The sequence below is a fragment of the Burkholderia sp. BCC1996 genome (assembly GCF_905339955.1).
In the GTDB taxonomy this organism is placed as follows: domain Bacteria; phylum Pseudomonadota; class Gammaproteobacteria; order Burkholderiales; family Burkholderiaceae; genus Burkholderia.
The window spans coordinates 1-55922 of record NZ_CAJPHM010000010.1; the positions used below are offsets into that span (position 1 = coordinate 1).

Sequence of the window (55922 nt, forward strand, 5' to 3'; positions counted from 1 at the left end):
GGTCATCAAGCGCCCACACTTATCGGCTGTTAATTTTTAAAGAGCAATCTGCGAGAAACTTCGTGTTTCTCAGCAGCGCTGCGTTTTCAGCAGCAGAGAAGCGAGATTATGAACCGTCTTTTTCAGTTCGTCAACAACTTTTTAACTGCTTCGTTGCGACGACTGGGGTTCAACTTCCTGCACCGCCGAGGCCGCTACGACCCGCCCGACAGCACCGCTTCCCTTCTTCCCCCGCGCCGTGTTTCCGTTAGCGCGAAAGAGGCGTGATTCTAAGCACCTGCCGGCAATCGCGCAAGGGGTTCGATGGATTTTTCTTTCACCCCCGCCGATTCGGCCTTCCGGCCATGCCGGAGCACGAGACCGCTTATGGCGCAAAGAACGGACTAGAATGTGAGGTTCTTCGCCTCTTTCTATACGTATTTAATATGCGCCAGCGAATCGCCAAACGCCTCCCCCCCGACGCCGACAAACTGGTCGGCCTGTCGCTTGCGCTCTTCGCCTCGGGCAGTCGCATCGAGGATCGCTTCTGGGAAGCGAAGCTCGATGCGCTGCTTGCCAAGATTGTTCGCAACGGCAACCAGACCACGCTCGACGCAGCACTCGACCATCTGCAGCAGAACCACCCCGACGCCTATGGCGCGCTCGCCGACATGGCCGAGACGCATAGCGAATCGATGGTGATCGAACACGACGGCCAGCCGTACGATGCGCTGCTGGTCGCCGTTCCCGTTCTCGCCTGGACGCGCTACATGATTCCGTCGGGCCCGCTGAAAGGCGACGTCGCCGACGCACTGCGCACGCACCTGCAGGCGCACGTGCTCGCCACCGGCACGCTCGTCGGGCTGGCCCCGTTCCTGTACAGCATCGACCAGTTGCCGCGCCACCACGTCGAGACCTATCGGCTCGCCCAGCAGCTCGCGCACGCGGCGCTCGGCCAGCACGCCGCCAAGCTCAGCTTCGGCGACCTGCCCGAAACCTCACCGATCCTGGCCGACCCGCGCTTCCTGCTCGCCGTCGTCGCCGCGCCGGCCGGCGCACCGCTGTTTCGCTGGCAGGAGGAAGAACACGGCAACCGGATCGAACGCGGCCAGTGTCTCGAGCAATGGACTGCCCAGGGCGGCCCGAACCTGTCGGCTGCCCTGCCCGGCTGCGAGTTCGAATGCCTGCTTCCGGACGCGTACTACTCGGCCTGCCGCGACGCGGACGAGCGCATCCGTCCGCACACGGTCCGAACGGCCATCCGTTATCTTTTCGACACACTTGGTGCGGCACCGCAAGAGCTGCGCGCAGTGGTCGCGGGCTTCGGCGAGCGCCGGATCGACGAGTATCGCGTCGGCTTCACGCGACGTGCCAGCAACGACGTGATCTATGGCGTCGTGTGGCCGCTGTACGGTCGCGAGAACGGCGACGTGTCGATCGACAGCGCGACGCTCGAAGGCGAAGCACCGATCGAAGGGCCGCTCGAGGAGATCGTGAGTCTGTTGAAGGAATGCGGCGTAACCGACGTCCGCCGGCACGCAGGCCGCTTCGAGCCCGAGTACTGCGACGACTGTGGCGTGCCGCTCTATGCGGATCCGCTCGGCGAGATCGTCCACGCGGAAATGCCGGAAGACGCATCGCCCGCTCAGCCGCACTTTCACTGATCGTGCACGGCAGGCCCGCTGAGCCTGCCCAATGAAGCCGTTCCCGGTTCCTGCCGGAGCGGCTTTTTTTTCGTCCGCATTTCCCTCACGAGAAATTTCAGACTTTTCCTAATCCTTTCAGCCAAGCAGACATCGTGTAAGGTTTTTGTCATTATCGGAGCCACCCCATGCCGACGGCAGCTCAATGACTCACCTTACGGAGGTTGAATATGCGGTTCCTGGTGCTTAACTCAGACGCCGAACGGCGTGACGGACTGAAAGCCCTGCTGCGGCAGATCGACCGTCACGCCCGCATCAACGATGCACCCGATGGTTTCCAGGCGCGCCGGCTGCTGCGTACCCAACGTTTCGACCTCGTTGCCATCGACTGGCTGGACGTCGGGCGGCACAGCGAACTCCAGGCGCTCTGCAGCGCCTGCTCGCCGACGCCCGCCGCGGTGCTGATCGACGAATCCACGCCGGAGGCCATCCAGCGCTTCTACAACTACGGTGTCGCGGGCGTGATCCCGCACTCCACACGGCCGCACCTGATCGTGCGGGCGCTCGAAATGGTTCTGCTGGGCGGCCATTACATCCCGCCGATCGCGCTCAGCCTGCTGCCTTCCGCCGCCGCGGCGCGTCACGATGCCCATTTCCAGACGCTCGCCGGATCGCTGCCGCGCCGCACGCCAAGCAGCCTCCTGTCGCCTAGACAGGCGCAGATCATGCGCTTCGTCCATATGGGCAGCACCAACAAGATGATCGCCCGCACGCTCGGCATCAGCGAAGGCACCGTGAAGATCCACCTCGCCAGCATCTTCCAGCAGCTGGGCGCGGCAAACCGCGCTGCCGCAGTCGCGATCTACAACGGCTGGCTGTCGCCCCATCTCGAGGTGCTGCTGGCGAACCGCGATCGTGCAAGCAAGCCCGTCATCGGCGAACGCGGCCCGGTCCCCCTGCGCAAGCAACGGAACGACCGTCCATACCCGCTGCCTGCCGCGGACACCAGCACTCGCGACCTGCCGCTCGCGGCCGAACCGCGGGCGCGGTTTCGGCGCGACCGCTGATCGGACAGTCTCGATATTGCGACGGTCGACATGTGCGGATTCCCACCTTTGATGCTCAACGAGTAATATGGACCCATGGGTTTTCTTTTCACACCGCTTCCGCTCTGGGTTGGCATCGGTGGCTGGATCGCCGCCGTGGCGCTGCTCGTGCTCGCGCTCTGGAATCGTCCCTTCGTCCGGCTGCAGGACGCAACGCTCCAGCACGTGTGGCTCGCGCTCGTCACTGCGATCACGGTGCTGTGGGCCTCGAATGCGTGGCTCGAAGATGGCATCGTCATGCACCTGCTCGGCGCGACGCTGCTCGTCACGCTGTTCGACTGGACGCTTGCGCTGATCGCGATGGGTGCCGTCACGGCCGTCGCCGCGATCGTCTTCGATGCGCCGTGGCAAGGCATCGGTCTCACCTATCTGATCTACGGCGCGCTACCGGTCGCCGTGTCCGCGTTGCTGCAACGCGCCGCGATCGCGTGGCTCCCGCACAACCTCGCATCGTTCATCATCGGCCAGGGGTTCCTGTCACCGGCCATCGCGATCGTCTCGGTCGCCGCGGCCGCGGCCGGTGTCCAGCTCGCGCTCGCGGACGGCGTGCCCGTCGTGATTCCCGCCGGCTATCTGCTGAACACCGCGCTGCTCGCGCTCGGCGAAGCGTGGTTCACCGGCATGGCCACCGCGCTCATCGCTGTCTATCGTCCGGCGTGGGTCACGACGTTCGACGTTCGGCGCTATCGCCTCGGCGGCCCGCGCGCCTGAACGCGGCGGCCCCGATGCGAGCGGTGCGCGCGGCGATCCGTTTGCGCAGCGCGGGAGAGTGCAACGCCTACTGCCGCACAACTTTTTTACGCTAAGATTGAACTCCTGATCTTCATCGGGCATCTATACGTGCCCGATGCCTCATTTGCTCCTCACCAATAACCAGATGGACAGCTCACCTGCCTCGCTCCGGATTTTCCGGGCGCTCGGCAAGCTGGCGGCCTGTGTCGCGGGCCTGTCGCTTGCGCTTCCGGCACCGGTATTCGCCGACCTCCTCGACCAGCGCTCCGAACTGATCAACAAATTCGTCAACGAGATGCACGCCGATCCGATCGTCGCCGATTGTGCGGCGCACGGCAGCTTCATCGCCAGCACGTCGTCGGCCTTCGATCGCGTCGACTTCGCGCCGAACGCGTTCGAAAACGGCAAGGCGACGATCACGCCGTGGAACGATTCGTTCGATCAGGGCAAGCAGCGCGTGAAGGTCGACAACATCGTTACCGTGGATGGCCTCGGCGTCCACAGCGACGGCAGCGACCCGACACCGCTGAAATTCCGCTGCGGCTACGTCGGTCAGCAAATGCTTGCGTTCAGCTGGAACGATCCCGTGCCGCCGCTGAAGCCGCGCGTCGAGCGTCCGTCGTCGTCGACGAAGAAGTTCAACGGCAAGTCGCACCGCGGCAAGGTGAAGGCCAAGGCATCCGGCCGCACCGGCAAGAAAGCCGTCGCAACGAAAAAATCCAGCGGCCAGAAGAATGCCGTGAAGAAGAAAACCGCGAAGAAGTCCTGATACGACGGAGCGGCAACGACAGAAGCCAAAAAGCCGGCACATCATGCGATGCGCCGGCTTTTTCATATCGACGACGATGCGCTTACGCGAACGTCTCGACGTGCACCAGGATTGCCGCCAGCATTGCAGCGCCAAGCGCCGCGCTCCGCTCGCCATTCCAGCCGACCCGCTCGTCGGGCAAGTTCGCGTTGTCCTTGAACGGCATCTCGAGCGTCAGCGACAGGCAGCCGAACTGATGGCCGATGTACTTCGACGCGAGCTTGAGCGCGTCTTCCTTGTACTTGCTCGCCGCATAGCCGTGCTCGGTCTGGAAATCCGGGCTCGCGACCTTGAACGCATCGATGAACGCGGTCTGCTCCCTGCCCTGCTGCTCGGTAAAGCTCGGCAGCATCTCCGAACCCGCAACGAACACGTACGGCAGATCTTCGTCGCCGTGAATGTCGAAGAACATGTCGCAGCCGATCGCATGGATCGCATCGCGCACGGCCAGCACTTCGGGGCTGCGCTCGGCATCGGGCTCCATCCACTCGCGATTCAGGTTCGCGCCCGCCGCGTTGGTGCGCAAGTTGCCGTGCACGCTGCCGTCCGGATTCATGTTCGGGACGATGTAGAACGTCGCGCGGTCGTACAGCTTGCGCGCCACCGGATCGCCCGCCCAGTCGCCCCATCCGGCCAGCCGCTTGACGAGCCCTTCGACGAACCACTCGGCCATCGTCTCGCCCGGGTGCTGGCGCGCGATGATCCACACCTTCTTCTTCGGTGCCCCGTCGACTTCCGGCGTACCGAGCGTCAGCAGCGACATCGGACGGCCTTCGACCGTGCGGCCGAGTTCGACGACGCTCGCCTGCGGCAATTGCTGAACCGCGCCGAGGAACGCCGCATGGCGCTCTTCCGAGTACGGCTCGAAATACGCGTAGTAGATGCTGTCGAACTCGGGCGTATGGTCGATGGTCATCGTCTTGCCGTCGAATGTCGTCGGCACGCGGAACCAGTCGACCCGGTCGTAGCTCGCGACTGCACTGTAGTTGCGCCATCCCGACGGATACGCGCATTCGGCTGCATTCTCGAACGACATCACGCACCGCTCGCCGCGCGCGCCCGTCAGGCGAAAGTAGAACCATTGCGCGAATTCCGAGCGGTTGTCGCCACGTATGCGCAGCCGGATCGCGTCCGGGCTGTCGCACGACACGACGTCGACTGCGCCTGCGTCGAAATTGCTGGTGATCGAAAGGGTCATCTGTCTCTCCAATTGCGACCGGAGCGGGCGGTCTGCCACGTGTCCGGCCTCATGCATGCACCGGCCGTCTCGTGAACGGCCGGCTCGGTCACTCGCCGATTCGCCGGCGATATACGTAAGTCGAATCGTTCGACGCAGCGGCATCGAACGCGTAGTCTTCCACCGCGAAATCCTTCAGCGCCGCCGGCTCGGCGATGCGGTTCTCGACGATATAGCGCGCCATCAGGCCACGGGCGCGTTTCGCATGGAAGCTGATGATCTTGTAGCGGCCGCCCTTCCAGTCCTCGAACACCGGCGTGACGATCGGCGCGGCCAGCAGTTTCGGCTTGACCGACTTGAAGTACTCGGTCGACGCGCAGTTGACCAGCACACGTGCCGCGCCGCTGCGCGTCTCGAGCTGCTCGTTCAGTGCCCGCGTGATGCGGTCGCCCCAGAACGCATACAGATCCTTGCCGCGCGCGTTCGCGAAACGCGTGCCCATCTCGAGCCGGTACGGCTGCAGCAGGTCGAGCGGGCGCAGCAGCCCGTACAGGCCCGACAGCACGCGCACGTGCTGCTGCGCATAGTCGAGATCGGCGGCCGACAGCGATCTGGCATCGAACCCTTCGTACACGTCGCCGTTGAACGCGAGCACCGCCTGCTTCGCATTGGCCGTCGTGAAGGTCGGCGACCAGTCCGCGTAGCGCTGGAAGTTCAGCCGCGCGAGCGGATCGGAGATGTCCATCAGCGTCGAGATGTCCTGCGGCGACAGCTTGCGCAGGCCGTCGATCAGTTCCGACGCATCGTCGACGAATGCAGGCTTCGTGTAAGACGGGACGTGGGCGGGCGTATCGTAGTCGAGGGATTTGGCTGGGGAGAGAACGATTATCATAGAGGCTCGCTGGCACGCCGTGCCTTGCGGTCAGACGAAAACCACCGATTGTAACGAATGACCCGCTCCCTCGCCCCGCATGCCGCACATCGCGTCGTGCTCGACTCGAACGTCTGGATCGACATACTCGTATTCGACGACCCCGCCACCCGCCCGATCCGGGCTGCGCTCGAACGCGGCACGCTGGCCGCCGTGATCGACGGCCGCTGCCTGAACGAACTCGAGCTCGTGCTCGACTATCCGCAGTTCCAGGCGCGCGCGATCGACAAGGCCGAAGCGCTCGCGACCGTCGCCCGCCTGACGCGCCTCGTCGAGCCGCCGCCCGTCGCCGCCGACGCGCCGCCGCTGCCGAAGTGCAAGGACCGCGACGATCAGAAGTTTCTCGAGCTCGCGCGCGCCGCGCAGGCCGACTGGCTCGTGTCGAAGGACCGTGCGCTGCTCAAGCTCGCGAAGCGCACCGCACGCGACTTCGGCTTCCGGATCGCGCAGCCCGCGCCATTTACCGAAGCCTGCGCGCTCGATGCCGCGTCGGCCACCCCCACCACGCCGGCCTGACGAGCCCGGCGCCACCCGCTTGCGACCGTATCGATGAACGCTCCTACCGACATGCCTACGACTCCCGTTTTCCCCTCGCGCCTGCCGAACGTCGGCACGACGATCTTCACGGTGATGAGCGCGCTCGCCGCCGAGAAAGGCGCCGTGAACCTCGGCCAGGGCTTCCCGGATTTCGACTGCGACCCGCGCATCGTCGACGCGGTCGCGGTCGCGATGCGCAACGGTCATAACCAGTATCCGCCGATGGCCGGCGTCGCGCCGTTGCGCGATGCGATCGCCGACAAGATCGCGCAGGTCTACGGCCGGCGCTACGATCCGGCCACCGAGATCACGGTCACGGCCGGCGCGACGCAGGCCCTGCTGACGGCGATCCTGTGCGCGGTGCATCCCGGCGACGAAGTGATCGTCGTCGAACCGACCTACGACAGCTATCTGCCTTCGATCGAACTGGCCGGCGGCAAACCCGTGTTCGTCACGCTGGAAGCGCCCGACTATGCGATCCCGTTCGATCGCCTGGCCGCCGCGATCACGCCGAAGACGCGGATGATCATGATCAACACGCCGCACAACCCGACCGGCACCGTGTGGCGCGAGGCCGACATGCGCAGGCTCGAGGAGATCGTGCGCGGCACCAACGTGCTGATCCTGTCGGACGAAGTGTACGAACACATGGTCTACGACGGCGCGCGGCACGAGAGCGTCGCACGCTACCCGGACCTGGCCGCGCGCAGCTTCATCGTGTCGAGCTTCGGGAAGACCTACCACGTGACGGGCTGGAAGGTCGGCTACGTCGCGGCGCCTGCCGCGCTGACCGCGGAGTTCCGCAAGGTCCATCAGTTCAACGTGTTCACGGTGAACACGCCGATGCAGATCGGGCTCGCCGACTACCTGCGCGATCCGGCGCCGTACCTGACGCTGGCCGGCTTCTACCAGAACAAGCGCGACTTCTTCCGCGCCGGCCTCGAGCGCACGCGCTTCAAACTGCTGCCGTGCACCGGCACGTACTTCCAGTGCGTCGACTATTCGGCGATCAGCGATCTGCCCGAAGCGGAATTCTCGAAGTGGCTCACATCGGAAATCGGCGTGGCGGCGATTCCGGTGTCGGCGTTCTACCACGAGCCGCACGAGTCGGGCGTCGTGCGCTTCTGCTTTGCGAAGCAGGAAAGCACGCTCGCATCCGCACTCGAACGGCTCGCGCGCCTGTAAGGCTTGCCTCGGCGGCCGGGCGCGGTACGACACCGCGCCTGCACCGCGCTTAAGAACGCGCGGCGCTCGCCGCCTCGACGTAGGCCTTGCGATCGGCCGCCACGCGCTGCGCGGCCGGCCGCTCGCCAACCAGCTTCACGTGCGCCTTCCAGTCGATGCCGGCGTCGAGCAGGAAATCGCGGCCGAAGACGGCCTTCGTCGCCATCCCGATCACCGGCAGATGGATCGCTGCCGCAATGTCCGCAAGACTGAACGTGTCACCGAGCACGTACGGCGAGAACTGCGTCATCCGCTTGAACGCATCGATCGCGCGCGGCAGGCGCTTCTCGACGTGCGCCTTCATCCCGTCGCTGACCTTGCCGCCGAAAAACGCTTCCGTATAGACCTCGCGCGCGGTCCATTCGAGATACAGCTCGAGCGTCTCGACGAGTTCGCGCACCTTCGCGGCCGCGAACGGCCCGGCCGGGAAAATGGCCTTGTCGGGAAAACGCGCCGCCAGATACTCGATGATCACCTGCGACTCGAACAGCGCGCCCTCTTCCGTCTTCAGGAACGGAATCTTGCCGAGCGGCGAATCGGCAAGCAGTGCCGGATCGTTGATCGGCAGACCGCATGCCGATTCCTCGAACGGGATGCCATGCTCGAGCAGGACGAACTTCACCTTGTTGTAATAGTTGGACAACGGAATACCGCACAGCTGTAGCATCGGAGTCTCCTTCGTTGCTGAGGCGCGGCCGCAGTGATGCCGGCCGCATCGGGATGCGTCGCGCTGAAAAGCACGTTCGTGCTAGTCTAAAGCAGTTTCGCGTCCGTCAAGACAACGATACATCCGCTGCGGCATCACCCTCACGGGTAGGCGCGCAAGCCCGCGCAACATGCGGCGCCGCAACCCCGCCATTCGATGGAGACACACTCGCATGAGTGCTGAACTGCTGGCCTCGCGTCCGCCCGAAAGCGAATCGACGCTCGTCCTCACGCTGTCCAATCCCGGCGCTCGCAACGCGCTGCATCCCGACATGTATGCGGCCGGCGTCGAAGCGCTCGCCACCGCCGAGCGCGATCCCGCGATTCGCGCGGTCGTGCTCACGGGGGCCGATCGCTTCTTTTGCGCGGGCGGCAACCTGAACCGGCTGCTCGACAACCGCTCGAAGGATCCGTCCTACCAGGCCGACAGCATCGATCAGCTCGGCGCGTGGATCACGGCGCTGCGCGCAACGACGAAGCCCGTGATCGCGGCCGTCGAAGGCGCGGCGGCCGGCGCGGGCTTCTCGCTCGCACTCGCGTGCGACCTGATCGTTGCCGCGCACGATGCGAAGTTCGTGATGTCGTACGCACGCGTCGGCCTCACACCCGACGGCGGCGGCTCGTGGTTCCTCGCACGTGCGCTGCCGCGTGCGCTCGCCGCCGAAATCCTGTTCGAGGGCAAGCCTGTCGCGGCCGAACGCCTGCATGCGCTCGGCGTCGTCAACCGGCTCGCCGCGCCCGGTGCCGCGCTGTCCGACGCGCTCACGTGGGCTGACTCGCTTGCCGGCATCTCGCCGAACGCGCTGACACGCATCAAGTCATTGCTCGACGATGCGACCGCGCAGCCGCTCGATGCGCACCTCGGCACCGAGCGCGATCACTTCGTCGCGTCACTGCATCACGCGGACGCGTTCGAAGGCATTACCGCATTCCTCGAGAAACGCCAGCCGCGCTACAAGCGCTGATCCGGCGCGCGGCCACCGCTCGAACGCCGGTTCCGCCGCCTCGGCGACACGCGCGCGCAGGCGCGTGGCCGCACGTTGCCGTCGCCTGCAGCCCGCATCGATCCATGCTCTAATGACCGCCTGTCGCGGCGCCCTGTCGGCGCCGTTTTCGCGCATGCAATAAAGGAGTTGACGATGATCGACGTCTACAGCTGGGCGACCCCGAACGGCCACAAGGTACACATCATGCTCGAGGAAACAGGCCTCGCGTATCGTGCGCATCCGGTCGATATCGGTGCGGGCGACCAGTTCGAGCCCGAATTCCTGAAGATCAGCCCGAACAACAAGATCCCCGCGATCGTCGACGCGGACGGCCCCGGCGGCAAGCCGATCTCGCTGTTCGAATCCGGCGCGATCCTCATTTACCTGGCGGAAAAGACCGGCAAGTTCCTGCCGACCGAGCCGGCCGCGCGCTACGCGACGCTCGAATGGCTGATGTTCCAGATGGGCGGCGTCGGCCCGATGCTCGGCCAGGCGCATCACTTCCGGCTGTATGCGCCGGAGCAGATCGAGTACGCGGTCAATCGCTACACGAACGAAGCGAAGCGCCTGTACAACGTGATGGAAAAGCGCCTCGGCGAATCCGCCTATCTCGCGGGCGACACGTACACGATCGCGGACATTGCGACGTTCCCGTGGACGCGTTCGTGGCAAAACCAGGGCATCGTGCTCGACGAACTGCCGAACGTGAAGCGCTGGCATGAAGCCATTGCCGCGCGTGCCGCCGTGCAGCGCGGCGTCGAAGTACTCGCGTCGCTGCGCAAGCCGCTGCAGGACGACAAGGCACGCGAGATGCTGTTCGGCGCGACGCAATACGCGAAGCACTGAAGCACCGCGCGCCGTGCGACGCAGCGGCATCCGTCGCTGCCGCCGCGCGCATCAGAAGTAGTGCAGCGTAATGAATTCCGCCGAACAAACGGGCAACGGCGCATCCGGACGCTCGACCTGCATCGACACCGACCACGTCACCTGCACGCCGCCCCGCGCGGCCTGCGCGGCTTCCTTCACCGCGAACAGCGCGCGCACGCGTGCGCAGACCGGCACCGGCTTCAGGAACCGCACGCGGTTCAGTCCGTAGTTCACGCCCATCTTCTGCTCGAAGCGCATCGCATCGGTCATCAGCGCGGGAATCAGCGACAGCGTCAGGAAGCCGTGCGCGATCGGGCCGCCGAACGGCGACTCGCGCCGCGCACGCTCGGGATTGACGTGAATCCACTGGTGATCGCCGGTCGCGTCGGCGAACCCGTCGACCCGGCGCTGGTCGATCTCGACCCAGCCGCTCGCGAGCGGTTCCGCGCCGACCCGCTCGAGCAGCGCTTGCGTCGACGCGATCAGCGGCAATGTCACGTCCGTCATGCACCGGCTCCTTGCGGATGGCGCAGCCCGAAGATCACCTTGGTATGCACGGTGATCACCGTGTCGCCGGCACCGTTGAGGCCGATCCACTCCGTCGACACGATGCCGCGATCGGGCTTGCTCGCCGACACGCGCTTGTCGTGGACCTTCTGGTACATCGTGATCGTGTCGCCGGCACGCACGGGCTTGAGCCAGCGGATCGAATCGATGCCGGGCGAGCCCATGCTGGTCGAATCCGGCCCGAGCTTCTTGATGAGCAGGCTCATGAACACCGAACACGTATGCCAGCCGCTCGCGACCAGTCCACCGAACGGCGAGGCCTTGCCGGCTTCCTCGTCGAGGTGGAACGGCTGCGGATCGTAGCGTTGCGCGAACGCCTTGATGTCGTCCGGTTCGAACGTATAGCGGCCGATTTCGGTCGTACTGCCGACTTCCAGATCTTCGTAACTGATACCCACTGTCTATCTCCTGTAGCGCGCTCGCGCGTCGCCGTCATGCCGCGTCGGTCTGCGCGAAATCCGGCAGGGCCGCGATGCGCGCAAGGTGATGATCGGTGTCGCCGAGGGTCGTCTCGATGATCGACAGCCGCTTGAACAGGTGTGCGGCGGCGACCTCGTTGGTCACGCCCATGCCGCCGTGCAGTTGCACGGCCTGCTGGCCGACGAAGCGCGCGGCCGCGCCGACCCGCGCCTTCGCGGCCGACACCGCCTTGCGCCGCGCGTCGGCGTCGCCGCCCGCGTAACGCACGGCGGCCAGGTAAGTCAGCGAGCGCGCCTGCTCCGCGTGAATCAGCATGTCGACCATCCGGTGCTGCAGCGCCTGGAAGCGCGCGATCGGCACGCCGAACTGTTCGCGCGTCTTCGTGTATTCGACCGTCGCGCGGTTCAGTTCGTCGAGCGCGCCGACCGCTTCCGCGCAGAGCAGGAAGATCGCGTAATCGGCAATCTGCTCGAGTGCGGCCGCATCGCGTGCGCCGCCCGTCAACTGCCGCGCGGGCGTTTCCTTGAACTCGATCGTCGCGGCGCGCTGGCCGTCGATCGTCCGGTAGTCGACGAGCTTCACGCCCGCGGCATCGCGATCGACGACGAACAGGCCGATGCCGCCGCCGTCGACGCGCGCGGGCACGATCCACACATGGGCCTGTGCGCCGTGCTGAACGATCGACTTGATGCCGGTCAGCCGGTACGTGCCGCCCTGCTCGCGCGCATGCGTTTCGAGTTCGTACAGGTCGTAGCGCGCCCGCGGTTCGTGGAATGCAACGGCAACGCGCTTCTGCCCCTGTGCGATCGCTTCCAGCAGCGCGGCATCGTCGCCCGTGCCGGCCCCGGCGATGCGCAGCGCCTCGATACCGACCGCCGTCGCCCAGTACGGCTCGACCACGAGTGCGCGGCCGAGCTCCTGCATCGCGACCAGCATGTCGACCGGGCCGCCGCCGAATCCGCCCTGTGCGTCCGGCACGGGCAGCGCGGTCAGGCCCAGCTCCGCGAATGCGCTCCATTGTGCATCCGACACGCCCGCCTCGCTGCGCACGATGGCCTGGCGCGCGTCGAAACCGTATTGCTCGCCGAGATAACGGCGCAGCGCGTCGGCGAACTGTTGCTGCTCATCGGTAAAGCTGAAATCCATGGTTGTCTCCGTTCCCTGATCACAGCCCCAGGATCATCTGCGCGATGATGTTCTTCTGAATCTCGTTCGAACCACCGTAGATCGACGTCTTCCGGTAATTGAAGTAGTACGCGGCGAGCGGCGCCGCATCGTCGTCGCCCGCGCTGCTGTGTTCGCGCTCGCCCTCGAGGAACGGGACATCGAACGGCGCGGCGAGCGGCCCGATCGCCTCGAACATCAGCTCGGTGAGCGCCTGCTGCACCTCGGTGCCCTTGATCTTCAGCATCGATGCCTCGGGGCCCGGCCCCTTGCCGCTCGTCTCGCGGCTCACGACGCGCAGCACCGTCACCTCGAGCGCCATCAGCTCGACCTCGAGCGCCGCGACCTTCGCGGCAAACACGGGATCGGCGAGCAACGGCTTGCCGTTCTTGCGCTGGTTCGACGCCACGCGCTTCAGGAATGCGAGCTCGCGCTTCGACGCGCCGACGCGTGCAATGCCGGTGCGCTCGTGGCCCAACAGGTATTTCGCGTAGGTCCAGCCGCGGTTTTCATCGCCGACGAGATTCTCGACGGGCACCTTCACGTCCTCGAAGAACACTTCGTTGACTTCGTGATCCTCGTCGAGCGTGATGATCGGGCGCACCGTGATGCCGGGCGTCTTCATGTCGATCAGCAGGAACGAGATGCCCTCCTGCTTCTTCGCCGCCGGATCGGTGCGCACGAGACAGAACATCATGTCCGCGTACTGGCCGAGTGTCGTCCAGGTCTTCTGGCCGTTGACGACGTAGTGATCGCCGTGGCGTTCGGCGCGCGTGCGCAGCGATGCGAGATCCGACCCGGAGCCCGGCTCCGAATAGCCCTGGCACCACCAGTCGGTGCCGTCGAGAATGCGCGGCAGATAATGGCGCTTCTGCGCTTCGCTGCCGTATTTCATCAGCACCGGCGCGACCATCGACACGCCGAACGGCAGTACGGTCGGCGCGCCGATGCGTGCGCACTCCTCATCCCAGATGTGCCGCTGCGTCGCGTTCCAGTCCGGGCCGCCGTATTCGGCCGGCCATGCGGGCGCGGACCAGCCGCGCTGGCCGAGAATCCGGTGCCAGCTCGCGAAATCCTCGCGGTCGAGTCGTTTGTGATCGAGTACCTTGGCGCGCAGTGCGTGAGGCAGATTGGCCTCGAGCCAGGCGCGGACGTCGACGCGGAACGCGTCGTCGGCGGGGGAATAATCCAGATCCATGCGCAGTGTCTCCTGGCCGCGGCCGTCCGGGCCGCCAAGGACACACTGCATACGTCATTGCAGCGGTTCTTTCAGCGCGGCAGGAATCGGCAGCGGCATCACGTCGATGCCTTCTTCGGCCAAGGATTGCGCATCCTCCGGCGTCGTGACGCCACGAATGCTGCGTGCCGGCGCCTCGTTGTAATGGATGCGCCGCGCTTCCTCGGCGAAGCGCTCGCCCACGTTCTCGGTCTTCTCCAGCACCTCGCGCAGCGCGCGCATCACCTGCGCCTGCAGCGCACGCGGATCGGCCGGCTGGGCCTGCGTCGCGCCCGACAGGTTCAGGCGAGGCGCCGACGGCATCCGGTTGATCTCGGTCGTCCCGCACACCGGACATTCGACCAGCTTGCGGGACAACTGCGCTTCGAACTCATCGGCGGAAGCGAACCAGCCTTCGAACCGATGGCCGTGCGGGCACTGTAAATCGAGGACCTTCATGCTGAATCAGGGCGTGTGACGAGTGTAGCGCAAAACGCGCTTTTGTGAACGATCGTGCTAAACCAGGATCGCGCGGCCGGCCAGCAACCGCGTCACCCGATTGTAACGCGGCGCCCCACCCGCCGCTGACGCGTCGTCAGGGCTGCTCGACCGGACCCAGCGGCCAGGTGCCGGACAGCACCTTGTCGAGCCACATCGTGCCGATGATCGTCTTCACGTCGGTGATCTGGCCCGTGCGCACCCACTCCTGCAGGTCGGGCAGCGTCGCCGTGAAGGTTTCGAGGAATTCGCCTTCGTCGAGCTTGCGCTCGCCGGCCGTCAGGCCGCGCGCGAGATACAGGTCGATGAATTCGGTCGAATAGGAAATGATCGGGTGAATCCGGGCCAGGAACACGTATTCGCGTGCCGTGTAGCCGGTTTCCTCGCGCAGTTCGCGCACCGCGCAGGCGAGCGCGCCTTCGTTCGGATCCAGCTTGCCGGCCGGGAATTCGGCCATGACCTTGCCGATCGGATAGCGGTACTGGCTTTCCATCAGCACGCGGCCGTCGTCGAACAGCGGGATCACCATCACCGCGCCCGGGTGCTGGACGTATTCGCGCGTGGCCTGCTTGCCGTCCGGCAGACGGACGGTATCGCGCTTCAGCTTGAGGAACGAGCCTTCGAAAATCGCCTCGCTCTCGAGGCAGGTTTCGGTCAGTGCGGCGTCGTGATTGGGTAGTTCGGCCATCGGCGGCTCCAAGAATGAGCGCGACGGCCGAAGCCGTCAGCGTCGTTTGACGAGATACTGGAACGTGAAGCCGGGGAACGCGAACACGACAAAGAGACTGAACGTGATCGCGTAAAACTGCCAGCCCTGTTCGAAGCGGTTGCCGGCGCGCGACTCGAGCCAGAAGCCGAGCGCGCCGACGACGAAATACAGCACGATCAGCTCGCCGATCCGAACCCACGCGTTCTTCCTCGTCGCACCGATCGGCACGACGGCGAAGAGGCGTTGGTTCAGGAACGGCAGGTTGGCGCAGACGAGCGCCAACAGCACGATGAACCAGCCGGCTGCCGACATTACAGCGGCAGCGTGTGACGAATCGCCTGCAGGCAGGCCGTCAGCAGCGGGCTCGGGATCAGGCCGAGCACGACGACCGCGAGGCCGTTCAGCACGAGGATCGTGCGCTTGCAGAAATCGCCGGTGACCGGAGCCGTATCCTGCGGTGCATCGAAGTACATCAGCTTGACGATGCGCAGGTAGTAGAACGCGCCGAACAGCGACGTGATCACGGCCAGCACGGCCAGCCACGTGAGACCCGCATTGACGGTCGCCTCGAGCACCGCGAGCTTCGCGTAGAAGCCGACGGTCGGCGGGATACCTGCCAGCGAGAACATCATGACCATCATCACGAACGCGAACACCGGGCTGCGCTTGTTGAGGCCCTTGAAGTCGTCGATCGTTTCCGCTTCGAAATCGCGGCGTGCGAGCAGCATCACCACGCCGAACGAGCCGAGCGTCGTGATCAGGTAGACGATCGCGTAGAACATCGCCGAGCTGTACGCGTTCGCCGGTGCGGCCGCGTCGCCCTTCACGATGCCGGCGAGCAGGCCGAGCAGCACGAAGCCCATGTTCGAGATCGCCGAATACGCGAGCATCCGCTTGATGTTGCGCTGGACGATACCGGTGATGTTACCGACGATCAGCGACAGCGCGGCGAGGATCACGAGCGCGGTCTGCCAGTTCTGTGCGAGCGGCAGCAGGCCCATCACCAGGAAACGCAGGCCCCACGCGAACGCGGCAACCTTCGGGCCGCCGCCGACGAACAGCGTCATCGCGGTCGGTGCGCCCTGGTAGACGTCCGGCACCCACATGTGGAACGGCACGGCGCCGAGCTTGAACGCGATACCGGCGACGATGAAGATCACGCCGAACATCAGCACGGCCGCGTCGGTGTTGCCGCCGACCGCCTTGTACACCTCGCCCAGCTCGAGCGAGCCGGTCGCGCCGTAGAGCATCGAGATGCCGTACAGCACGAAGCCCGACGCGAGCGCGCCCAGCACGTAGTACTTCATCGCGGCTTCGCTCGACTGCGCGGCATCGCGGCGCAGCGCGATGACGGCATACAGCGACAGCGACATCAGTTCGAGGCCGAGGTACAGCGTCAGGAAGTTGTTGCCCGACACCATCACCAGCTGACCGAGCAGCGAGAACATGCCCAGCAGGAACACGTCGCCGCGGAACATGTCGCGGTCTTCGAGGTACTTGCGCGAATAGACGAGCGAGACCGCGAAGCCGATCGACACGACGGCCTTCATCATGCTCGCGAACGAATCGACGACGACCATCCGCGAGAAGAAGTAGTACGGCTGCGGGTCGAGCGCCTGCACCGCGAACCACACGCCGGCGACGACCGACGAAACCACCGCGATCAGATAGGTCAGGCGGCGGCCAGCGGCACCGGTAAAGGTGTCGTTCAGCCATGCGACGACGATGGCGACCATCACCAGCGCGTCAGGCAACAGGACATTCATAGGAGCGTTCATGATCTTGATTTCCTCCGCTCGCGATTACTGGGCCAGCGGCAGCTTCGACTGCGCGACTTGGGAGAGGAGGTTTTCCACGGAAACGTGCATCACGTCGGTGAAAGGCTTCGGATACAGGCCCATCAGCATCGTGAACGCGGCGAGCACTGCCAGCATCACGAATTCGCGACGGCCGATGTCCTTCAGCTTGGCAACGTGATCGTTCGCGACCGCGCCGAAGTACACGCGCTTGTACATCCACAGCGTGTAGGCCGCGCCGAGGATCAGCGTGAATGCCGCGCCGAATGCGATCCAGAAGTTGTACTGGACGGCCGCGAGAATCACCATGAACTCGCCGACGAAACCCGAGGTGCCCGGCAGGCCGCAGTTGGCCATCGAGAACAGCATCGCGAATGCCGCGAACTTCGGCATCACGTTCACGACGCCGCCGTAATCGGCGATCTGGCGCGAGTGCACGCGGTCGTACAGCACGCCGATGCACAGGAACATCGCGCCCGACACGAAGCCGTGCGAGATCATCTGGACGATCGCGCCTTCGACGCCGAGCTGGTTGAAGATGAAGAAGCCGAGCGTGACGAAGCCCATGTGCGCGATCGACGAATACGCGACCAGCTTCTTCATGTCGGCCTGCACCATCGCGACGAGACCGATGTAGATCACCGCGATCAGCGACAGCGTGATCACGACCGGTGCCAGGAAGTGGCTTGCGTCAGGCGTGATCGGCAGCGAGAAGCGCAGGAAACCGTATGCGCCCAGCTTCAGCATGATCGCCGCCAGCACGACCGAACCGCCCGTCGGCGCTTCCACGTGCGCGTCCGGCAGCCAGGTGTGCACCGGCCACATCGGCACCTTCACCGCGAACGCGAGGAAGAAGGCGATGAACAGCAGGATCTGCGGCGTCATCGCGATCTTGGCGCCCTGCCACGTCGCGAGGTCGAACGAATGCGTCTGCGTGTACAGGTAGATCAGCGCGACCAGCATCAGCAGCGAGCCGGCCAGCGTGTACAGGAAGAACTTGAATGCCGCATACACGCGGTTCGGGCCGCCCCACACGCCGATGATGATGTACATCGGGATCAGGGTCGCCTCGAAGAACACGTAGAACAGCAGGCCGTCAGCCGCCGAGAACACGCCGATCATGATCCCGGACAGGATCAGGAAGGCCGCGAGGTACTGCGCGACGTTCTCGGTGATCACTTCCCACGCGGCGATCACGACGATCACCGTGATCAGCGCGGTCAGCACGACGAACCACATCGAGATGCCGTCGACGCCGAGGTGGTACGAGATCTTGAAGCGTTCGATCCAGGTCGACTGCTCGACGAACTGCAGCGCAGCCGTGCTCGAGTCGAAGCCCGTGATCAGCGGGACCGTGACCGCGAGACCGAGCAGCGAGCCGATCAGCGCGACCCAGCGGGCCGTCCCCGGATTTTTGTCGTTACCTACCGCGAGTACCAGGAGGCCGAAAACGATCGGCAACCAGATCGCGGTACTGAGAATCGGAAAAGCGTGCATTGTTCTTGTCCCCTCGCCTTATTTGCCGCCGAGCGTTACAAACAGGGTCAGGAGCCCCAGCATGCCGATGATCATGGCGAACGCGTAGTGATAGATGTAACCGGATTGGAGGAAGCGGATCACGCCGGCGAACCAGCCGATGAACTTGGCGCTGCCGTTGACGAGGCCGTCGATCACGACGACGTCGCCTTCCTTCCACAGGCCGCGGCCGATCGCCACCGAACCACGGGCGAACACCACTTCGTTGATCTTGTCCATGTAGTACTTGTTGTCGAGCAGCGTGTAGATCGGGCCGAACGCGCGGCGGATCACGGCAGGCAGCTCAGGACGCTTCAGGTACAGGAACCACGCGACCACAACGCCGGCAATCGCGAGCCACAACGGCAGCGTCGTCAGCGAGTGCAGGCCCATCGCGGCCCAGCCGTGGAATTCCTTGCCCAGCTCTTCGAGGCCCGGGTGGTTTTCGCCGATGAAGATCACCTTGTCGAAGGCCACGCCATGTTCGAAGAAGCTGCCGTACAGCATCGGGCCGATCGCGATCGCACCGATGATGACCGACGGAATCGCGAGCAGCACGAGCGGCAGCCACACGACCCACGGGGTCTCGTGCGGTTCGTGCGCGTGGTCGTCGTGACCGTGGCCGTGGCCGTGATCGTCGTGGCCGTGCGCGGCCGCCATGCCCATCGGCGATTCAGGATGCTTCGGGTTGCGGAAGCGCTCTTCGCCGTGGAACACGAGGAAGTACATGCGGAACGAGTACAGCGCCGTCACGAACACGCTTGCGACCACGGCGAAGTACGCGAAGCCCGAACCTGCGAGATGCGATTCCTTCACGGCCTCGATGATCGAATCCTTCGAGTAGAAGCCCGAGAAGAACGGCGTGCCGATCAGTGCGAGCGAGCCGATCAGCGACGTGATCCACGTGATCGGCATGTACTTGCGCAGGCCGCCCATGTTGCGGATGTCCTGGTCGTGGTGCATGCCGATGATCACCGAGCCCGCGCCGAGGAACAGCAGCGCCTTGAAGAACGCGTGCGTCATCAGGTGGAACAGCGCGACCGGGTACGCGGATACGCCGAGCGCGACGGTCATGTAGCCGAGCTGCGACAGCGTCGAATACGCGACCACGCGCTTGATGTCGTTCTGGATGATGCCGAGGAAACCCATGAACAGCGCCGTGATCGCGCCGATCACCGTGATGAACGACAGCGCGGTATCCGACAGTTCGAACAGCGGCGACATGCGCGACACCATGAAGATGCCGGCGGTCACCATCGTCGCCGCGTGAATCAGCGCGGAGATCGGGGTCGGGCCTTCCATCGAGTCGGGCAGCCACACGTGCAGCGGGAACTGTGCCGATTTACCCATCGCGCCGATGAACAGGCAGATACAGGCGACGGTCAGCAGGCCCCAGTCGGTGCCCGGGAAGTGCAGGCTGGCGAGCTCGGCACGCTTCGCGAACACTTCGCCGTAGTTCATCGAACCCGCGAACGCGAGCAGCAGGCCGATGCCGAGCAGGAAGCCGAAGTCGCCCACGCGGTTCACGAGGAACGCCTTCATGTTCGCGTAGATCGCGCTCTCACGCGTGAAGTAGAAGCCGATCAGCAGGTACGACACCAGACCCACCGCTTCCCAGCCGAAGAACAGCTGCAGGAAGTTGTTGCTCATCACGAGCATCAGCATCGAGAACGTGAACAGCGAGATGTACGAGAAGAAGCGCTGGTAGCCGTCCTCTTCCTGCATGTAGCCGATCGTGTAGACGTGCACCATCAGCGACACGAAGGTCACGACGACCATCATCATCGCCGTCATCGAATCGACGAGGAAGCCGACTTCGAGCTTCAGCGAGCCGACCCGCATCCATTCGTAGACGGTCGCGTTGAAGCTCGCGCCGCCCATCACGACGTCGGCGAAGACTTTCGCCGACAGGAGGAACGCGATCATTACGCCGAGGATCGTGATCCGGTGTGCGCCCTTGCGCCCGACTGCGTTCCCGAACAGCCCCGCAATCAGCGAGCCGGCCAGCGGAGCGAGCGGAATCGCCAGCAGCAGGTTTTCATTGAGTGTCGTTGACATAACAGCGTTGCCTGAAATTAACCTTTGAGCTGATCGAGATCCTCGACATTGATCGTGTCGAGCTTACGGAACAGGGTCACCAGAATCGCGAGACCGATCGCGGCTTCCGCTGCGGCGACGGTCAGCACGAAGAACACGAAGATCTGGCCGTGCACGTCGCCGAGGTAGTGCGAGAACGCGACGAAGTTGGTGTTCACCGCCAGCAGCATCAGCTCGATCGCCATCAGGATGATGATGATGTTGCGGCGGTTCAGGAAGATCCCGACGATCGCGATCGCAAAGAGGATCGCGCCGAGCACGAGGTAATGAGCAAGAGTCAGCATGGTTTTCCTTTCCTCCGCTTAGCCGTTGGTGCTCGTACCGGCTTCGCTCTGCGCCGTTTCCGGCTGCGGCTTGTCCGCTTCCATCTTCACGAGGCGCACGCGGTCGTCGCGGCGCACCTTGACCTGATCCGACACGCGCTGGCGCTTGCTGTCCTTGCCCTTGCGCTCGGTCAGCCCGATCGCGGCAATGATCGCGACCAGCAGCACCAGGCCGGCGATTTCAAACGCGAAGATGTAGTCGGTGTAGATCACCTTGCCGATCAGACGCGTGTTCGACCAGTCGGCCATCGCACCCGTCGCCATCGCGTGCACGGTGTGCGTGTCGCCGTAGCCGCGCCACAGGATCAGCGCGGTCTCGACCACGATGATCGCGCCGACGACGGTCGCCATCGGCACGAAGCGCTTGAAGTCGCGGCGCAGGTAATCGATGTTGATGTCCAGCATCATCACGACGAACAGGAACAGCACCATCACGGCGCCCACGTACACCAGCACCAGCAGGATCGCGAGGAACTCCGCTTCCAGCAGCATCCAGATCGCGGCGGCGTTGAAGAACGCCAGCACAAGGAAAAGCGCAGACGCCACCGGGTTGCGCGAAGTGATCACCTTCAGCCCTGATACCACCAGGAGCAGCGCGAAGATGTAGAACAGTACGGTCGTGAATTCCATGATTACCGGTTCATCGTTAGGCCATAGTCAGGCGCGGCTTGCGGGACGCTCTCGCGTGCCGCACCCGTCGCGGCGGCTCGGCCCGTTCATGCCGGGCCGGCACTGCAAACACAATCAACGATACGGCGCGTCGGCAGCCTTCGCCGCAGCGATGTCCTTCTCGTAGCGGTCGCCCACCGCGAGCAGCATATCCTTCGTGAAATACAGGTCGCCGCGCTTTTCGCCGTGGTACTCGAGAATCTGCGTCTCGACGATCGAATCGACCGGGCAGCTTTCTTCGCAGAAACCGCAGAAGATGCACTTCGTCAGGTCGATGTCGTAGCGCGTCGTGCGGCGCGTGTTGTCCGCGCGCGTTTCCGATTCGATCGTGATCGCCATCGCGGGGCACACGGCCTCGCAGAGCTTGCACGCGATGCAGCGCTCTTCGCCGTTTTCGTAGCGGCGCAGCGCATGCAGCCCGCGGAAACGCGGCGAAATCGGGGTCTTCTCTTCCGGGAACTGCACGGTGAACTTGCGCCGGAACGTGTAACGCCCCGTTATCGCAAGCCCCTTCAGCAGCTCGGTCAGGAAGAAGGTCTTAAAGAAGTGTTGGATAGCCGTCATGATTTCGTCCGATCTTTACTTCACCCAGATGTTGAGCGGCGACATCATCCAGAAGCCGACCACGACCACCCAGATCACCGTGACGGGCAGGAACACCTTCCAGCCCAGACGCATGATCTGGTCGTAACGGTAGCGCGGGAACGTCGCGCGCACCCAGATGAACACCGACAGCAGCGCGAATACCTTCAGCACCAGCCAGAAGATGCCCGGAATGAACGACAGGAATTCGAACGGTGCGTCCCAGCCGCCGAGGAACAGCGTCGAGGCCAGCGCCGAGATCACGATCATGTTGATGTACTCGGCGAGGAAGAACAGCGCGAACGCCATGCCCGAGTAATCGATCATGTGACCCGCGACGATCTCCGACTCCCCTTCCACCACGTCGAACGGGTGACGGTTCGTTTCGGCGATGCCGGACACGAAGTAGACGACGAACGCCGGCAGCAGCGGCAGCCAGTTCCACGACAGGAAGTTCACGCCGTGGCCGGCGAAGAAGCCGTGCTGCTGCGAGCCGACGATTTCCGACAGGTTCAGGCTGCCGGCCGTCATCAGCACGAGCACCAGCGCGAAGCCCATCGAGATTTCGTACGAGACCATCTGCGCCGCGGCGCGCATCGCGCCGAGGAACGCGTACTTCGAGTTCGATGCCCAGCCGGCGAGAATCACCGCGTACACGCCGATCGACGAGATCGCCATCGCGTACAGCAGGCCCGCGTTCACGTTCGCGAGCACGGCTTCGGCCTGGAACGGGATCACCGCCCACACGGCGAACGCCGGCACGACGGTCATGACCGGTGCGATCAGGTACAGCCAGCGGCTGGCGGCGCTCGGCTGAATCACTTCCTTCAGCAACAGCTTCAGCACGTCGGCGATCGGCTGCAGCAGGCCGGCGGGGCCGACGCGGTTCGGGCCGAGACGCACGTGCATCCAGCCGATCAGCTTGCGTTCCCACAGAATCAGGTACGCGACGCACAGCAGGATGACGACGGAGACGACGAGGATGCGCACGATTGCCCACACCGTCGGCCACGCGACGCCGAGAACCTGGGCGCCGCCCGCGTTGATCGTATCGAACAAGCTCATTTACGCCTTCTCCACCACCAGTTCACCGGACAGGCTGCCGAGCGCTGCGCCGGCAGGCGTTGCCGCCGACACGCGAACGACCGTCTCCGCAAGATTCGCGTCGCGCACGGCCGGCAACTGCACCGCACGCTCGCCCTGGCGCACGCGCACCGCGTCGCCTTCCTTCAAGCCCAGCTTGTCGAACAGCGCGGCCGGCAGGGCTGCGGCATTCGCTACCTTCGCGGCGGCCGTCAGGTGCAGCGCACCTGCGCGGCGCACGAGTGCGTCGGCATGATAGATCGGCACGTCGGCGAGGCGCTCGAAGCCGCCGTTCGCGGCCGTTGCCGCGACGCGGGCCGGTGCGGCCGACGCCTGGTTCGACAGACGGTTCGCGACGCCTGCGTCGCCGAGCGCCGCGAGACGCACTTCTTCCGCCGTTTCGTATTCGAAGTTCGGCAGGCCGAGCAGGCTGCCGAGCACGCGCAGCACCTTCCACGCCGGACGCGTGTCGCCGAGCGGGCGCACGACGCCGTTGAAGCTCTGCACCGAGCCTTCCGCGTTCACGTACGTACCGGCCGTTTCCGTGAACGGCGCGATCGGCAGCAGCACGTCGGCGTAATCGAGGCCGTGCTTGAACGGCGACATCACGACGACCATCTCGGCCTGGTTCAGCGCGGCAAGCGCCTGCGCCGGATCGGCCGTGTCGAATTCCGGTTCGACGTTCAGCAGCACGTAACCCTTGCGCGGCTGCGCGAACGCTTCGCGTGCGTTCAGGCCGCCTTCGCCCGGCAGTGCGCCGACGACGTGCGCGCCGACCGTGTTCGCCGCTTCCGTCAGGAAGCCGAACGTGGCGCCGGTGTTGTCGGCGATCCACTGTGCGACGGCGTGCAGCTTCGCGAATTGCGGATGACGGACGGCTGCGTTGCCGAGCAGCACCGCGCGGCGCTCGCCGTTCACGAGCGACTGGGCGACCGCTTGCGCAGCCGGCGATGCGGCGACGCCCGCGAGCGCGTCCGGCAGCGCGACGCCGCGCAGTTGCGCGACGGCTGCGGCCACGCCGGCCAGTTCGTCGAGCCATGCCGACGGCGCGGCGACGATGCGCTTCGCGGTCGGGATCAGCGAGTCGTCGGCGGTCGCGTGCAGGAAGTGCAGCTTCGCGCCGTTCTTCGCGGCCTGGCGCAGGCGTGCGGCGAACAGCGGGTGGTCACGGCGCAGGAACGAACCGACGACGAACGCGGCATCCACGTTCGACAGGTCGGCGATCGGCATGCCGAGCCACGGTGCGCCCTGGACCGGCGCCGAGAAATCCTGCTGACGCAGACGGAAGTCGACGTTCGGCGTCTTCAGTTCGTTGGCGAGCTGCTTCACGAGGAACAGCTCTTCAGCGGTGCTGTGCGCGCTCGCGAGCATCGCCAGCGCATTCGCGCCGTGATCCGCTGCGATGCCCTTCAGGCCCTTCGCGACGTATTCGAGCGCGGTCTGCCAGTCGGTTTCGATCCACTGGCCGCCCTGCTTCAGCATCGGCTTCGTCAGGCGCTCTTCGCTGTTCAGGCCTTCGTACGAGAAACGATCCTTGTCCGAAATCCAGCATTCGTTGATCGCTTCGTTCTCGAACGGCAGCACGCGCATCACGCGGTTGTTCTTCACCTGCACGACGAGGTTCGCGCCGACGGAATCGTGCGGGCTCACCGACTTGCGGCGCGACAGTTCCCACGTACGGGCGCTGTAGCGGAACGGCTTGCTGGTCAGCGCGCCGACCGGGCACAGGTCGATCATGTTGCCCGACAGTTCGGAGTCGACCGTCTTGCCGACGAACGTCGTGATTTCCGAGTGCTCGCCGCGGCCCAGCATGCCGAGCTCCATCACGCCGGCGATTTCCTGGCCGAAGCGGACGCAGCGCGTGCAGTGGATGCAGCGCGACATTTCTTCCATCGAGATCAGCGGGCCCACGTTCTTGTGGAACACCACGCGCTTCTCTTCCGAGTAGCGCGACGACGACTTGCCGTAGCCGACCGCCAGATCCTGCAGCTGGCATTCGCCGCCCTGATCGCAGATCGGGCAGTCGAGCGGATGGTTGATGAGGAGGAATTCCATCACCGACTGCTGCGCCTTCACGGCCTTGTCGGACTGCGTGTGCACGATCATGCCGGCCGACACGGGCGTCGCGCAGGCAGGCACGGCCTTCGGCATCTTCTCGACTTCGACGAGACACATCCGGCAGTTGGCCGCGACCGACAGTTTCTTGTGATAGCAGAAGTGAGGAATGTACGTATCCGCCTTGTGCGCAGCCTGGATCACCATGCTGCCTTCGGGCACCTCGACCTTCTTGCCGTCTATTTCAAGTTCAACCATGATGGTGAATGGTCCTTAACCTATTTCCGCCCGTTCGCGCCTTCGCCCGACCGTGCGCTCAAATTCCGCAACCGGTGCTTCGCTTCAGGCTGCCGCCGCGTGCGCGTGGCCGCCGACCATGCAGTGCTTGTGCTCGACGTGGTATGCGAATTCGTCCCAGTAATGCTTGAGCATCCCGCGAACCGGCATCGCCGCCGCATCGCCGAGCGCGCAGATCGTGCGGCCCATGATGTTCTCGGCAACCGAGTTCAGCAGGTCCAGATCTTCCTGGCGGCCTTCGCCGTGCTCGATACGATTCACGACGCGATACAGCCAGCCGGTGCCTTCACGGCACGGCGTGCACTGGCCGCACGATTCCTCGTAGTAGAAGTACGACAGGCGCAGCAGCGAACGCACCATGCAGCGCGTCTCGTCCATCACGATCACCGCGCCGGAGCCGAGCATCGAGCCCGCCTTCGCGATCGAGTCGTAATCGAGATCGGTCTGCATCATGATGTCGCCCGGGATCACCGGCGCCGACGAGCCGCCCGGAATCACGGCCTTGATCTTGCGGCCGCCGCGCATCCCGCCGGCGAGCTCCATCAGCGTCGCGAACGGCGTGCCGAGCGGCACTTCATAGTTGCCCGGACGCTCGACGTCGCCCGACACCGAGAAGATCTTCGTGCCGCCGTTGTTCGGCTTGCCGATCTCGAGGTAATTCTGCGGCCCGATGGACAGCAGGAACGGCACCGCGGCAAACGTCTCGGTGTTGTTGATCGTGGTCGGCTTGCCGTACACGCCGAAGCTCGCCGGGAACGGCGGCTTGAAGCGCGGCTGGCCCTTCTTGCCTTCGAGCGACTCGAGCAGCGCCGTTTCCTCGCCGCAGATGTACGCGCCGTAACCGTGGTGCGCGTGCAGCTGGAACGAGAATTCCGAGCCCATGATGTTGTCGCCGAGGAAACCCGCGGCGCGCGCCTCATCGAGCGCGGCCTCGAAGCGTCGATACACTTCGAAGATTTCGCCGTGGATGTAGTTGTAGCCGACGGTGATGCCCATCGCGTACGCGCCGATGGCCATGCCTTCGATCAGCGCATGCGGGTTCCAGCGCAGGATGTCGCGATCCTTGAACGTGCCCGGCTCGCCTTCGTCCGAGTTGCAGACGAGGTACTTCTGTCCCGGGAACTGGCGCGGCATGAAGCTCCACTTCAGGCCGGTCGGGAAGCCCGCACCGCCACGGCCACGCAGGCCCGACGCCTTCACGTCGGCAATCACCTGCTCCGGCGGAATCTTTTCTTCGAGAATGCGGCGCAGTTGCTTGTAGCCGCCGCGCGCAACGTAGTCTTCGAGATGCCAGTTCTCGCCGTTCAGACCAGCGAGGATCAGCGGTTTGATGTGACGGTCGTGGAGGGACGTCATTTCGAGAGCTCCTCAAGCAGCTGGTCGATCTTCTCGCGGCTCATGAAGCTGCACATTCTGTGATTGTTCACCAGCAGCACCGGCGCATCGCCGCACGAGCCCATGCATTCGCCTTCCTTCAGCGTGAACTTGCCGTCGGGCGTGGTTTCGCCGAAGCCGATGCCCAGCTTCTGTTTCAGGTAGTCGGCAGTCGCTTCCGCGCCGCCGTGCGGGCCAAGCTGGCACGGCAGGTTCGTGCAGAGCGTGATCTTGTGCTTGCCGACCGGTTTGAGCTCGTACATCGTGTAGAACGTCGCGACTTCCTGCACGGCGACGGCCGGCATGCCGAGATAGTCCGCGACGAACTGCATCAGTTCGGGCGACAGCCAGCCGTGCTCTTCCTGAGCGACGGCCAACGCCGACATCACGGCGGACTGTTTCTGATCGGCGGGATACTTCGTCAACGCTCGATCGATTTCCTTCAGGCCTTCAGCTGAGATCATTTTCAGACACGACTCTTTCAATTCCTACCGAACGAACAACCTGCCGCACTGCTGTGCATGGACGGCAGACCTGGCGCTCACTGTTGACAGCTTGCGAAGCCGCGCCGGCTCGGCGCATACCGCATGTGACTTCGCGTGTGACTGACTGCTCGCCGCCCGCTCGCGCAGGCGGCGCAACCATTAGCGATCGATTTCGCCGAACACGATGTCCTGCGTACCGATGATCGTGACGGCGTCGGCAATCATGTGACCGCGCGCCATTTCGTCGAGCGACGCGAGGTGCGCGAAGCCCGGTGCGCGGATCTTGAGGCGATACGGCTTGTTGGCACCGTCCGACACGAGGTAGATGCCGAACTCGCCCTTCGGATGCTCGACTGCCGCGTACGCCTCGCCTTCCGGCACATGGAAACCTTCGGTGAAGAGCTTGAAGTGGTGAATCAAGTCTTCCATGTTGGTCTTCATGCCGACGCGCGACGGCGGCGCAACCTTGTGATTGTCGGTCATCACCGGGCCCGGATTCTTGCGGAGCCACTCAATACACTGTTTCGCGATACGGACCGACTGGCGCATTTCTTCCACGCGCACCAGATAGCGGTCGTAGCAATCGCCGTTCACGCCGACCGGCACGTCGAAGTCCATGCGGTCGTACACTTCGTACGGCTGCTTCTTGCGCAGGTCCCAGGCGATGCCCGAGCCGCGCAGCATCGGGCCCGTCAGGCCCATCTGCAGCGCACGCTCCGGGCTGACGACGCCGATCCCGACCAGACGCTGTTTCCAGATCCGGTTGTCGGTCAGCAGCGTTTCGTATTCGTCGACGCACTTCGGGAAGCGCGTGAAGAAGTCGTCGATGAAGTCGAGCACCGAGCCGCTGCGCGCTTCGTTCATCTTCGCGAGCGCCTTCTCGTTGCGAATCTTCGACGCCTTGTATTGCGGCATTGCGTCAGGCAGGTCGCGATAGACGCCGCCCGGACGGTAGTACGCCGCGTGCATCCGGGCACCGGACACCGCTTCGTACACGTCCATCAGGTCTTCGCGCTCGCGGAATGCGTACAGGAACACGGCCATCGCGCCGACGTCGAGTGCGTGCGCGCCGATCCACATCAGGTGGTTCAGCACGCGGGTGATCTCGTCGAACAGCACGCGGATGTACTGCGCGCGCTCCGGCACATCGATGCCGAGCAGGCGCTCGATCGCGAGCACGTAGCCGTGCTCGTTGACCATCATCGACACGTAGTCGAGACGATCCATGTACGGCACGGACTGGATGAAGGTCTTGCTTTCCGCGAGCTTTTCGGTCGCGCGGTGCAGCAGGCCGATGTGCGGATCGGCACGCTGGATGACTTCGCCGTCGAGCTCGAGCACCAGGCGCAGCACGCCGTGCGCTGCCGGGTGCTGCGGGCCGAAGTTGAGGGTGTAGTTCTTGATTTCTGCCATGACGCCCCCTTAATGTTTCAGACCGCCATAGCGATCCTCGCGGATCACGCGCGGCGTGATTTCGCGCGGCTCGATCGTCACCGGCTGGTAGACGACCCGCTTCTCTTCCGGGTCGTAACGCATTTCGACATAGCCCGACACCGGGAAGTCCTTGCGGAACGGATGGCCGATGAAGCCGTAGTCGGTGAGGATGCGGCGCAGGTCGGGGTGACCCTCGAACACGAGGCCGTACAGGTCGAACGCTTCGCGCTCGTACCAGTTTGCGGAGGTCCAGATGTCGACGAGCGACGCCACGATCGGCAGATCGTCGTCCGGCGCGAACACGCGCAGGCGCAGGCGCCAGTTGTTCGTGACCGACAGCAGCTGCGACACGGCCGCGAAACGCGGGCCGTCGTAGGCGCCGTCGCCGTACGTTTGATAGTCGATGCCGCACAGGTCGATCAGCTGCTCGAAACGGAGCTTCGGATCGTCGCGCAGCGTCTTTGCGACTTCGAGGTAATCGCTCGCCTTCACGACGAGCGTCAGTTCACCGATCGCTTCGGTGAGGCTCACCACGCGCGCGCCGAGCGCGGCTTCGAGGTTGGCCTTGAGGGTCTCGATTTTGCTTGCCATATTGAGGGGACGCTCGGGGCTTTATTGACGGGCGATGGTGTTGGTGCGGCGGATCTTCGCCTGAAGCTGGATCACGCCGTAGACCAGCGCCTCGGCCGTGGGCGGACAGCCCGGCACGTAGACGTCGACCGGCACGATCCGGTCGCAACCGCGGACCACCGAGTACGAGTAGTGGTAGTAGCCACCACCGTTCGCGCACGACCCCATCGAGATCACCCAGCGCGGCTCGGCCATCTGGTCGTACACGCGGCGCAGTGCGGGCGCCATCTTGTTGCACAGCGTGCCGGCGACGATCATCACGTCCGACTGACGCGGGCTCGGACGGAACACGACCCCGAACCGGTCCAGGTCGTAACGGGCCGCGCCCGCATGCATCATCTCGACGGCGCAACACGCGAGCCCGAACGTCATCGGCCACAGCGAGCCGGTACGCGTCCAGTTGATCAGCTTGTCAGCCGTCGTGGTGACAAACCCTTCCTTCAAGACCCCTTCGATACTCATTTGCTTTCCACTCCAGACGAGCGGCCCAGCGTGGCCGCCCATGCAAACCGGCGATTAACCCATCACTCCCAGTCGAGGCCGCCTTTCTTCCAGATATAGGCAAAGCCCAGCAGGAATTCGAGCAGAAAAATCATCATTGCGATGAAACCCGGCCAGCCGATGTCCCGGAGCGCGACGCCCCACGGAAACAGGAATGCGGTTTCGAGATCGAAGATGATGAACAGGATGGCGACGAGGTAGTACCGGACGTCGAATTTCATCCGGGCGTCTTCAAAGGCTTCGAAGCCGCACTCGTACGGTGCGTTCTTCTCGACGTCCGGCTTGTTGGGACCAAGGAGCTTGCCGATGCTGACCAGCGCTATACCTAAACCAGTGCCCACGAGGAGGAACAACAAGACGGGGTAATAGGCTGCGAGGTTCAAGGCAATCCTCTATCGGTTGGTTCTGAGCGTCCGGAGAATACCACTTCCGGCGGAAGGAATCATTTCGGAGTGCGTGCAATCACAAGACAATCGCAAGGCACACCCCACAAATGAAAAATGCCAGCCACTAGAAGCGGCTGGCATTGAGTAACTTTGGTGCCGACGGCGAGACTCGAACTCGCACAGCTTTCGCCACTACCCCCTCAAGATAGCGTGTCTACCAATTTCACCACGTCGGCACTGCATGCAACTCGGGTTGTACTGCTCGTTTCCCGCGAATCGCTTCAAGAATTAAATTCTAACCCGAGTTCCAGATTTGTTCAACGCACAACCGCAAAAAATTTAACTTTTTATTTCGGGACGTCCTGGCCCGGCGCGCTTGCGGCCGACCCCGCAACCGCGGCGGACGCCGCGACTGCCGGTGCCGATGCTGCAGGTGCCGATGCCGGCGCGGTCGCTGCCGTGCCGAGCACGCCGGCCGACGGCGTCGACTTGTACGAACCGAGATACGTCAGTGCGAGCGTCGCGACGAAAAAGATCGTCGCGAGAATGCCCGTCGTGCGCGACAGAAAGTTCGCGGAGCCGGTCGCACCGAACAGGCTGCCCGACGCGCCGCTGCCGAATGCAGCACCCATGTCGGCACCCTTGCCGTGCTGGAGCAGCACCAGCCCGATCACACCCAGTGCAGACAGTACCTGCACGACAATAATCAGCGTCTTGAATAACAGCATCACACCCACCCGATTGGATCAGGCGACCGGACCGACCGGCCGCCAACATGGTTCAATTCGACCCCGGACCGCTCAACGCGCGGCCCGGCAGATCGCCAGGAAATCTTCCGCCTTCAGCGACGCGCCGCCGATCAGGCCGCCGTCGATGTCCGGCTGCGCGAACAGCTCTTCCGCGTTGTCCGGCTTCACGCTGCCGCCGTACAGCACCGATACGTCCGCCGCCCCTTTCGCCGCGAGACGCGCACGCAGGAATGCGTGTACGTCCTGCGCCTGCGCCGACGTCGCGCTCTTGCCCGTGCCGATCGCCCAGACCGGCTCGTACGCGACGACGATGCGCGCCGCTTCGTCGGCCGTCAGCACGGCCAGCACGGCGTCGAGCTGTGCACCGACCACCTGCTCGGTCGCACCCGCTTCGCGCTCGTCGAGTGTTTCACCGACGCACACGACGGGCGTGAGGCCTGCCGCGAGCGCGCGCTGCGTCTTCGCAGCGACGGTTTCGCTGCGCTCGCCGTGATACGCGCGGCGCTCCGAGTGACCGACGATCGCATACTGCGCGCCGAACTCCGCCACCATCGCGGCCGCCACTTCACCGGTGAACGCGCCCTGCTCGTGCGCGGACACGTCCTGCGCGCCGAACGCGACACGGCCGCCGGCGAGCTGCGCCTGAACCTGCGCGAGATACGGGAACGGCACGCACACGCCGATCGACGTCTCGGCCGCCACCGCGCCTGCGCCCTGCACCACTTCGTTCAGCAACGCCTGGTTGCCGGCCAGCCGGCCGTGCATCTTCCAGTTGCCGATCACTCGCTTCGTTCGTTGTTTCGACATCGTGTCTGTCTCGTCACTATCTTGTCATTAACGCACCGGAAACCGGCCGTCAGGTTGGATCTGGCGAAGCAAACCCGCGATTTTACTGCGCGCGGCTTGAACCGGTCAAACCGCGCATGTCAAGTCCGGCCGCACGGCCGTCAGGTGGTCGTACCCCAATCGAGCACGATCTTGCCGATGTGCTCGCCGCTTTCCATCAGCGCATGCGCCTGCGCGGCCTCGCCGGCCGGCAGCACGCGGTAGATCACGGGCTTGATGCGGCCGTCCGCGAGCAGCGGCCAGACGCGCGCCTTCAGCTGTGCGGCGATGCGCGCCTTGAATTCGACCGGACGCGGACGCAGTGTCGAGCCCGTCACCGTCAGCCGGCGGCGCAGGATCTCGTTCAGGTTGACCTCGGCCTTCGCCCCGCCGAGCAGCGCGATCAGCACGAGGCGGCCGCCATCCGCGAGCGCGGACAGTTCGCGCGGCACGTATGAGCCCGCGACCATGTCGAGGATCACGTCGACGCCGCGATCGTGCGTCAGCGACTTGACGACCTCGACGAAGTCCTCGGTCTTGTAGTTGATTGCACGTTCGGCGCCGAGCGCCTCGCATGCCCGGCATTTGTCGGCATTCCCGGCCGTCGCGAACACGCGATAGCCGAGCGCGTGCGCGATCTGGATCGCCGTCACGCCGATCCCGCTCGAGCCGCCCTGCACGAGCAGCGTTTCCTGCTCGCCGCCCTCGCCCGCGCCGAGCAGCGCGCGGTCGAACACGTTGCTCCACACCGTGAAGAACGTTTCAGGCAGCGATGCGGCTTCGATGTCGGTCAGCCCGTCGGGAACCGGCAGGCATTGCGGCAGCGGCGCGACCGCGTACTCGGCGTAGCCGCCGCCCGCGAGCAGCGCGCAGACGCGATCGCCCAGCTTCAGGCCGAACGGGTTCAGCGCCGCATCCGACAGGTCGCCGCCGACGATCTCGCCCGCGACCTCGAGGCCCGGCAGATCCGATGCCCCCGGCGGCGGCGCATAGGCGCCCTTGCGCTGGAATACGTCGGGCCGGTTCACGCCGGAAGCCGCCACCTTGATCAGCACTTCGCCGCGCTTCGGTTCGGGGCGCGGACGCTCCGCGAGCTTCAGCACGTCGGGGGCGCCGAATTCGGTGATTTCGATGGCTTGCATGGTGGTCGCTCCAGGATCGGAATCGGGTGGCGCACCCGTGCGCGGCACGGGCGCCTCGCCGGCGCTGCTGCGCCGCACAACGATGCTACAGAAAAAACGGCCGGCACGCTTTCGCACTGCCGGCCGTTCTCACGCCTGTCCGCTTACTGCTGCGGCGGCGTATCCGAATGCGACGCTGCCGCTGCTTCGTTCAGCAGCGCCTTCGCCGACAGACGCACGCGACCCTTCTCGTCCGTCTGGATCACCTTGACCTTCACCTGCTGGCCTTCCTTCAGGTAGTCGTTGATGTCCTTCACGCGCTCGTTGACGATTTCCGAGATGTGCAGCAGGCCGTCCTTGCCCGGCAGCAGGTTCACGATCGCGCCGAAATCGAGCAGCTTGAGCACCGTGCCTTCGTACACCTGGCCGACTTCGATCTCGGCCGTGATTTGCTCGATGCGCTTCTTCGCTTCGGCCATGCCTTCGCTGTTCGTGCTCGCGATCGTCACGATGCCGTCATCGGAGATGTCGATGGTCGTGCCGGTTTCTTCGGTCAGCGCGCGGATCACCGAACCGCCCTTGCCGATCACGTCGCGGATCTTTTCCGGGTTGATCTTGATCGTGATCATGCGCGGCGCGAATTCCGACAGTTGCGTGTTCGCACCCGAGACCGCCGAGGTCATCTTGCCGAGGATGTGCATGCGGCCTTCCTTCGCCTGCGCGAGCGCGACCTGCATGATTTCCTTCGTGATGCCCTGGATCTTGATGTCCATCTGCAGCGCCGTCACGCCTTGCTCCGTGCCGGCCACCTTGAAGTCCATGTCGCCGAGGTGATCTTCGTCGCCGAGGATGTCGGTCAGCACCGCGAACTTGTTGCCTTCGAGGATCAGGCCCATCGCGATACCCGCGACGTGCGCCTTCATCGGCACGCCGGCGTCCATCAGCGCGAGACAGCCGCCGCACACCGATGCCATCGACGACGAACCGTTCGATTCGGTGATTTCCGACACGACGCGGATCGAGTAGCCGAATTCGTCGGCGCTCGGCAGGCACTTGACCAGCGCGCGCTTCGCGAGACGGCCGTGGCCGATTTCACGACGCTTCGGCGAGCCGACGCGGCCCGTTTCGCCGGTCGCGAACGGGGGCATGTTGTAGTGGAGCATGAAACGCTCGCGGTATTCGCCTTCGAGCGCGTCGATGATCTGCTCGTCACCCTTCGTGCCGAGCGTCGCGACGACGAGCGCCTGCGTTTCGCCACGCGTGAACAGCGCCGAACCGTGGGTGCGCGGCAGCACGCCGGTGCGGATCTCGATCGGACGCACGGTGCGCGTGTCGCGACCGTCGATGCGCGGCTCGCCGTTCAGGATCTGCGAACGGACGATCTTTGCCTCGATGTCGAACAGCACGTTGCCGACGGTCGCCTTGTCGGCCGCGACCGTGCCGGCCGCCAGCGCGTCTTCCTCGAGCTTCGCCGAGGTTGCTGCGTAGACTTCCTTCAGCTTCGTCGAGCGAGCCTGCTTGTCGCGCAGCTGGTAAGCGGCGAGCAGGTCGTTCTGCGCCAGCTCGGTCACGCGCGCGATCAGCGCCTCGTTCTTCGGCGCCGGCTGCCAGTCCCACTCGGGCTTGCCGCCTTCGCGCACCAGCTCGTGGATCGCGTCGATCGCGACCTGCATCTGCTCGTGGCCGAACACGACCGCGCCCAGCATCACTTCTTCCGACAGTTGATCGGCTTCCGATTCGACCATCAGCACCGCACGCTCCGTACCGGCGACGACGAGGTCGAGGCTCGATGCCTTGATCTGGTCACGCGTCGGGTTCAGCACGTAGGCGTTGTCGATGTACGCGACACGCGCGGCACCGACCGGGCCGTTGAACGGCAGGCCCGACACGGCGAGCGCAGCCGATGCGCCGATCAGCGCAGGGATGTCCGCCGGGATTTCCGGGTTCACGGACAGCACGTGGATCACGACCTGGACTTCGTTGTAGAAGCCTTCCGGGAACAGCGGGCGCAGCGGACGGTCGATCAGGCGCGACGTCAGCGTCTCGTGTTCCGACGGACGGCCTTCGCGACGGAAGAAGCCGCCCGGGATCTTGCCGGCCGAGTAGGTCTTTTCGAGGTAGTCGACGGTCAGCGGGAAGAAATCCTGACCCGGCTTCGCCGACTTCGCGCCGACGACGGTGGCCAGCACGACGGTGTCTTCCACGTCGACGATCACGGCACCGCTCGCCTGGCGGGCGACTTCACCGGTTTCGAGGCGCACCTTGTGCTGGCCCCACTGGAATTCCTTCACGACCTTGTTGAACATGGACATGGTTGCTCCTTTGAATTCATTCATTTCATTCGCCGTGCGGGCCATCCCGCGCGGCGGCGTCCCGACCGAATCACCCGGAGCAAGGTGTGTTTTTTATGCCATTCCAGCACGCCGCTCGTCGAGCGGCGCGCTGGAATGACACAAATCCCGACCCCGGTATCAGCCGTTCCGGCAGCCCGGCACGCATGTGCCGGACGACCTGCGGTGCGCGTGACGCTACGCACCGCGCAAAAACAAAATGCCTGCATCAGCGGACTGACACAGGCATCTTGCTGGCGGCAATCGCCTCGATTACTTACGCAGACCCAGCTTCTCGATCAGCGCGCGGTAACGGTCGGCATCCTTGCCCTTGAGGTAGTCGAGCAGCTTGCGGCGGCGGCTCACCATGCGCAGCAGGCCGCGGCGGCTGTGGTGATCCTTCGCGTGGGTCTTGAAGTGACCCGTCAGTTCGACGATACGTGCGGTCAGCAGTGCGACCTGGACTTCGGGCGAACCCGTGTCGTTGGTACCGCGGGCGAACTGAGCAACGACTTCCGACTTCTTGATATCTGCAACAGACATGAGATTTCCTTTGTTTCCTACTGGCTAACTAACAGGCGGACACGGAAGAATGGCCGTGCCGTGACTTACAACCGGCGGGCATTGTAGCACAACTGCACGCCGTTCCATCGCCTCCTGTCACGGGCGCGTCATCGAGCAGGTCGACGGCATCTGCGTGCGCTGCGCGGGCACCGCGAGGACGGTCCGGAAACCGTATCCCGAGCCCTCGTTGTCGAAGCGCACGCCCGGCGTGCCGGCCTTGTCCATTTCCATCACGTAAAGGGGCTGGATCAACTGGTGATCCTGCGCCCGCATCGACGACGCGTGGAAGCCGTCGTCGAGCGACAGCCCTTCGAGCGCGCGCGCCACTGCGACGGGGTCGGACGAGCCGGCGCGATTCATCGCCGCCGCGAGCATCTCGATCATCAGGCTCATCCGTCGCACCGGATAGTCGTCCGGGGCAGCGGGAAAACGGGTCCGGTACGCGCGGTAGAACCCGTCCGATTGCGCGCCGCCCGCGTTCGGATGCCAGTCCGCGACGGCGACCACCCGGCCGACGCCCGCATCGCCGAGCGCGGCCGGCGCGCCGAGGCTGTTGCCATAGAACGTATAGAACTTCGCGTTCAGCCCCTGCTCGCGCGCCGCCTTCACGAGCAGCGTGAGGTCGTTGCCCCAGTTGCCGGTCACGACGGCGTCCGCGCCGCTTGCGCGAATCTTCGCGATATAGGGCGAGAAATCCTTGATGCGGCCGATCGGGTGGAATTCGTCGCCGGCGATCGTCACGTCGGGGCGCCGCTCGGCCAGCGCCTGCCGCGCCAGCGCGCTGACGTCGTGGCCGAAGCTGTAGTCCTGGTTCAGCAGGTAGACCTTGCGCAGCGGGCGGTCGCGCGCCATCACGTCCGCCAGCGCGGCCATCCGCATCCCCGCGTGCGCGTCGAAGCGGAAATGCCAGAAGCTGCAGCGCGCACCGGTCAGCGCCGGATCGTCGGCCGAATAGTTGAGGAACAGCATCCGGCTGTCCGGATTGCGCGCGTTCAGCTTGTCGAGCGCCGCGACGAGCGCGGCCGCGACCGCCGAGCTGTTGCCCTGCGCGACGAAACCGATGTGCCGGTCCGCCGCCGCCCGCAACTGCACGAGCGCCTCCTCCGGGCTGCCCTTGCTGTCGAGCACGACGAGTTCGAGCGGGTGCGCGCCGTCACGCAGCTTCACGCCGCCCGCCGCGTTGACCCGCTCGACGCCGAAGCGCAGGTTGCGCTCGACGGCCGCGCCCGCGTTCGCGAACGGGCCCGACATCCCTTCGATCAGCGCGATTCGCACCGGCTCGCCTGCCGCGAACGCGGACGACGCCAGCATCCACCCGGCGCTCCACGCGAGCGCATACCGTTTCCACAGCTGCATCGGCTCCCTGCCCTTCAACCTGTCCGAGAAGCGCGGATCATAGGACGCGGGCGGCGCCGGCCGCAAGCCCGGCGCGCAACGATAGCCCGACGACACCCGGCCGGCGATCCGCACCGATTTTTTCGGCACGATGCGCCGGCGCGCGCCGTCCGTGATACAACTGAACGGTTAGAGCGTTCTGGAGGATCCCATGCGCATTCGCATTCCCGCGCGCCTGCCGGCGCTGGTCGCCTGTGCGGCGGCGCTGCTCGCCGGCTGTGCGCAACCGTGGCAGCAATACCAGGCCGGCCAGGACGAGTCGGCGATCGTCGCGCGCATGGGCCCGCCGCGCGAGATCTACGACCTGCCCGGCGGCGGCAAGCGCCTGATGTGGCCGACCCAGCCGATGGGCGAGATCACCGTCGCGGCCGACGTCGACGCGGCCCACCGGATCGTCAACGTGCGCCAGGTGCTGCAGCCGAGCGAGTTCTATCGCGCGGATATCGGCAAGTGGACCAAGACCGACGTGCTCGTCAATTTCGGCCGCCCGGTCGAGACGTCCTACTTCCCGCTGATGAAGCGCGAGGTATGGACCTACCGCTATCTCGAAGACAACGTCTGGTACATGATGTACAGCTTCTACTTCGACCCGCAGGGCATCCTGCGCACCACGCAGAAAACACCGGACCCGCTGCACGATCCCGACCGCCGCAATCTGTTCTGATCGGATCGATTGCGCATTTACGCGAAATTTTCACAATGGCCATTCACGAATCGTTGCGTGAATGGCCATTTCATTTTTTCCGTCATATTCGATTAATTTCGAATTGAAGCAGCAATCCTTTCCGATCGAATATGCGCCCAAAGCATCGCGGAGAGCCCCGCACCACGCGGCCGCCGGCGGGAAACAGGCATGCACGATACATGTCATGCGTTGCATTGGTGCATTCGGTGCACCTCTCCAGATCGAGTTGAAACAATTTGTATCATTGGCACCGGATGTTAGGGCATACCCCTAATATCGGATGAAATTGAACCTTTCAATTTAGAAAGCATCCTATTGCTCCACTTCGTCCGGTATTTGTTTGTCCTTATCAGAAAGGAGTCCTCATGAATCGCCCCAAGAGCATGCTGGTTGCCAACATCGCCTGGGCCCGCGAGACGCACGAGCATACGCCCGGTTTCTTCGACGCACTCGCGCGCGGCCAGAATCCGCGCGTGCTGTGGATCGGCTGCGCCGACAGCCGGGTGCCAGCCGAAACCATCACGCATTGCGTGCCCGGCGAGCTGTTCGTCCATCGCAACATCGCGAACCTGTTCCATCCCGACGACGACAATTCCGCGAGCGTGCTCGAGTACGCCGTGCGCGTGCTCGAAGTCGACCACGTGATCGTGTGCGGCCACTACGGATGCGGCGGGGTGCGCGCGTCGCTGCTGCCGCCGCCGGCCGACCTGCCGCACGTCGCGCGCCGCATCGCGCCGCTGTGCGCGCTTGCACGGCGCCATCGCGACACGCTCGACGGACTCGACGACACGGCCGCCGCCGACCGTCTGGCGGAACTCAACGTGCTCGAACAGGTGCGGCTGCTGCGCGCTTCGCCGATCGTGCATGGCCGGCAGCGGCCGCCGCTCGTGCACGGCTGGATCTTTTCGCTCGCCGACGGCCGCCTGAAGGAACTCGATTCCGGCTACACGACAGCGCCGGCCGAAGCCGAACCGGAGCATGCCGCCATGGCCGTCGCTCTCGGCTGACCCGCCCCTCCCTACGCCAATGAAATCACCCCAACCATGAAACTGAACGACCGCCTGTCCACCCTGCCGCGCGACATCGTCGCCGGCATCGTCGTGTTCCTCGTCGCGCTGCCGTTATGTCTCGGCATCGCCAATGCGTCCGGCGTCGAGCCGTTCGCCGGGCTCGTGTCCGGCATCGTCGGCGGGATCATCGTCGCGCTGTTGAGCGGCTCGTCACTGTCGGTCAGCGGGCCGGCCGCCGGCCTCGTCGTGATCGTCGTCGAAGGGATCGCGCAACTCGGCAGCTTTTCCGCGTTCCTGCTCGCGGTGCTGCTGTCCGGCGTGCTGCAGTTCGGCTTCGGCATGCTGCGCGCCGGCCGCTTCGCCGCGTACGTACCGTCGCCCGTCATCAAGGGCATGCTCGCGGCGATCGGCCTGCTGCTGGTCGTGAAGCAGATTCCGTTCGCATTCGGCATCGGCGGGCCGGCCGCGCAATCGTTTGCATCATGGCCCGGCCTGCCGACCGCCTGGGCCGCAACGGCCATCGCGCTCGTCTCGCTCGCGCTGCTGGTCGCGTGGGACACGCCCGCGCTCAAGCGCTTCGGCTCGGTACGCGCGGTGCCTGCGCCGCTCGCGGTCGTCGTGTTCGGCATCGGCGCGACGCTGGTGCTCGGCGTCGTTGCACCGTCGGTCGCGCCGGGCGCCGCGCATCGCGTCACGCTGCCGGAGCTCGAATCGTTCGCGGCGCTCGCGGCATCGCTGAAGCATGCCGAGCTCGGCCCGAACTTCGCGCAACTCGTCAATCCGGACGTGTGGCGCGTCGCGATCACGCTCGCGGTCGTCGCGAGCCTCGAGACGCTGCTGAGCCTGGAGGCGGTAGAACAGATCGATCCGAAGCGCCGGCCGACCCAGCCGGACCGCGAACTCAAGGCCCAGGGCGTCGGCAATCTCGTCGCGGGCGCGGTCGGCGGGCTGCCGATCACGTCGGTGATCGTGCGCAGTTCGGTCAACGTGAACGCGGGTGCGCAAAGCCGGATGTCGGCGATCGTGCACGGGATCCTGCTGCTCGCCAGCGTGTTCGCGCTCACCGGGCTGATCAACCTGATCCCGCTCGCGAGCCTCGCGGCGATCCTGATCCACACCGGCTTCAAGCTCGCGAAACCGGCGCTGTTCCGCTCGGTGCTGAAGCAAGGCCCGGCCGCGTTCGTGCCGTTCGCCGCGACGATCGCGGGCGTGCTGGCGGTCGACCTGCTGTTCGGCATCGCGCTCGGCCTCGCCTGCAGCGTGCTGGCGGTCGCGGTGGCGAACCTGAAGAGCCCCGTCACGCTCGCGCAGCACGACGACCACTTCCTGCTGTCGTTCCGCAAGGACGTGTCGTTCCTCGGCAAGGTGCAGGTCAAGCATCACCTGCGGCACATTCCGGACCGCGCGGCCGTGATCATCGACGCGACGCGCGCCGACTACATCGACCACGACGTGCTCGAACTGCTCGACGCGTTCATCGCCGATGCGCCGCGGCGCGGGATCGCGGTCGAATTCCGTCGCCGCAGCCCGGCGCCCCGCCCGGCCGCTCGCCGCTGGTCGTTCCGCGCGCCGGCCGCCGAATGAGCGGCGCATGAAAAACGCCCCGCGCGGCGCGAGGCCGCACGGGGCGTTTCGTGTGCTTCGGGCGCTCGACGCGCAGCGCTTACGCGCGCTGCGGGTTGACCTTGTCGTCCTTCGAATGCAGCTTGTTCAGCGCCGAGATGTACGCCTTCGCGGACGCGGCGACGATGTCCGGATCGGTGCCGACACCGTTGACGATCCGCCCGCTCTTCGACAGCCGGACCGTCACTTCGCCCTGCGCCTGCGTGCCGGTCGTGATCGCGTTCACCGAGTACAGCAGCAGTTCGGAACCGCTGCCGACTTCACCCTCGATCGCGTTGAACGTCGCGTCGACCGGCCCGTTGCCGCGTGCCTCGCCGGTCACTTCCTTGCCTTCGACCGCGAACACGATCTTCGCCTGCGGCTGCTCGCCCGTCTCCGAACGCTGCGACAGCGACACGAACTTGAAGTGCTCCTGCTCGTGCGCGAGCGCCGATTCTTCCGAGACGATCGCGATGATGTCTTCGTCGAAGATCTCGGCCTTGCGGTCGGCGAGGTCCTTGAAGCGCATGAACGCGGCGTTCAGTTCGGCTTCGCTGTCGAGCGACACGCCGAGCTCCTGCAGGCGCTGCTTGAACGCGTTGCGACCCGACAGCTTGCCGAGCACGATCTTGTTCGCGGTCCAGCCCACGTCTTCCGCGCGCATGATTTCGTAGGTGTCGCGCGCCTTCAGCACGCCGTCCTGGTGGATGCCCGACGCGTGCGCGAACGCGTTCGCGCCGACCACCGCCTTGTTCGGCTGCACGACGAAACCGGTGATCTGCGACACGAGCTTCGAGGTCGGCACGATCTGCGTCGTGTCGATGCCGACGTCGAGGCCGAAGTAGTCCTTGCGGGTCTTCACGGCCATCACGATTTCCTCGAGCGACGTGTTGCCCGCGCGCTCGCCGAGACCGTTGATCGTGCACTCGACCTGGCGCGCGCCGCCGATCTTCACGCCGGCGAGCGAGTTCGCCACCGCCATCCCGAGATCGTTGTGGCAATGCACGGAGAAGATCGCCTTGTCCGAGTTCGGAATGCGTTCGCGCAGCGTCTTCACGAGGTTGCCGTAGAGCTCCGGCACGCCGTAGCCGACCGTGTCGGCGATGTTGATCGTCGTCGCCCCTTCGGCGATCACCGCTTCCAGCACGCGGCACAGGAAGTCGAGATCCGAACGGCTGCCGTCTTCCGGCGAGAATTCGACGTTGTCGGTGAACTTGCGCGCGAAGCGCACCGCGAGGCGCGCCTGCTCGAACACCTGGTCCGGCGTCATGCGCAGCTTCTTTTCCATGTGCAGCGGCGACGTCGCGATGAACGTGTGGATCCGCGAGCTGTTGGCCGGCTTCAGCGCGTCGGCCGCACGCTGGATGTCCTTGTCGTTGGCGCGCGCCAGCGAGCAGATCGTGCTGTCCTTCACGAGACCGGCGATCGTGTGGATCGCGTCGAAATCGCCGTTCGAGCTGGCCGCGAAACCGGCCTCGATCACATCGACCTTCATCCGCTCGAGATGCTTCGCGATGCGGATTTTCTCTTCCTTCGTCATCGACGCGCCGGGCGATTGTTCACCGTCACGCAACGTCGTATCGAAAATGATCAGCTTGTCTGTCATGGGGGGCTCCAGGGCTCTTTATACGGGAATCGAACGTAATGAGATCGCGCCACCGCTGGCGACGCTCAACAACAGACGAGGCTTGACGGAGGGCGAGAACGGTCAGCGCGGCAGGCGCGCCAAAGCTAGCGCGCGTAGCGGCGCACCGGCTAGAAGGAGGGAGAGGCGGGGAAATGCAGTCATGCCGAAGACTATAGCGACATTCCGCCGGGTGCGCAATCGGACGGCACCCGGGATACCGGGCTCCGACGCACGAAAAAGGGGCAAATGAAAACGGCGGCCCGGAATCATCTCCGAGGCCGCCGTTTCCGGACAGGTTGCGCGTCAGTGGTCGCGTTGCGACGAGCGCGCGGGATTCGCCCGCCCGCGCACGGCCATGTAGGCCCAGAACACGTAGCCGGACAGCCCGTACAGCACGAACAGGCAGAACAGCATCAGCGGCGGATCGGACGACACGAGCACGAACGCGACGACGACCAGCAGGATCGCCGCGAACGGCACGCGGTGCCGCACGTCGAGCGCCTTGCCGCTGTAGAACGGCGCGTTCGACACCATCGTCACGCCCGCATAGATCGTCAGTGCGAACGCGACCCACGGCAGCCAGCCGAGCTTCATCGGCACGCGGTTGTCGGTCGCGAGCCAGACGAAGCCGGCGATCAGCGCGGCGGCGGCCGGGCTCGGCAGCCCCTGGAAGAAGCGCTTGTCGACGCTGCCGATGTTCGTGTTGAAGCGCGCGAGACGCAGCGCGGCGCCCGAGCAATAGACGAACGCGGCGAGCCAGCCCCAGCGGCCGAGATCCTTCAGCACCCACTCGTACATCACGAGCGCGGGCGCGACGCCGAACGACACCATGTCCGACAGGCTGTCGAACTGTTCGCCGAACGCGCTTTGCGTATGCGTCATGCGCGCGACGCGCCCGTCCATCCCGTCGAGCACCATCGCGACGAAGATCGCGATCGCGGCGATCTCGAAGCGCACGTTCATCGCCTGCACGACCGCGAAGAAGCCGCAGAACAGCGCGGCGGTCGTGAATGCGTTCGGCAGCAGATAGATGCCGCGCGTCTTCAGGAACCGCTGGCGCGCGGCGCGGCGGCTCTCGAGCGGCGCGGGATCGGGCGCCATTCCCTTGTTGCGGCGGAACGGACGTGGCGTCTGGCCGGAGCCGTTACGCGGCCGACGCGGTTTGAATGCGGCCATCGTGCGCCCCGCCGCTTACTGTTCGAGCTCGGCGAGGATCGTCGACGACGCGTAGACCTTCTCGCCGATCGACACCTTCGCGCGGCTGCCGAGCGGCAGATACACGTCGACGCGCGAACCGAAGCGGATGAAACCGTAGCGCTGGCCGCGCGACAGCGGCTCGCCGGCGCGCACGTAGCAGAGGATCCGGCGGGCGACGAGGCCGGCGATCTGCACGGCGGTGACGGTCTTGCCGCTCGCCGTCTGGATCACGACCGCATTGCGCTCGTTCTCGGTCGACGCCTTGTCGATCGCCGCGTTCAGGAACGCGCCCGGGAAGTACTCGACCTTGGAGATCGCGCCGTCGACCGGCGAACGCTGCGAATGGACGTTGAAGACATTCATGAACACGCTGATCTTCAGCGCTTCGCGGTTCGCGTACGGATCCTGCGTGGTCTCGACCGCGACGATGCGGCCGTCGGCCGGGCACAGCACCGCATTCGGCTGCGCCGGGATCGGGCGCTGCGGATCGCGGAAGAACTGGACGACGAAGACGAGCAGCAGCCAGAACGGCCACGCGAAGCCGAAGCCCCCGACGGCGTGGATCAACAACGCGATGACGGCTGCAATCGCGATGAACGGCCAGCCTTCGCGCGCGATGATCGGATGAGGATAGTTCATGGGTTCGTTCGGTGTTCGGTGAATTGCAAAGCCCGTAGGATAGCAAAAGCCGCCCGGGGCACTGCTGCCTTCGGACGGCTTTTTGAAACCGACCCTCCACTCGAAGGGCCGGAGCAGCACGCGGTGCTTAGTTCTTCGTCTGGTCGACGAGCTTGTTCTTCGCGATCCACGGCATCATCGCGCGCAGCTTCGCACCGACCTGCTCGATCTGGTGCTCGGCCGTCAGGCGGCGGCGCGACTGCAGCGTCGGGGCGCCTGCCTTGTTCTCGAGAATGAAGCTCTTGGCGTACTCGCCCGTCTGGATGTCGGTCAGGCACTGCTTCATCGCCTTCTTCGTCTCTTCCGTGACGACGCGCGGGCCCGTCACGTACTCGCCGTACTCGGCGTTGTTCGAGATCGAGTAGTTCATGTTCGCGATGCCGCCTTCGTAGATCAGGTCGACGATCAGCTTCAGTTCGTGCAGGCACTCGAAGTACGCCATTTCCGGCGCGTAGCCGGCTTCGACCAGCGTCTCGAAACCTGCCTTAATCAGCTCGACGGTACCGCCGCACAGCACGGCCTGCTCGCCGAACAGGTCGGTTTCGGTCTCTTCACGGAAGTTCGTCTCGATGATGCCGGCACGGCCGCCGCCGTTCGCTGCCGCGTACGACAGCGCGATGTCGCGGGCCGCGCCCGACTTGTTCTGCGCAACCGCGATCAGGTGCGGCACGCCGCCACCTTGCGAGTACGTGCCGCGCACGGTGTGGCCCGGCGCCTTCGGCGCGATCATGATCACGTCGAGGTCGGCGCGCGGGATCACCTGGCCGTAGTGGACGTTGAAGCCGTGCGCGAATGCCAGTGCGGCGCCCTGCTTGATGTTCGCGTGCACTTCCTTCGCGTACACGTCGGCGATCTGCTCGTCCGGCAGCAGCATCATGACGACGTCCGCGCCCTTCACCGCTTCCGCGACTTCCTTGACCGCGAGGCCTGCGTTTTCAGCCTTGCTCCACGACGCGCCGTCCTTGCGAAGGCCGACCGTCACGTTCACGCCGCTGTCCTTCAGGTTCAGTGCGTGTGCATGGCCTTGCGAGCCGTAGCCGATGATCGTGACTTGCTTGCCCTTGATGAGGGAGAGGTCAGCGTCTTTGTCGTAGAAAACGTTCATGATGGTTCCTTCGCTAATTCAAAAATTCAACAATTCGTTCAGATGGAGTACTGCGGGCCGGGACATGACGGCGCACCCGGCGTGCCTCTTTGGCAATTTCGGCATCACACCTTCAGGATGCGCTCGCCGCGTCCGATGCCGGAGCTGCCGGTACGCACGGTCTCTAGGATCGCGGTGGCGTCCAGCCCCTGGATGAATGCGTCGAGCTTGTCGCTCGCGCCCGTCAATTCGATCGTGTAGGTCTTTTCGGTCACGTCGATGATGCGGCCGCGGAAAATGTCCGACATCCGCTTCATTTCTTCGCGCTCCTTGCCCACTGCACGTACCTTGATCAGCATCAGCTCGCGTTCGATGTGTGCACCGTCGGTCAGGTCCACCACTTTCACCACCTCGATCAGGCGGTTCAGATGCTTCGTGATCTGTTCGATCACGTCGTCGGAGCCAATGGAAACGATGGTGAGCCGCGACAGCGATTGGTCTTCGGTCGGCGCCACCGTCAAGGTTTCGATGTTGTAGCCGCGTGCGGAAAACAGACCGACCACGCGCGACAGCGCGCCCGGTTCGTTTTCCAGCAGGACGGAAATGATGTGTCTCATGTTCGCTTCTTCCAGAATGTGTCCGTGTCGATTCACTCGCGCCGCGCGCCGCCCGGTGCCGCACCGCCCTTCGTGAAGGCGGCCGCTCCCGGCCTGGACGCGCGTCGCGCCGTTACAGATCTTCCGATCCGAGCAGCATCTCGGTGATGCCCTTGCCGGCCTGTACCATCGGCCAGACGTTTTCGGTCGGATCGGTCTGGAAGTCGAGAAACACGGTGCGGTCCTTCAGGCGCAGCGCTTCCTTCAGCGCCGGCTCCACATCCGAGGTCTTTTCGATCCGCATGCCGACATGGCCGTACGCTTCGGCGAGCTTCACGAAATCGGGCAGCGCATCCATGTACGAATGCGAATAGCGCTTGCTGTATTCGATCTGCTGCCACTGGCGGACCATGCCGAGATAGCGGTTGTTCAGCGAAATGATCTTCACGGGCGTGTCGTACTGCAGGCAGGTCGACAGTTCCTGGATGCACATCTGGATCGAGCCTTCGCCCGTGATGCACAGCACGTCGTCGTCCGGGTGCGCCATCTTGACGCCCATCGCTGCCGGCAGGCCGAAGCCCATCGTGCCGAGGCCGCCGGAGTTGATCCAGCGACGCGGCTTGTTGAAACGGTAGAACTGCGCAGCCCACATCTGGTGCTGGCCGACGTCCGAGCACACGAACGCGTTGCCGTCCGTCAGCTCCCACGCCTTCTCGACCACGTACTGCGGCTTGATGATCTCGCTGTCGCGGTCGAACTTCAGGCAGTCTTTCGCGCGCCAGCTTTCGATGTCCTTCCACCATTGCGCGAGCGCTTCGGTGTCGGGGCCATGCTCGGCCGTCTGCAGCTGCTCGATCAGCTCCTTCAGCACTTCCTTCACGTCGCCGACGATCGGGATGTCGACCTTCACGCGCTTCGAGATCGACGACGGGTCGATGTCGATGTGAATGATCTTGCGCGGACGCGACGCGAAGTGCGCCGGGTCGCCGATCACGCGGTCGTCGAAGCGCGCGCCGATCGCGATCAGCACGTCACAGTGCTGCATCGCCATGTTCGCTTCGTAGGTGCCGTGCATGCCGAGCATGCCGAGGAATTTCTTGTCCGACGCGCGATAGCCGCCGAGGCCCATCAGCGTGTTCGTGACCGGGTAGCCGAGCAGGTCGGCGAACTGGTTCAGTTCGCGTGCCGCATCGGCGAGGATGATGCCGCCGCCCGTGTAGATATAGGGACGCTTCGCCGACAGCAGCAGCGACACGGCCTTGCGGATCTGGCCCGAATGGCCCTTCGTGACGGGGTTGTACGAGCGCAGCGACACGCTCTTGACCGGCTCGTACTGGCACGGCGTCTTCGAGATGTCCTTCGGGATGTCGATCAGCACCGGGCCCGGACGGCCGGTGCGGGCGATGTAGAACGCCTTCTTGACGGTTTCCGCGAGGTCGCGCACGTCCTTCACGAGGAAGTTGTGCTTTACGCACGGACGCGTGATGCCGACCGTATCGCATTCCTGGAACGCGTCCTGGCCGATCGCGGCAGTCGGCACCTGGCCGCTGATCACGACCATCGGGATCGAATCCATGTAGGCCGTCGCGATGCCGGTCACCGCATTCGTGACACCGGGGCCGGACGTCACGAGACAGACGCCGACATTGCCGGTGGAACGCGCATACGCATCGGCTGCGTGCACGGCCGCCTGTTCGTGGCGCACCAGCACGTGCTGAATCTTGTCCTGCTTGTAAAGCTCGTCGTAGATGTAGAGTACCGAGCCGCCGGGGTAGCCCCAGATGAATTCGACGTTTTCGTCGGCCAGTGCCTTCATGAGCACGGTGGCGCCGATGGAGTCGCTATCGGGAGGGGAAAGGGGTTCCGACGTGGAGAATTCCGCGCTGGGCATGTTCATTTTGACCTTTCGAATTTTCGGCAAAAAATTGATCGGGTGCTCTCTGCCGGGCTTGTGGCTCGGGTTCAAGCGGCGCGTCCAGTTTGAAGGGCGGGCTTCTTGGGCCAGCCTCAAATGAGACCATCACTTCATGTTGCGAATCGCTGACGATAGCGGGTCATGATTGGGTCGTCAAGCAAAATATCCCGCAGCGCATCATGCGCCCCGCCCGGCGGGCCGCGGACGCGGCTCGCAAGCAACGGGGCGAGCCGCAACCGGTGCCAAGTCGCGCGAAAATTTGTTAGCATCCGCGGGTTTTACGAAATTTTTCGACCTTTCACACGCCGCAGTCCGCAGCGCATACCTTTACGGAATGGCATCAGACAAGGAACTCGCCGACTTTCTGGCGGGCGTCGAAAGGCGCGCGTTCAAGCAGGCTGCGTACGCCGTGCGTGACGACGATGCGTCGCTCGACATCGTGCAGGACGCGATGATCAAGCTGGCGGAGAAATACGGCGACCGGCCGGCGGCCGAACTGCCGCTGCTGTTCCAGCGGATCCTGCAGAACGCGATCCACGACTGGTTCCGCCGGCAGAAGGTCCGCAACACCTGGGTCACGCTGTTCTCGTCGCTCAACAATACGGACGACGAGGACTTCGATCCGCTGGAAACGCTCGAGTCCGCGGACGACAATGCAGGTGTCGAGAGCACCGAGCACCGCCTCGAGCGGGAGCAGGTTCTGGCCCTGATCGACGAAGAAATCCAGAAACTTCCGACGCGTCAACGGGAAGCGTTCCTGATGCGTTATTGGGAAGATATGGATGTCGCCGAGACTGCCGCCGCAATGGGGTGCTCCGAAGGCAGCGTCAAGACGCACTGCTCGCGAGCCACCCATGCCCTGGCGCAAGCGCTCAAGGCCAAAGGAATCACGCTATGAGCTCCGCTCCCGTAAATCGAGAACACGAATTCGCGCTGAAGGTCCGCCGCGCACTGGACGAACGTGCCGCGGCGCTGCCTGCCGCGACCACCGATCGTCTGGCCGTCGCGCGCCGGGCCGCGCTCGCGCGCAAGAAGCCGGAAGCCGCCACCGCGCCGGTGTTCGTGCCCGCCTTCGCCGGTGCCGCCGCCGCATACGGCACGCCGCCCGCGAGCCGTCCGCAGACGTCGTTCGCGCGCCGCCTGCTGCGCGCGTGGCCGCTCGCGCTGCTGCTCGCGGGGCTCGTCGGCATCGCGTACTGGGAAGACATGCAGCGCACCGCCGAACTCGCCGACATCGACGCGGCGATGCTCAGCGACGACCTGCCGCTCAACGCGTATCTCGATCACGGGTTCAACGCGTATCTTTCGCACACACGCTAACAAACAGACAATAACGAGGGGATCGCACGGGTGAGTCAGAAACGCGGCCTGGCCGTATTTTTCGGATGCGTGATCGCGATCGCCATTTCCTACGTCGCCACCTATTCCCGATTCAACCCGCCCCCCGCGACGGTCTCCGCCGCGGCCAGCAGCGCGCCCGCGCCGACCTCGGCCGCAGCCGGCCTGACCACCGAACTCGCCCCGCTGCCCCTGCCGCTGCCGGCCGCCAACGGCCCGCTCTCGTGGGCGCGCCTGACGCCCGCGCAACGCGAGGCACTCGCGCCGTTCGCCGATCAGTGGGATGGCTTCAGCGATGCGCGCAAGCGCAAATGGCTGAAGATCGCGTCCCGTTTCGCGAAATTGACGCCCGATGAGCAGAAGCACCTGCAGGACAGGATGTCCGAGTGGGCGCGGATGACGCCCGAGCAGCGCCGCGTCGCGCGCGAGAATTACCAGAGCGCGAAGGAGCTTTCCGCGCAGGCGCGCGAGCGCGCATGGAAGGCCTACCAGCAACTGCCCGAAGAACAGAAGCAGCGCCTCGCCGCGACCGAGCGCCGGCGCCGGCCGAGCGTCGTCAGCGCGCCGCCGACCGTCGCCGACCGCGACGTGCGCCGCCTCGTCAATTCGCACGAACATCCGGCGAGCAACCCTGTTGCGGCACCGGCGCCCGCATCGGTCGGCGCCGGCGCGCCGCCGGTGACCGCATCGGCCACGTCCGGCACCGCCCCCGCACCCGCGACCGTCACGCCCGTGTCGCCGGCCGACGCGCCGTCGATGTTCAAGGGCTCCTGACCCGCCGTGGCAAGCGCCCCCGCACCCGAGGCCCGGGCCGTCGCCGCCGCGCCGTCCGTGCGGCGGCGCCTCGCGGCGATGCTGTACGAAGCCGTGCTGCTGTTCGGCGTCGTATTCTTCGCCGCCCTCGCCTTCAGCCTCGCGACGCAGCAGCGCAACGGCCTCGTCCATCACAACCTGCTCGCCGCGTGGATCGCACTCGTCGTCGGCGCGTACTTCGTCTGGTTCTGGACCCATGGCGGCCAGACGCTGCCGATGAAGACCTGGCGGCTGCGGCTCGAATCGTCGAACGGCCGGCCGCTGAACGCCGGCCACGCGCTCGTCCGCTACGCGCTCGGCTGGCTGTGGTTCCTGCCGCCGCTCGCACTGCATCCGCTCCTCGGCCTGTCGGTGCCCGTCACGCTCGCGCTCGCCGCCGCATGGATCGTCGTATGGGCCGGCGCCGCCCGCCTGCATAGCGATCGCCAGTTTCCGCACGACCGCATCGCCCGCACGCGCGTCGTCGCGATTCCACGCTGACCGCGCGGTTCGCGTGATCGCGGGACGGCTCCGTGCATCCGTGCATCCGTGCATCCGTGCATCCGTGCATCCGTGCATCCGTGCATTCGTGCATTCGTGCATTCATCAGATAAAACCCCTCGAAACCGCCCACACGCCCGCCCCGCGCGGCTTGCACGGTAACCGCAGGCCGGTCGGTTCGGCAGATTACGCAACACCGCCACATTCACTGCTAAACACGCCGCGACGACAGTAATAAGAACGTCTCGTGACTGTCACGGCATGGTCACGCCCGCATGGCGCAATGCCGGTAATGTCAACCGGCGCGAGTCATGCATGGGCCAGAAAACGTCCGCGACCTCCCTGTTCCGTCAACCGCTCGGCGCCCGCGCCGTCACCGCCTTCCTGTCCGGCTCGGCCGCAACCGATGCCCTTTCGCCGCACGAACCGGCGGCCGCACACGTCACGCAGCGCGACGACCCCGAGCCGTCCACCCATCGCTACCGCACGATCTGGCTGTCCGACATCCATCTCGGCTCGAGCGGCTGCCAGGCGCCGTACCTGCTCGATTTCCTGCGCCACAACGATTCGGAATACCTGTACCTCGTCGGCGACATCATCGACGGCTGGCAGCTGAAGAAGGGCTGGTACTGGCCGCAGGCGCACAACGACGTCGTGCAGAAGGTGCTGCGCAAGGCGCGCAAGGGCACGCAGGTCGTCTACATCCCGGGCAACCACGACGAAGGCGCGCGGCAGTTCTGCGACCTCGCGTTCGGCGACATCCAGGTGCGCGGCGAGGCGTTCCACACGACGCTCGCCGGCAAACGTTTGTGGATCGTGCACGGCGACCTGTTCGACGGCGTGATCCAGCACGCGAAATGGCTCGCGTATCTCGGCGACACGCTCTACACGCTGATCCTCGTGCTGAACCGCTGGTTCAACCGGATCCGCAGCCGGCTGGGCTTCCAGTACTGGTCGCTGTCGCAGTACCTGAAGCATCAGGTGAAGAACGCGGTGAACTTCATCTCGCAGTTCGAGACGGTGATGACCGACGAGGCGCGCCGCCGCGGCTGCGACGGCGTCGTGTGCGGGCACATCCACAAGGCGGAGATCCGCGACATCGACGGCGTGCTGTACTGCAACGACGGCGACTGGGTCGAGAGCCTGTCCGCGCTCGTCGAGACGATGGAAGGCGAACTGAAGGTCGTCTACTGGACGGCGATGCGCACCGCGCCGTCCGCTGCCCCGTCGCGCAAGGCCAAGGCCACTGCCTGACACAACTCCACTTACAGGACACATGCCGCGATGAAGATCATGATCGTCACCGACGCGTGGGAACCGCAGGTCAACGGCGTCGTGCGCACGCTGAAGAGCACCACCCGTGAACTCACCGCGCTCGGCCACCGGGTCGAAATGCTGACGCCGCTGGAATTCCGCACGGTGCCCTGCCCGACCTACCCCGAGATCCGCCTGTCGATCCTGCCGTACCGCAAGCTGCGCGCGCGGATCGATGCGTTCGCCCCCGACGCGCTGCACATCGCGACCGAAGGCCCGCTCGGCCTCGCCGCGCGACGCTATGCACGCGCGCGCAAGCTGCCGTACACGACCGCGTATCACACGCGCTTTCCGGAATACGTGCAGGCGCGCTTCGGGATTCCGCTGTCGGCGACCTACAAGTTCCTGCACTGGTTCCACGGGCCGTCGCTCGCGGTGATGGCGCCGACCCCGGTCGTGAAGCAGGACCTCGAGAAGTTCGGCTTCACGAACGTCGTGCTGTGGACGCGCGGCGTCGATCTCGACATCTTCCGGCCGATGGAGTCGAAGGTGCTCAACACCGCCCGGCCGATCTTCCTGTACGTGGGCCGCGTCGCGATCGAGAAGAACGTCGAGGCGTTCCTGCGCCTCGACCTGCCCGGCTCGAAGTGGGTCGCGGGCGAAGGTCCGGCGCTCGCCGAGCTGAAGTCGCGCTACCCGGAAGCGAACTATCTTGGCGTACTGTCGCAAGCCGAGCTCGCCAAGGTGTATGCTGCGGCCGACGTGTTCGTGTTCCCGAGTCGCACCGACACGTTCGGCCTCGTGCTGCTGGAGGCGCTCGCGTGCGGCACGCCGGTCGCCGCCTACCCCGTCACGGGCCCGATCGACGTGCTCGGCGGGGGCGCTGCCGGCGCGATGCACGAAGACCTGCAGGAAGCCTGCCTGGAGGCGCTGAAGATCGAACGCGAGACGGCCCGCGCGTGGGCCGAACGCTTCTCGTGGCGCGCGGCGTCCGAGCAGTTCGCGTCGCATCTGAAGCCGCTGCCGAAGACTGCGTACTCGCCCGCCGAAGGTGCCGCCGTTTGAAACGAGACCTGAACGACAAGACCCCGTCCCCTGCCATCACGGCGCCACTGCATCGTCCGTTCGACGAAGAAGAGCCGCACGCCGACGCGGACGTGCACCCGCACGAACCGCTCGGCCCCGACGATCGCCTGGCGCCGCTGCCGCCGAACCCGTACAAGCGCCACCGCGGCATCACGCGCGCGTGGTACGCGCTCAAGCATTCGCTGAACGGGTTTCGCGTCGCGATCCGCGAGGAGAGCGCGTTTCGCCAGGAACTCACGCTTGCCGCGCTGATGCTGCCGATCGGTGCGTTCTCACCGGTCCCCGCCGCATCGCGCGCGCTGCTGATCGCGTCGGTGCTGCTCGTGCTGATCGTCGAGCTGCTGAACTCGAGCGTCGAGGCCGCGATCGACCGCATCTCGCTCGAGCGTCACGAATTGTCGAAGCGCGCGAAGGATCTCGGCAGCGCGGCGGTCACGGTCGCGCTGTTCGCGTGCGTGACGACGTGGGGCTTCGTGCTCGGGCCGGTGATCGCCCGCTGGCTCGGCTTCTAGCAACCCCCGCGACGCCGCCCGCGTGCGGCGGCGCACCATGCGCGGAACGCATCGCGATCACGAAATGCGCCCGATGCAAGGAAACCGCGGTTTATAATCGTCCGCCAGACTTAGAACAGCAACCCGCGCCGGACGAATCCCGCAGCATCGATTGCAGCGCCCGCCAGTCCGGCACACACAGGGCCGGACGACATGGAAGCGAAACCTCCCCGCCGCACCCGCGAACGGATTCTCGAGTTGTCGTTGAAACTCTTCAACGAGATCGGCGAGCCGAACGTCACGACCACGACGATCGCCGAGGAAATGGAAATCAGTCCAGGCAACCTGTACTACCATTTCCGCAACAAGGACGACATCATCAACAGCATCTTCGCGCAGTTCGAGCAGCAGATCGAACGGCGGCTGCGCTTCCCCGAAGATCACCGTCCGACGATCGACGAGACCTGGTCGTACCTGCAGTACATGGCCGATTTCATGTGGACCTACCGGTTCCTGTATCGCGACCTCAACGACCTGCTCGCGCGCAACCGCACGCTCGAGACGCACTTCAAGCAGATCATCAGCCACAAGGTGCGCTTCGCGCACGAGATGTGCGAACTGCTCGTGTCCGACGCCGAAATGGTCGCGACGCCCGCCGAGATCGAAGTCATCGCCACCAACATGGCGGTGATCTCGACGTACTGGCTGTCGTATCAGTACGTGATGCATCCGCGCAAGTACAACGACCAGGACGCGATCCGCGAAGAGCTGCACCAGGTGAGCATGCACGTGATCTCGATCATGGCCCCGTACCTGCGCGGCCGTTCGCGCCAGCTGTTCGACGATCTCGTCTCCGGCAAGCTGCCCAAGCGCCAGTTCACCGACTACCTGCCGCCGCGCGACGGTTCGCCGCGCCCCGCGGGCAGCCCGGTCGCCGCCAAGCCCGCCGCGAAGGATACGAAACAATGAAGGCAGTCTGTGTGTACTGCGGCTCGTCGTCCGGCGTGCGGCCCGTCTATGCGGACGCTGCGCGCGCATTCGGCCGTGCGCTCGTCGATGCGGGCCTCACGCTCGTCTACGGCGGCGGCCGCGTCGGTTTGATGGGCGTGATCGCCGACGAAGTGATGGCGGCCGGCGGCCGTGCGGTCGGCGTGATCCCCGAGTTGCTCGTCGACAAGGAAGTGGGCCATACGGGGCTGTCCGAGCTGCACGTCGTACCCGACATGCACCACCGCAAGAAGATGATGGCCGACCTGTCCGACGCGTTCGTCGCGATGCCCGGCGGCGCCGGCACGCTCGAGGAATTCTTCGAGGTCTATACGTGGGCGCAACTCGGTTATCACCGCAAGCCCGTCGCGCTGTACAACATCGATTCGTTCTACGATCCGTTGATCGCGCTGCTGCGCCATACGGTCGACGAAGGCTTCATGCGCCCGGCCTACTTCGACGCACTGTGCATCGACGCCGAGCCGGTCGCGCTGATCGAACAGCTGCGCCGCTACCAGCCGCTCGCCCAGGACAAATGGGCAACCGACGCGGCCAAGTAACGTTGATCAGGAGCCGCACGCGATGCCCGCACCGTCCGAACGCAAGGCCGTCCTCATCACCGGCGCGAGCCGCGGCATCGGCCGCGCAACCGCCGTGCTCGCGGCCGGGCGCGGCTGGGACGTCGGCATCAACTACGCGCGCGACGCGGCGGCCGCCGAACTGACCGCGCAAGCCGTTCGCGACGCCGGCGCGCGCGCCTGCGTCGTCGCCGGCGACGTCGCGAACGAAGCGGACGTCATCGCGATGTTCGATACGGTCGCGACCGCGTTCGGTCGCCTCGACGCGCTCGTCAACAATGCGGGGATCGTCGCGCCGTCGCTGCCGCTCGCCGACATGCCGGTCGAACGGCTGCGGCGGATGTTCGACACCAACGTGCTCGGCGCCTACCTGTGCGCGCGCGAAGCCGCGCGCCGGCTGTCCACCGATCGCGGCGGGCGCGGCGGCGCGATCGTCAACGTGTCGTCGATCGCGTCCCGGCTCGGCTCGCCGAACGAGTACGTCGACTACGCGGGCTCGAAGGGCGCGGTCGATTCGCTGACGATCGGCCTCGCGAAGGAACTCGGCCCGCACGGCGTACGCGTCAACGCGGTGCGCCCCGGCCTGATCGAGACGGAAATCCACGCGAGCGGCGGCCAGCCGGGCCGCGCGGCACGCCTCGGCGCGCAGACGCCGCTCGGCCGCGCGGGCGAAGCGCAGGAGATCGCGGAAGCGATCGTCTGGCTGCTCGGCGACGCGGCGTCTTACACGACGGGCGCCCTGCTCGACGTCGGCGGCGGTCGGTAATCCCGCCCCAAAAGGCGGAAAAACGGCCGACCGCGGCCGTCCGTGGTCACGACACCACAAATCTCCACAATATCGCGGCTGTTTCAGTAAACATCCGTAACGGTTCCGTGTTCTACTAGCGCCAAGCCAAAAACGGCCGGTCATCCGGCTGTCATTTCGCCTCGATGCGACCCTTATTGGTCCCGGCCCATGTCGCCGGACCGGCTTGACCCGACCGAGATCTTTTCCATGCCAGGAACCGCAGCGCCCGGCCGG

Annotated in this window: 58 protein-coding genes and 1 tRNA gene (1 of these 59 running past the window's edge); 22 read left to right on the plus strand and 37 right to left on the minus strand. The window is 65.2% G+C overall.

Translation table 11 applies throughout. The features are described from left to right. Positions 1-425: 425 nt before the first annotated feature. The 4 genes from U4Z64_RS16190 to U4Z64_RS16205 all read left to right on the plus strand — a co-directional run bounded on the left by U4Z64_RS16190 (position 426) and on the right by U4Z64_RS16205 (position 4229). A complete protein-coding gene (locus U4Z64_RS16190) occupies positions 426-1643 on the plus strand; it encodes a DUF2863 family protein (protein ID WP_044844642.1) in 1218 nt (405 codons plus the stop codon). 209 nt (positions 1644-1852) lie between these two features. After that, positions 1853-2689 carry a response regulator transcription factor gene (locus tag U4Z64_RS16195; RefSeq protein ID WP_321820483.1) on the plus strand — a complete coding sequence of 279 codons (837 nt, stop codon included), beginning with the start codon at positions 1853-1855 and terminating at the stop codon, positions 2687-2689. A 75-nt stretch (positions 2690-2764) separates the two neighbouring features. Continuing rightward, positions 2765-3439, plus strand: a complete 675-nt coding sequence (locus tag U4Z64_RS16200; RefSeq protein ID WP_044844644.1) for an energy-coupling factor ABC transporter permease — start codon at positions 2765-2767, stop codon at positions 3437-3439. A 136-nt stretch (positions 3440-3575) separates the two neighbouring features. Continuing rightward, positions 3576-4229, plus strand: coding sequence for a BspC domain-containing protein (locus tag U4Z64_RS16205; protein ID WP_044844645.1), 654 nt, complete (start codon positions 3576-3578; stop codon positions 4227-4229). A gap of 82 nt (positions 4230-4311) precedes the next feature. Here U4Z64_RS16205 and U4Z64_RS16210 read toward each other — a convergent pair whose 3' ends face one another. Then, positions 4312-5466, minus strand: coding sequence for a M14-type cytosolic carboxypeptidase (locus U4Z64_RS16210; protein WP_321810982.1), 1155 nt, complete (start codon positions 5464-5466; stop codon positions 4312-4314). An 88-nt stretch (positions 5467-5554) separates the two neighbouring features. Further along, positions 5555-6337, minus strand: coding sequence for a peroxide stress protein YaaA (gene yaaA, locus U4Z64_RS16215; protein ID WP_321810983.1), 783 nt, complete (start codon positions 6335-6337; stop codon positions 5555-5557). A 57-nt stretch (positions 6338-6394) separates the two neighbouring features. On the opposite strand from yaaA, the gene U4Z64_RS16220 reads away from it, so the two are divergent. Both U4Z64_RS16220 and U4Z64_RS16225 read left to right on the plus strand, forming a co-directional pair. Then, positions 6395-6892: a putative toxin-antitoxin system toxin component, PIN family gene (locus tag U4Z64_RS16220; RefSeq protein WP_321820484.1), complete on the plus strand. Its 498-nt coding sequence runs from the start codon at positions 6395-6397 to the stop codon at positions 6890-6892. A gap of 33 nt (positions 6893-6925) precedes the next feature. After that, entirely contained in the window at positions 6926-8098 is a 1173-nt protein-coding gene (locus tag U4Z64_RS16225; RefSeq protein WP_321820485.1) for a pyridoxal phosphate-dependent aminotransferase, read from the plus strand. 49 nt (positions 8099-8147) lie between these two features. Here the strand turns inward: U4Z64_RS16225 and U4Z64_RS16230 are convergent, their stop codons facing one another. Continuing rightward, positions 8148-8804 carry a glutathione S-transferase gene (locus U4Z64_RS16230; protein ID WP_321820486.1) on the minus strand — a complete coding sequence of 219 codons (657 nt, stop codon included), beginning with the start codon at positions 8802-8804 and terminating at the stop codon, positions 8148-8150. Between the two features lie 211 nt (positions 8805-9015). Here U4Z64_RS16230 and U4Z64_RS16235 point away from each other — a divergent pair, with 211 nt between their 5' ends. Together U4Z64_RS16235 and U4Z64_RS16240 are read left to right on the plus strand one after the other, a co-directional pair. Beyond that, complete coding sequence (locus U4Z64_RS16235) at positions 9016-9807, plus strand: oxepin-CoA hydrolase, alternative type (RefSeq protein WP_321820487.1); 792 nt, start codon at positions 9016-9018, stop codon at positions 9805-9807. A 174-nt stretch (positions 9808-9981) separates the two neighbouring features. Further along, the gene (locus tag U4Z64_RS16240) at positions 9982-10674 is read left to right on the plus strand and encodes a glutathione binding-like protein (RefSeq protein ID WP_321820488.1); all 693 of its coding nucleotides are present in this window, start codon (positions 9982-9984) and stop codon (positions 10672-10674) included. Positions 10675-10725: 51 nt separating this feature from the next. Here U4Z64_RS16240 and U4Z64_RS16245 read toward each other — a convergent pair whose 3' ends face one another. The 28 genes from U4Z64_RS16245 to U4Z64_RS16380 form a co-directional block, all read right to left on the minus strand. After that, positions 10726-11202: a MaoC family dehydratase gene (locus U4Z64_RS16245; RefSeq protein WP_321820489.1), complete on the minus strand. Its 477-nt coding sequence runs from the start codon at positions 11200-11202 to the stop codon at positions 10726-10728. Further along, positions 11199-11660, minus strand: a complete 462-nt coding sequence (locus U4Z64_RS16250) for a MaoC family dehydratase (RefSeq protein WP_044844653.1) — start codon at positions 11658-11660, stop codon at positions 11199-11201. The genes U4Z64_RS16245 and U4Z64_RS16250 overlap by 4 nt, the downstream gene beginning before the upstream one ends. Positions 11661-11694: 34 nt before the next feature. Next, complete coding sequence (locus U4Z64_RS16255) at positions 11695-12828, minus strand: acyl-CoA dehydrogenase (RefSeq protein WP_321820490.1); 1134 nt, start codon at positions 12826-12828, stop codon at positions 11695-11697. 19 nt (positions 12829-12847) lie between these two features. Continuing rightward, on the minus strand, positions 12848-14044 hold the full coding sequence (locus U4Z64_RS16260) for an acyl-CoA dehydrogenase family protein (protein ID WP_044844732.1): 1197 nt from the start codon (positions 14042-14044) through the stop codon (positions 12848-12850). 54 nt (positions 14045-14098) lie between these two features. Next, positions 14099-14521: a DUF1178 family protein gene (locus U4Z64_RS16265; protein ID WP_006756910.1), complete on the minus strand. Its 423-nt coding sequence runs from the start codon at positions 14519-14521 to the stop codon at positions 14099-14101. Positions 14522-14657: 136 nt separating this feature from the next. Next, positions 14658-15248 carry an NUDIX domain-containing protein gene (locus U4Z64_RS16270; RefSeq protein ID WP_257772856.1) on the minus strand — a complete coding sequence of 197 codons (591 nt, stop codon included), beginning with the start codon at positions 15246-15248 and terminating at the stop codon, positions 14658-14660. Between the two features lie 36 nt (positions 15249-15284). Further along, a complete protein-coding gene (locus U4Z64_RS16275; RefSeq protein WP_321820491.1) occupies positions 15285-15581 on the minus strand; it encodes a DUF2818 family protein in 297 nt (98 codons plus the stop codon). Beyond that, complete coding sequence (gene nuoN / locus U4Z64_RS16280) at positions 15581-17035, minus strand: NADH-quinone oxidoreductase subunit NuoN (protein ID WP_193759852.1); 1455 nt, start codon at positions 17033-17035, stop codon at positions 15581-15583. Before nuoN ends, U4Z64_RS16275 begins: the two co-directional genes overlap by 1 nt. Positions 17036-17071: 36 nt before the next feature. Then, positions 17072-18562, minus strand: coding sequence for an NADH-quinone oxidoreductase subunit M (locus U4Z64_RS16285; RefSeq protein WP_044844658.1), 1491 nt, complete (start codon positions 18560-18562; stop codon positions 17072-17074). A gap of 18 nt (positions 18563-18580) precedes the next feature. Continuing rightward, positions 18581-20638, minus strand: a complete 2058-nt coding sequence (nuoL, locus tag U4Z64_RS16290; RefSeq protein ID WP_124487230.1) for an NADH-quinone oxidoreductase subunit L — start codon at positions 20636-20638, stop codon at positions 18581-18583. A 17-nt stretch (positions 20639-20655) separates the two neighbouring features. Then, the gene (gene nuoK / locus U4Z64_RS16295; protein WP_004185739.1) at positions 20656-20961 is read right to left on the minus strand and encodes an NADH-quinone oxidoreductase subunit NuoK; all 306 of its coding nucleotides are present in this window, start codon (positions 20959-20961) and stop codon (positions 20656-20658) included. 18 nt (positions 20962-20979) lie between these two features. Beyond that, entirely contained in the window at positions 20980-21630 is a 651-nt protein-coding gene (locus U4Z64_RS16300; RefSeq protein ID WP_044844660.1) for an NADH-quinone oxidoreductase subunit J, read from the minus strand. 114 nt (positions 21631-21744) lie between these two features. Continuing rightward, positions 21745-22233: an NADH-quinone oxidoreductase subunit NuoI gene (gene nuoI, locus U4Z64_RS16305; protein ID WP_321820492.1), complete on the minus strand. Its 489-nt coding sequence runs from the start codon at positions 22231-22233 to the stop codon at positions 21745-21747. A gap of 15 nt (positions 22234-22248) precedes the next feature. Continuing rightward, positions 22249-23316, minus strand: a complete 1068-nt coding sequence (nuoH, locus tag U4Z64_RS16310) for an NADH-quinone oxidoreductase subunit NuoH (RefSeq protein ID WP_044844661.1) — start codon at positions 23314-23316, stop codon at positions 22249-22251. Continuing rightward, entirely contained in the window at positions 23317-25647 is a 2331-nt protein-coding gene (nuoG, locus tag U4Z64_RS16315) for an NADH-quinone oxidoreductase subunit NuoG (protein ID WP_321820493.1), read from the minus strand. 84 nt (positions 25648-25731) lie between these two features. Continuing rightward, a complete protein-coding gene (nuoF, locus tag U4Z64_RS16320; protein WP_006756904.1) occupies positions 25732-27042 on the minus strand; it encodes an NADH-quinone oxidoreductase subunit NuoF in 1311 nt (436 codons plus the stop codon). Continuing rightward, positions 27039-27524 (minus strand): NADH-quinone oxidoreductase subunit NuoE, encoded by a 486-nt coding sequence (gene nuoE / locus U4Z64_RS16325; RefSeq protein WP_006478266.1) that lies wholly within the window; start codon positions 27522-27524, stop codon positions 27039-27041. Before nuoE ends, nuoF begins: the two co-directional genes overlap by 4 nt. Before the next feature lie 180 nt (positions 27525-27704). Continuing rightward, entirely contained in the window at positions 27705-28958 is a 1254-nt protein-coding gene (locus U4Z64_RS16330) for an NADH-quinone oxidoreductase subunit D (RefSeq protein WP_044844663.1), read from the minus strand. A 9-nt stretch (positions 28959-28967) separates the two neighbouring features. After that, positions 28968-29570 carry an NADH-quinone oxidoreductase subunit C gene (locus U4Z64_RS16335; protein WP_044844664.1) on the minus strand — a complete coding sequence of 201 codons (603 nt, stop codon included), beginning with the start codon at positions 29568-29570 and terminating at the stop codon, positions 28968-28970. A 21-nt stretch (positions 29571-29591) separates the two neighbouring features. Then, a complete protein-coding gene (locus U4Z64_RS16340; protein ID WP_006398799.1) occupies positions 29592-30071 on the minus strand; it encodes a NuoB/complex I 20 kDa subunit family protein in 480 nt (159 codons plus the stop codon). 62 nt (positions 30072-30133) lie between these two features. Then, a complete protein-coding gene (locus tag U4Z64_RS16345; protein ID WP_006398798.1) occupies positions 30134-30493 on the minus strand; it encodes an NADH-quinone oxidoreductase subunit A in 360 nt (119 codons plus the stop codon). A gap of 154 nt (positions 30494-30647) precedes the next feature. Continuing rightward, positions 30648-30732, minus strand: a tRNA-Leu gene (locus U4Z64_RS16350). Positions 30733-30843: 111 nt separating this feature from the next. After that, positions 30844-31224 carry a preprotein translocase subunit SecG gene (gene secG / locus U4Z64_RS16355; protein WP_042977371.1) on the minus strand — a complete coding sequence of 127 codons (381 nt, stop codon included), beginning with the start codon at positions 31222-31224 and terminating at the stop codon, positions 30844-30846. A gap of 72 nt (positions 31225-31296) precedes the next feature. Continuing rightward, positions 31297-32052, minus strand: coding sequence for a triose-phosphate isomerase (gene tpiA, locus U4Z64_RS16360; protein WP_124522488.1), 756 nt, complete (start codon positions 32050-32052; stop codon positions 31297-31299). A 140-nt stretch (positions 32053-32192) separates the two neighbouring features. Continuing rightward, positions 32193-33212, minus strand: coding sequence for an NAD(P)H-quinone oxidoreductase (locus tag U4Z64_RS16365; RefSeq protein WP_044844666.1), 1020 nt, complete (start codon positions 33210-33212; stop codon positions 32193-32195). Between the two features lie 143 nt (positions 33213-33355). Beyond that, positions 33356-35503 carry a polyribonucleotide nucleotidyltransferase gene (gene pnp, locus U4Z64_RS16370; protein WP_321820494.1) on the minus strand — a complete coding sequence of 716 codons (2148 nt, stop codon included), beginning with the start codon at positions 35501-35503 and terminating at the stop codon, positions 33356-33358. A 291-nt stretch (positions 35504-35794) separates the two neighbouring features. After that, positions 35795-36064 (minus strand): 30S ribosomal protein S15, encoded by a 270-nt coding sequence (gene rpsO, locus U4Z64_RS16375; protein ID WP_006398792.1) that lies wholly within the window; start codon positions 36062-36064, stop codon positions 35795-35797. Positions 36065-36181: 117 nt separating this feature from the next. Further along, positions 36182-37441 carry a branched-chain amino acid ABC transporter substrate-binding protein gene (locus tag U4Z64_RS16380; protein ID WP_124487248.1) on the minus strand — a complete coding sequence of 420 codons (1260 nt, stop codon included), beginning with the start codon at positions 37439-37441 and terminating at the stop codon, positions 36182-36184. Between the two features lie 190 nt (positions 37442-37631). Here U4Z64_RS16380 and U4Z64_RS16385 point away from each other — a divergent pair, with 190 nt between their 5' ends. The 3 genes from U4Z64_RS16385 to U4Z64_RS16395 all read left to right on the plus strand — a co-directional run bounded on the left by U4Z64_RS16385 (position 37632) and on the right by U4Z64_RS16395 (position 40759). Beyond that, positions 37632-38144: a hypothetical protein gene (locus U4Z64_RS16385; RefSeq protein ID WP_321820495.1), complete on the plus strand. Its 513-nt coding sequence runs from the start codon at positions 37632-37634 to the stop codon at positions 38142-38144. A gap of 386 nt (positions 38145-38530) precedes the next feature. Beyond that, the gene (locus U4Z64_RS16390; protein WP_044844669.1) at positions 38531-39172 is read left to right on the plus strand and encodes a carbonic anhydrase; all 642 of its coding nucleotides are present in this window, start codon (positions 38531-38533) and stop codon (positions 39170-39172) included. Between the two features lie 36 nt (positions 39173-39208). Then, positions 39209-40759 carry a SulP family inorganic anion transporter gene (locus U4Z64_RS16395; protein WP_321820496.1) on the plus strand — a complete coding sequence of 517 codons (1551 nt, stop codon included), beginning with the start codon at positions 39209-39211 and terminating at the stop codon, positions 40757-40759. Between the two features lie 79 nt (positions 40760-40838). On the opposite strand, the gene U4Z64_RS16400 is transcribed toward U4Z64_RS16395, so the two are convergent. From U4Z64_RS16400 to U4Z64_RS16425, 6 genes are all read right to left on the minus strand, one after another. Beyond that, the gene (locus U4Z64_RS16400) at positions 40839-42383 is read right to left on the minus strand and encodes a 2-isopropylmalate synthase (protein WP_044844671.1); all 1545 of its coding nucleotides are present in this window, start codon (positions 42381-42383) and stop codon (positions 40839-40841) included. Positions 42384-42707: 324 nt separating this feature from the next. Further along, the gene (gene pssA / locus U4Z64_RS16405) at positions 42708-43580 is read right to left on the minus strand and encodes a CDP-diacylglycerol--serine O-phosphatidyltransferase (protein WP_044844672.1); all 873 of its coding nucleotides are present in this window, start codon (positions 43578-43580) and stop codon (positions 42708-42710) included. A gap of 15 nt (positions 43581-43595) precedes the next feature. Beyond that, positions 43596-44240, minus strand: coding sequence for a phosphatidylserine decarboxylase (locus U4Z64_RS16410; protein ID WP_039370565.1), 645 nt, complete (start codon positions 44238-44240; stop codon positions 43596-43598). A gap of 127 nt (positions 44241-44367) precedes the next feature. Then, positions 44368-45384: a ketol-acid reductoisomerase gene (gene ilvC, locus U4Z64_RS16415; protein WP_044844673.1), complete on the minus strand. Its 1017-nt coding sequence runs from the start codon at positions 45382-45384 to the stop codon at positions 44368-44370. Between the two features lie 104 nt (positions 45385-45488). Further along, on the minus strand, positions 45489-45980 hold the full coding sequence (gene ilvN, locus U4Z64_RS16420; protein ID WP_034207977.1) for an acetolactate synthase small subunit: 492 nt from the start codon (positions 45978-45980) through the stop codon (positions 45489-45491). A gap of 112 nt (positions 45981-46092) precedes the next feature. Further along, the gene (locus tag U4Z64_RS16425) at positions 46093-47856 is read right to left on the minus strand and encodes an acetolactate synthase 3 catalytic subunit (RefSeq protein ID WP_321802123.1); all 1764 of its coding nucleotides are present in this window, start codon (positions 47854-47856) and stop codon (positions 46093-46095) included. A gap of 352 nt (positions 47857-48208) precedes the next feature. Here U4Z64_RS16425 and U4Z64_RS16430 point away from each other — a divergent pair, with 352 nt between their 5' ends. The 11 genes from U4Z64_RS16430 to U4Z64_RS16480 all read left to right on the plus strand — a co-directional run. After that, positions 48209-48772, plus strand: a complete 564-nt coding sequence (locus U4Z64_RS16430; protein ID WP_040144687.1) for an RNA polymerase sigma factor — start codon at positions 48209-48211, stop codon at positions 48770-48772. Next, a complete protein-coding gene (locus tag U4Z64_RS16435; protein WP_044844675.1) occupies positions 48769-49194 on the plus strand; it encodes a DUF3619 family protein in 426 nt (141 codons plus the stop codon). Before U4Z64_RS16430 ends, U4Z64_RS16435 begins: the two co-directional genes overlap by 4 nt. A gap of 30 nt (positions 49195-49224) precedes the next feature. Further along, entirely contained in the window at positions 49225-49986 is a 762-nt protein-coding gene (locus tag U4Z64_RS16440) for a DUF3106 domain-containing protein (RefSeq protein WP_321810991.1), read from the plus strand. A 6-nt stretch (positions 49987-49992) separates the two neighbouring features. Beyond that, on the plus strand, positions 49993-50505 hold the full coding sequence (locus U4Z64_RS16445; protein ID WP_321820497.1) for an RDD family protein: 513 nt from the start codon (positions 49993-49995) through the stop codon (positions 50503-50505). A 315-nt stretch (positions 50506-50820) separates the two neighbouring features. Beyond that, entirely contained in the window at positions 50821-51759 is a 939-nt protein-coding gene (locus U4Z64_RS16450; protein WP_044844678.1) for a UDP-2,3-diacylglucosamine diphosphatase, read from the plus strand. Between the two features lie 30 nt (positions 51760-51789). Further along, positions 51790-52824, plus strand: a complete 1035-nt coding sequence (locus tag U4Z64_RS16455) for a glycosyltransferase family 4 protein (protein WP_044844679.1) — start codon at positions 51790-51792, stop codon at positions 52822-52824. Beyond that, positions 52821-53357, plus strand: a complete 537-nt coding sequence (locus U4Z64_RS16460) for a diacylglycerol kinase (protein WP_044844680.1) — start codon at positions 52821-52823, stop codon at positions 53355-53357. Before U4Z64_RS16455 ends, U4Z64_RS16460 begins: the two co-directional genes overlap by 4 nt. A gap of 192 nt (positions 53358-53549) precedes the next feature. Further along, positions 53550-54305 (plus strand): TetR/AcrR family transcriptional regulator, encoded by a 756-nt coding sequence (locus U4Z64_RS16465; RefSeq protein WP_044844681.1) that lies wholly within the window; start codon positions 53550-53552, stop codon positions 54303-54305. After that, on the plus strand, positions 54302-54883 hold the full coding sequence (locus U4Z64_RS16470; RefSeq protein WP_044844682.1) for a TIGR00730 family Rossman fold protein: 582 nt from the start codon (positions 54302-54304) through the stop codon (positions 54881-54883). Before U4Z64_RS16465 ends, U4Z64_RS16470 begins: the two co-directional genes overlap by 4 nt. A gap of 22 nt (positions 54884-54905) precedes the next feature. Next, positions 54906-55667, plus strand: a complete 762-nt coding sequence (locus tag U4Z64_RS16475; RefSeq protein ID WP_124522480.1) for an SDR family oxidoreductase — start codon at positions 54906-54908, stop codon at positions 55665-55667. Between the two features lie 228 nt (positions 55668-55895). After that, positions 55896-55922, plus strand: the 5' portion of a protein-coding gene (locus U4Z64_RS16480; protein WP_321820498.1) for a glycosyl transferase. 1869 nt of this gene lie beyond the right edge of the window; the window shows 27 of its 1896 coding nt (coding positions 1-27); it begins with the start codon at positions 55896-55898; its stop codon lies off the right edge, out of view.

Coding starts and splice junctions, on each gene's coding strand:
- U4Z64_RS16190 (WP_044844642.1), top strand. CDS start 426: ATGCGCCAGCGAATCGCCAAACGCCTCCCCCCCGACGCCGACAAACTG.
- U4Z64_RS16195 (WP_321820483.1), top strand. CDS start 1,853: ATGCGGTTCCTGGTGCTTAACTCAGACGCCGAACGGCGTGACGGACTG.
- U4Z64_RS16200 (WP_044844644.1), top strand. CDS start 2,765: ATGGGTTTTCTTTTCACACCGCTTCCGCTCTGGGTTGGCATCGGTGGC.
- U4Z64_RS16205 (WP_044844645.1), top strand. CDS start 3,576: ATGCCTCATTTGCTCCTCACCAATAACCAGATGGACAGCTCACCTGCC.
- U4Z64_RS16210 (WP_321810982.1), bottom strand. CDS start 5,466: ATGACCCTTTCGATCACCAGCAATTTCGACGCAGGCGCAGTCGACGTC.
- yaaA (WP_321810983.1), bottom strand. CDS start 6,337: ATGATAATCGTTCTCTCCCCAGCCAAATCCCTCGACTACGATACGCCC.
- U4Z64_RS16220 (WP_321820484.1), top strand. CDS start 6,395: ATGACCCGCTCCCTCGCCCCGCATGCCGCACATCGCGTCGTGCTCGAC.
- U4Z64_RS16225 (WP_321820485.1), top strand. CDS start 6,926: ATGAACGCTCCTACCGACATGCCTACGACTCCCGTTTTCCCCTCGCGC.
- U4Z64_RS16230 (WP_321820486.1), bottom strand. CDS start 8,804: ATGCTACAGCTGTGCGGTATTCCGTTGTCCAACTATTACAACAAGGTG.
- U4Z64_RS16235 (WP_321820487.1), top strand. CDS start 9,016: ATGAGTGCTGAACTGCTGGCCTCGCGTCCGCCCGAAAGCGAATCGACG.
- U4Z64_RS16240 (WP_321820488.1), top strand. CDS start 9,982: ATGATCGACGTCTACAGCTGGGCGACCCCGAACGGCCACAAGGTACAC.
- U4Z64_RS16245 (WP_321820489.1), bottom strand. CDS start 11,202: ATGACGGACGTGACATTGCCGCTGATCGCGTCGACGCAAGCGCTGCTC.
- U4Z64_RS16255 (WP_321820490.1), bottom strand. CDS start 12,828: ATGGATTTCAGCTTTACCGATGAGCAGCAACAGTTCGCCGACGCGCTG.
- U4Z64_RS16260 (WP_044844732.1), bottom strand. CDS start 14,044: ATGGATCTGGATTATTCCCCCGCCGACGACGCGTTCCGCGTCGACGTC.
- U4Z64_RS16265 (WP_006756910.1), bottom strand. CDS start 14,521: ATGAAGGTCCTCGATTTACAGTGCCCGCACGGCCATCGGTTCGAAGGC.
- U4Z64_RS16270 (WP_257772856.1), bottom strand. CDS start 15,248: ATGGCCGAACTACCCAATCACGACGCCGCACTGACCGAAACCTGCCTC.
- U4Z64_RS16275 (WP_321820491.1), bottom strand. CDS start 15,581: ATGTCGGCAGCCGGCTGGTTCATCGTGCTGTTGGCGCTCGTCTGCGCC.
- nuoN (WP_193759852.1), bottom strand. CDS start 17,035: ATGAATGTCCTGTTGCCTGACGCGCTGGTGATGGTCGCCATCGTCGTC.
- U4Z64_RS16285 (WP_044844658.1), bottom strand. CDS start 18,562: ATGCACGCTTTTCCGATTCTCAGTACCGCGATCTGGTTGCCGATCGTT.
- nuoL (WP_124487230.1), bottom strand. CDS start 20,638: ATGTCAACGACACTCAATGAAAACCTGCTGCTGGCGATTCCGCTCGCT.
- nuoK (WP_004185739.1), bottom strand. CDS start 20,961: ATGCTGACTCTTGCTCATTACCTCGTGCTCGGCGCGATCCTCTTTGCG.
- U4Z64_RS16300 (WP_044844660.1), bottom strand. CDS start 21,630: ATGGAATTCACGACCGTACTGTTCTACATCTTCGCGCTGCTCCTGGTG.
- nuoI (WP_321820492.1), bottom strand. CDS start 22,233: ATGACGGCTATCCAACACTTCTTTAAGACCTTCTTCCTGACCGAGCTG.
- nuoH (WP_044844661.1), bottom strand. CDS start 23,316: ATGAGCTTGTTCGATACGATCAACGCGGGCGGCGCCCAGGTTCTCGGC.
- nuoG (WP_321820493.1), bottom strand. CDS start 25,647: ATGGTTGAACTTGAAATAGACGGCAAGAAGGTCGAGGTGCCCGAAGGC.
- nuoF (WP_006756904.1), bottom strand. CDS start 27,042: ATGACGTCCCTCCACGACCGTCACATCAAACCGCTGATCCTCGCTGGT.
- nuoE (WP_006478266.1), bottom strand. CDS start 27,524: ATGATCTCAGCTGAAGGCCTGAAGGAAATCGATCGAGCGTTGACGAAG.
- U4Z64_RS16330 (WP_044844663.1), bottom strand. CDS start 28,958: ATGGCAGAAATCAAGAACTACACCCTCAACTTCGGCCCGCAGCACCCG.
- U4Z64_RS16335 (WP_044844664.1), bottom strand. CDS start 29,570: ATGGCAAGCAAAATCGAGACCCTCAAGGCCAACCTCGAAGCCGCGCTC.
- U4Z64_RS16340 (WP_006398799.1), bottom strand. CDS start 30,071: ATGAGTATCGAAGGGGTCTTGAAGGAAGGGTTTGTCACCACGACGGCT.
- secG (WP_042977371.1), bottom strand. CDS start 31,224: ATGCTGTTATTCAAGACGCTGATTATTGTCGTGCAGGTACTGTCTGCA.
- tpiA (WP_124522488.1), bottom strand. CDS start 32,052: ATGTCGAAACAACGAACGAAGCGAGTGATCGGCAACTGGAAGATGCAC.
- U4Z64_RS16365 (WP_044844666.1), bottom strand. CDS start 33,212: ATGCAAGCCATCGAAATCACCGAATTCGGCGCCCCCGACGTGCTGAAG.
- pnp (WP_321820494.1), bottom strand. CDS start 35,503: ATGTCCATGTTCAACAAGGTCGTGAAGGAATTCCAGTGGGGCCAGCAC.
- rpsO (WP_006398792.1), bottom strand. CDS start 36,064: ATGTCTGTTGCAGATATCAAGAAGTCGGAAGTCGTTGCTCAGTTCGCC.
- U4Z64_RS16380 (WP_124487248.1), bottom strand. CDS start 37,441: ATGCAGCTGTGGAAACGGTATGCGCTCGCGTGGAGCGCCGGGTGGATG.
- U4Z64_RS16385 (WP_321820495.1), top strand. CDS start 37,632: ATGCGCATTCGCATTCCCGCGCGCCTGCCGGCGCTGGTCGCCTGTGCG.
- U4Z64_RS16390 (WP_044844669.1), top strand. CDS start 38,531: ATGAATCGCCCCAAGAGCATGCTGGTTGCCAACATCGCCTGGGCCCGC.
- U4Z64_RS16395 (WP_321820496.1), top strand. CDS start 39,209: ATGAAACTGAACGACCGCCTGTCCACCCTGCCGCGCGACATCGTCGCC.
- U4Z64_RS16400 (WP_044844671.1), bottom strand. CDS start 42,383: ATGACAGACAAGCTGATCATTTTCGATACGACGTTGCGTGACGGTGAA.
- pssA (WP_044844672.1), bottom strand. CDS start 43,580: ATGGCCGCATTCAAACCGCGTCGGCCGCGTAACGGCTCCGGCCAGACG.
- U4Z64_RS16410 (WP_039370565.1), bottom strand. CDS start 44,240: ATGAACTATCCTCATCCGATCATCGCGCGCGAAGGCTGGCCGTTCATC.
- ilvC (WP_044844673.1), bottom strand. CDS start 45,384: ATGAACGTTTTCTACGACAAAGACGCTGACCTCTCCCTCATCAAGGGC.
- ilvN (WP_034207977.1), bottom strand. CDS start 45,980: ATGAGACACATCATTTCCGTCCTGCTGGAAAACGAACCGGGCGCGCTG.
- U4Z64_RS16425 (WP_321802123.1), bottom strand. CDS start 47,856: ATGAACATGCCCAGCGCGGAATTCTCCACGTCGGAACCCCTTTCCCCT.
- U4Z64_RS16430 (WP_040144687.1), top strand. CDS start 48,209: ATGGCATCAGACAAGGAACTCGCCGACTTTCTGGCGGGCGTCGAAAGG.
- U4Z64_RS16435 (WP_044844675.1), top strand. CDS start 48,769: ATGAGCTCCGCTCCCGTAAATCGAGAACACGAATTCGCGCTGAAGGTC.
- U4Z64_RS16450 (WP_044844678.1), top strand. CDS start 50,821: ATGGGCCAGAAAACGTCCGCGACCTCCCTGTTCCGTCAACCGCTCGGC.
- U4Z64_RS16455 (WP_044844679.1), top strand. CDS start 51,790: ATGAAGATCATGATCGTCACCGACGCGTGGGAACCGCAGGTCAACGGC.
- U4Z64_RS16465 (WP_044844681.1), top strand. CDS start 53,550: ATGGAAGCGAAACCTCCCCGCCGCACCCGCGAACGGATTCTCGAGTTG.
- U4Z64_RS16470 (WP_044844682.1), top strand. CDS start 54,302: ATGAAGGCAGTCTGTGTGTACTGCGGCTCGTCGTCCGGCGTGCGGCCC.
- U4Z64_RS16475 (WP_124522480.1), top strand. CDS start 54,906: ATGCCCGCACCGTCCGAACGCAAGGCCGTCCTCATCACCGGCGCGAGC.